The organism is Mammaliicoccus sp. C-M13, assembly GCF_022386845.1.
GTDB lineage: Bacteria > Bacillota > Bacilli > Staphylococcales > Staphylococcaceae > Mammaliicoccus > Mammaliicoccus lentus.
The window spans coordinates 1-57,671 of record NZ_JAJNHQ010000010.1; the positions used below are offsets into that span (position 1 = coordinate 1).

General features: G+C 31.4%; 59 protein-coding genes (1 of these 59 running past the window's edge). 35 read left to right on the forward strand and 24 right to left on the reverse strand.

Annotation, left to right across the window (positions count from 1 at the left end):
* Window positions 1-303 precede the first annotated feature (303 nt).
* From ilvA to ilvD, 9 genes are read right to left on the reverse strand one after another with little or no spacing between them, the layout of a single operon-like run.
* Complete coding sequence (gene ilvA / locus LQ615_RS08880) at window positions 304-1,569, reverse strand: threonine ammonia-lyase IlvA (RefSeq protein WP_017001165.1); 1,266 nt, start codon at window positions 1,567-1,569, stop codon at window positions 304-306.
* A gap of 15 nt (window positions 1,570-1,584) precedes the next feature.
* Complete coding sequence (gene leuD / locus LQ615_RS08885) at window positions 1,585-2,154, reverse strand: 3-isopropylmalate dehydratase small subunit (RefSeq protein ID WP_017001164.1); 570 nt, start codon at window positions 2,152-2,154, stop codon at window positions 1,585-1,587.
* Window positions 2,155-3,528: a 3-isopropylmalate dehydratase large subunit gene (leuC, locus tag LQ615_RS08890; protein ID WP_064204915.1), complete on the reverse strand. Its 1,374-nt coding sequence runs from the start codon at window positions 3,526-3,528 to the stop codon at window positions 2,155-2,157. It abuts the gene before it with no gap.
* Between the two features lie 14 nt (window positions 3,529-3,542).
* Complete coding sequence (leuB, locus tag LQ615_RS08895; RefSeq protein WP_239704146.1) at window positions 3,543-4,583, reverse strand: 3-isopropylmalate dehydrogenase; 1,041 nt, start codon at window positions 4,581-4,583, stop codon at window positions 3,543-3,545.
* Window positions 4,580-6,112 (reverse strand): 2-isopropylmalate synthase, encoded by a 1,533-nt coding sequence (locus LQ615_RS08900; protein WP_017001161.1) that lies wholly within the window; start codon window positions 6,110-6,112, stop codon window positions 4,580-4,582. Before LQ615_RS08900 ends, leuB begins: the two co-directional genes overlap by 4 nt.
* Window positions 6,113-6,140: 28 nt before the next feature.
* Window positions 6,141-7,172 (reverse strand): ketol-acid reductoisomerase, encoded by a 1,032-nt coding sequence (gene ilvC, locus LQ615_RS08905; RefSeq protein WP_257504811.1) that lies wholly within the window; start codon window positions 7,170-7,172, stop codon window positions 6,141-6,143.
* 11 nt (window positions 7,173-7,183) lie between these two features.
* Entirely contained in the window at window positions 7,184-7,657 is a 474-nt protein-coding gene (gene ilvN, locus LQ615_RS08910) for an acetolactate synthase small subunit (protein ID WP_017001159.1), read from the reverse strand.
* Window positions 7,657-9,390, reverse strand: coding sequence for a biosynthetic-type acetolactate synthase large subunit (ilvB, locus tag LQ615_RS08915; protein WP_064204916.1), 1,734 nt, complete (start codon window positions 9,388-9,390; stop codon window positions 7,657-7,659). Before ilvB ends, ilvN begins: the two co-directional genes overlap by 1 nt.
* A 12-nt stretch (window positions 9,391-9,402) precedes the next feature.
* Window positions 9,403-11,091 (reverse strand): dihydroxy-acid dehydratase, encoded by a 1,689-nt coding sequence (ilvD, locus tag LQ615_RS08920; RefSeq protein WP_017001158.1) that lies wholly within the window; start codon window positions 11,089-11,091, stop codon window positions 9,403-9,405.
* Between the two features lie 445 nt (window positions 11,092-11,536).
* Here ilvD and tsaE point away from each other — a divergent pair, with 445 nt between their 5' ends.
* The 4 genes from tsaE to tsaD are packed head-to-tail and all read left to right on the forward strand — an operon-like array spanning window position 11,537 to window position 14,093.
* Window positions 11,537-11,998, forward strand: coding sequence for a tRNA (adenosine(37)-N6)-threonylcarbamoyltransferase complex ATPase subunit type 1 TsaE (gene tsaE / locus LQ615_RS08925; protein WP_017001157.1), 462 nt, complete (start codon window positions 11,537-11,539; stop codon window positions 11,996-11,998).
* Window positions 11,979-12,644 (forward strand): tRNA (adenosine(37)-N6)-threonylcarbamoyltransferase complex dimerization subunit type 1 TsaB, encoded by a 666-nt coding sequence (gene tsaB / locus LQ615_RS08930; RefSeq protein WP_218708867.1) that lies wholly within the window; start codon window positions 11,979-11,981, stop codon window positions 12,642-12,644. The genes tsaE and tsaB overlap by 20 nt, the downstream gene beginning before the upstream one ends.
* Before the next feature lie 11 nt (window positions 12,645-12,655).
* Window positions 12,656-13,084, forward strand: a complete 429-nt coding sequence (gene rimI / locus LQ615_RS08935) for a ribosomal protein S18-alanine N-acetyltransferase (RefSeq protein ID WP_369917454.1) — start codon at window positions 12,656-12,658, stop codon at window positions 13,082-13,084.
* The gene (tsaD, locus tag LQ615_RS08940) at window positions 13,077-14,093 is read left to right on the forward strand and encodes a tRNA (adenosine(37)-N6)-threonylcarbamoyltransferase complex transferase subunit TsaD (protein ID WP_218688119.1); all 1,017 of its coding nucleotides are present in this window, start codon (window positions 13,077-13,079) and stop codon (window positions 14,091-14,093) included. Before rimI ends, tsaD begins: the two co-directional genes overlap by 8 nt.
* 178 nt (window positions 14,094-14,271) lie before the next feature.
* Here tsaD and LQ615_RS08945 read toward each other — a convergent pair whose 3' ends face one another.
* Together LQ615_RS08945 and LQ615_RS08950 are read right to left on the reverse strand one after the other, a co-directional pair.
* Window positions 14,272-14,424 carry a hypothetical protein gene (locus tag LQ615_RS08945; RefSeq protein ID WP_017001154.1) on the reverse strand — a complete coding sequence of 51 codons (153 nt, stop codon included), beginning with the start codon at window positions 14,422-14,424 and terminating at the stop codon, window positions 14,272-14,274.
* 475 nt (window positions 14,425-14,899) lie between these two features.
* A complete protein-coding gene (locus tag LQ615_RS08950) occupies window positions 14,900-16,822 on the reverse strand; it encodes an ABC-F family ATP-binding cassette domain-containing protein (protein ID WP_239704145.1) in 1,923 nt (640 codons plus the stop codon).
* Between the two features lie 162 nt (window positions 16,823-16,984).
* Between LQ615_RS08950 and LQ615_RS08955 the strand changes: the two genes are divergently transcribed.
* The 8 genes from LQ615_RS08955 (at window position 16,985) to LQ615_RS13500 (ending at window position 24,680) form a co-directional block, all read left to right on the forward strand.
* The gene (locus tag LQ615_RS08955; protein ID WP_239704144.1) at window positions 16,985-17,617 is read left to right on the forward strand and encodes a redox-sensing transcriptional repressor Rex; all 633 of its coding nucleotides are present in this window, start codon (window positions 16,985-16,987) and stop codon (window positions 17,615-17,617) included.
* 12 nt (window positions 17,618-17,629) lie between these two features.
* Entirely contained in the window at window positions 17,630-17,854 is a 225-nt protein-coding gene (locus LQ615_RS08960) for a twin-arginine translocase TatA/TatE family subunit (protein ID WP_017001151.1), read from the forward strand.
* Window positions 17,855-17,926: 72 nt separating this feature from the next.
* The gene (gene tatC / locus LQ615_RS08965; RefSeq protein ID WP_194200057.1) at window positions 17,927-18,706 is read left to right on the forward strand and encodes a twin-arginine translocase subunit TatC; all 780 of its coding nucleotides are present in this window, start codon (window positions 17,927-17,929) and stop codon (window positions 18,704-18,706) included.
* A gap of 785 nt (window positions 18,707-19,491) precedes the next feature.
* Window positions 19,492-20,559: a YeeE/YedE family protein gene (locus LQ615_RS08970; RefSeq protein ID WP_239704143.1), complete on the forward strand. Its 1,068-nt coding sequence runs from the start codon at window positions 19,492-19,494 to the stop codon at window positions 20,557-20,559.
* Between the two features lie 17 nt (window positions 20,560-20,576).
* Window positions 20,577-20,801 (forward strand): sulfurtransferase TusA family protein, encoded by a 225-nt coding sequence (locus LQ615_RS08975; protein WP_239704142.1) that lies wholly within the window; start codon window positions 20,577-20,579, stop codon window positions 20,799-20,801.
* Window positions 20,802-20,972: 171 nt separating this feature from the next.
* Window positions 20,973-21,920, forward strand: coding sequence for a LacI family DNA-binding transcriptional regulator (locus LQ615_RS08980; protein WP_239704141.1), 948 nt, complete (start codon window positions 20,973-20,975; stop codon window positions 21,918-21,920).
* Window positions 21,921-21,993: 73 nt separating this feature from the next.
* Window positions 21,994-23,475, forward strand: a complete 1,482-nt coding sequence (locus tag LQ615_RS08985; RefSeq protein WP_218688131.1) for a sucrose-6-phosphate hydrolase — start codon at window positions 21,994-21,996, stop codon at window positions 23,473-23,475.
* Between the two features lie 185 nt (window positions 23,476-23,660).
* Entirely contained in the window at window positions 23,661-24,680 is a 1,020-nt protein-coding gene (locus LQ615_RS13500; RefSeq protein ID WP_275582770.1) for an SdrH family protein, read from the forward strand.
* Between the two features lie 62 nt (window positions 24,681-24,742).
* Here the strand turns inward: LQ615_RS13500 and LQ615_RS08995 are convergent, their stop codons facing one another.
* Together LQ615_RS08995 and mroQ are read right to left on the reverse strand one after the other, a co-directional pair.
* Window positions 24,743-26,443, reverse strand: a complete 1,701-nt coding sequence (locus LQ615_RS08995; RefSeq protein ID WP_239704140.1) for a M3 family oligoendopeptidase — start codon at window positions 26,441-26,443, stop codon at window positions 24,743-24,745.
* Between the two features lie 154 nt (window positions 26,444-26,597).
* Complete coding sequence (mroQ, locus tag LQ615_RS09000) at window positions 26,598-27,365, reverse strand: intramembrane glutamic endopeptidase MroQ (RefSeq protein ID WP_239713558.1); 768 nt, start codon at window positions 27,363-27,365, stop codon at window positions 26,598-26,600.
* A gap of 176 nt (window positions 27,366-27,541) precedes the next feature.
* Between mroQ and groES the strand changes: the two genes are divergently transcribed.
* The 3 genes from groES to LQ615_RS09015 all read left to right on the forward strand — a co-directional run bounded on the left by groES (window position 27,542) and on the right by LQ615_RS09015 (window position 30,165).
* Window positions 27,542-27,829, forward strand: a complete 288-nt coding sequence (groES, locus tag LQ615_RS09005; protein WP_016999250.1) for a co-chaperone GroES — start codon at window positions 27,542-27,544, stop codon at window positions 27,827-27,829.
* A 53-nt stretch (window positions 27,830-27,882) separates the two neighbouring features.
* Window positions 27,883-29,508 carry a chaperonin GroEL gene (gene groL, locus LQ615_RS09010; RefSeq protein WP_064204924.1) on the forward strand — a complete coding sequence of 542 codons (1,626 nt, stop codon included), beginning with the start codon at window positions 27,883-27,885 and terminating at the stop codon, window positions 29,506-29,508.
* Between the two features lie 93 nt (window positions 29,509-29,601).
* Window positions 29,602-30,165, forward strand: a complete 564-nt coding sequence (locus tag LQ615_RS09015; RefSeq protein ID WP_026023628.1) for a GNAT family N-acetyltransferase — start codon at window positions 29,602-29,604, stop codon at window positions 30,163-30,165.
* Window positions 30,166-30,269: 104 nt separating this feature from the next.
* On the opposite strand, the gene LQ615_RS09020 is transcribed toward LQ615_RS09015, so the two are convergent.
* Window positions 30,270-30,782, reverse strand: coding sequence for a methylated-DNA--[protein]-cysteine S-methyltransferase (locus LQ615_RS09020; protein ID WP_194200051.1), 513 nt, complete (start codon window positions 30,780-30,782; stop codon window positions 30,270-30,272).
* Between the two features lie 118 nt (window positions 30,783-30,900).
* Between LQ615_RS09020 and LQ615_RS09025 the strand changes: the two genes are divergently transcribed.
* Window positions 30,901-31,713 carry a MetQ/NlpA family ABC transporter substrate-binding protein gene (locus tag LQ615_RS09025; protein ID WP_239704139.1) on the forward strand — a complete coding sequence of 271 codons (813 nt, stop codon included), beginning with the start codon at window positions 30,901-30,903 and terminating at the stop codon, window positions 31,711-31,713.
* A gap of 195 nt (window positions 31,714-31,908) precedes the next feature.
* Window positions 31,909-32,958 (forward strand): ribosome small subunit-dependent GTPase A, encoded by a 1,050-nt coding sequence (rsgA, locus tag LQ615_RS09030; protein WP_239704138.1) that lies wholly within the window; start codon window positions 31,909-31,911, stop codon window positions 32,956-32,958.
* 349 nt (window positions 32,959-33,307) lie between these two features.
* On the opposite strand, the gene LQ615_RS09035 is transcribed toward rsgA, so the two are convergent.
* On the reverse strand, window positions 33,308-33,484 hold the full coding sequence (locus tag LQ615_RS09035; RefSeq protein ID WP_167543685.1) for a hypothetical protein: 177 nt from the start codon (window positions 33,482-33,484) through the stop codon (window positions 33,308-33,310).
* A gap of 167 nt (window positions 33,485-33,651) precedes the next feature.
* Between LQ615_RS09035 and LQ615_RS09040 the strand changes: the two genes are divergently transcribed.
* The 12 genes from LQ615_RS09040 to LQ615_RS09095 all read left to right on the forward strand — a co-directional run bounded on the left by LQ615_RS09040 (window position 33,652) and on the right by LQ615_RS09095 (window position 44,624).
* Complete coding sequence (locus tag LQ615_RS09040; RefSeq protein ID WP_239704081.1) at window positions 33,652-34,935, forward strand: aminotransferase class I/II-fold pyridoxal phosphate-dependent enzyme; 1,284 nt, start codon at window positions 33,652-33,654, stop codon at window positions 34,933-34,935.
* Between the two features lie 169 nt (window positions 34,936-35,104).
* Window positions 35,105-35,482: a PSM export ABC transporter transcriptional regulator PmtR gene (pmtR, locus tag LQ615_RS09045; RefSeq protein WP_016999120.1), complete on the forward strand. Its 378-nt coding sequence runs from the start codon at window positions 35,105-35,107 to the stop codon at window positions 35,480-35,482.
* 1 nt (window position 35,483) lies between these two features.
* On the forward strand, window positions 35,484-36,359 hold the full coding sequence (pmtA, locus tag LQ615_RS09050; protein WP_064204930.1) for a phenol-soluble modulin export ABC transporter ATP-binding protein PmtA: 876 nt from the start codon (window positions 35,484-35,486) through the stop codon (window positions 36,357-36,359).
* Window positions 36,360-37,016, forward strand: coding sequence for an ABC-2 transporter permease (locus LQ615_RS09055; RefSeq protein ID WP_239704080.1), 657 nt, complete (start codon window positions 36,360-36,362; stop codon window positions 37,014-37,016).
* Complete coding sequence (gene pmtB, locus LQ615_RS09060) at window positions 37,013-37,678, forward strand: phenol-soluble modulin export ABC transporter permease subunit PmtB (protein WP_239704079.1); 666 nt, start codon at window positions 37,013-37,015, stop codon at window positions 37,676-37,678. The genes LQ615_RS09055 and pmtB overlap by 4 nt, the downstream gene beginning before the upstream one ends.
* A gap of 15 nt (window positions 37,679-37,693) precedes the next feature.
* Entirely contained in the window at window positions 37,694-38,563 is an 870-nt protein-coding gene (gene pmtC, locus LQ615_RS09065) for a phenol-soluble modulin export ABC transporter ATP-binding protein PmtC (RefSeq protein ID WP_239704078.1), read from the forward strand.
* A complete protein-coding gene (locus LQ615_RS09070) occupies window positions 38,563-39,291 on the forward strand; it encodes an ABC transporter permease (RefSeq protein ID WP_064204934.1) in 729 nt (242 codons plus the stop codon). The genes pmtC and LQ615_RS09070 overlap by 1 nt, the downstream gene beginning before the upstream one ends.
* 61 nt (window positions 39,292-39,352) lie before the next feature.
* Window positions 39,353-39,556, forward strand: a complete 204-nt coding sequence (locus LQ615_RS09075; RefSeq protein ID WP_016999108.1) for a hypothetical protein — start codon at window positions 39,353-39,355, stop codon at window positions 39,554-39,556.
* 102 nt (window positions 39,557-39,658) lie between these two features.
* On the forward strand, window positions 39,659-40,852 hold the full coding sequence (locus LQ615_RS09080; RefSeq protein ID WP_239704077.1) for an amidohydrolase: 1,194 nt from the start codon (window positions 39,659-39,661) through the stop codon (window positions 40,850-40,852).
* Between the two features lie 148 nt (window positions 40,853-41,000).
* Window positions 41,001-41,708 (forward strand): GntR family transcriptional regulator, encoded by a 708-nt coding sequence (locus LQ615_RS09085; protein WP_016999105.1) that lies wholly within the window; start codon window positions 41,001-41,003, stop codon window positions 41,706-41,708.
* A gap of 9 nt (window positions 41,709-41,717) precedes the next feature.
* On the forward strand, window positions 41,718-43,253 hold the full coding sequence (gene gntK, locus LQ615_RS09090; RefSeq protein ID WP_218688139.1) for a gluconokinase: 1,536 nt from the start codon (window positions 41,718-41,720) through the stop codon (window positions 43,251-43,253).
* Between the two features lie 12 nt (window positions 43,254-43,265).
* A complete protein-coding gene (locus LQ615_RS09095) occupies window positions 43,266-44,624 on the forward strand; it encodes a gluconate:H+ symporter (protein WP_016999104.1) in 1,359 nt (452 codons plus the stop codon).
* A 717-nt stretch (window positions 44,625-45,341) separates the two neighbouring features.
* On the opposite strand, the gene LQ615_RS09100 is transcribed toward LQ615_RS09095, so the two are convergent.
* On the reverse strand, window positions 45,342-45,893 hold the full coding sequence (locus tag LQ615_RS09100) for a thioredoxin family protein (RefSeq protein ID WP_016999103.1): 552 nt from the start codon (window positions 45,891-45,893) through the stop codon (window positions 45,342-45,344).
* Window positions 45,894-45,972: 79 nt separating this feature from the next.
* A complete protein-coding gene (locus LQ615_RS09105) occupies window positions 45,973-47,010 on the reverse strand; it encodes a S66 family peptidase (RefSeq protein ID WP_239704076.1) in 1,038 nt (345 codons plus the stop codon).
* Window positions 47,011-47,161: 151 nt separating this feature from the next.
* On the opposite strand from LQ615_RS09105, the gene LQ615_RS09110 reads away from it, so the two are divergent.
* Together LQ615_RS09110 and LQ615_RS09115 are read left to right on the forward strand one after the other, a co-directional pair.
* Window positions 47,162-47,707, forward strand: a complete 546-nt coding sequence (locus LQ615_RS09110; protein ID WP_103269062.1) for an HAAS signaling domain-containing protein — start codon at window positions 47,162-47,164, stop codon at window positions 47,705-47,707.
* Window positions 47,707-48,546: a DUF4097 family beta strand repeat-containing protein gene (locus LQ615_RS09115; protein WP_135021536.1), complete on the forward strand. Its 840-nt coding sequence runs from the start codon at window positions 47,707-47,709 to the stop codon at window positions 48,544-48,546. The genes LQ615_RS09110 and LQ615_RS09115 overlap by 1 nt, the downstream gene beginning before the upstream one ends.
* A gap of 72 nt (window positions 48,547-48,618) precedes the next feature.
* Here LQ615_RS09115 and LQ615_RS09120 read toward each other — a convergent pair whose 3' ends face one another.
* Both LQ615_RS09120 and LQ615_RS09125 read right to left on the reverse strand, forming a co-directional pair.
* Window positions 48,619-49,656, reverse strand: a complete 1,038-nt coding sequence (locus tag LQ615_RS09120; RefSeq protein WP_103269064.1) for a C45 family autoproteolytic acyltransferase/hydrolase — start codon at window positions 49,654-49,656, stop codon at window positions 48,619-48,621.
* A 386-nt stretch (window positions 49,657-50,042) separates the two neighbouring features.
* Entirely contained in the window at window positions 50,043-51,014 is a 972-nt protein-coding gene (locus tag LQ615_RS09125; RefSeq protein ID WP_218708348.1) for a bile acid:sodium symporter family protein, read from the reverse strand.
* 247 nt (window positions 51,015-51,261) lie between these two features.
* On the opposite strand from LQ615_RS09125, the gene LQ615_RS09130 reads away from it, so the two are divergent.
* The gene (locus LQ615_RS09130; protein WP_016999097.1) at window positions 51,262-51,429 is read left to right on the forward strand and encodes a hypothetical protein; all 168 of its coding nucleotides are present in this window, start codon (window positions 51,262-51,264) and stop codon (window positions 51,427-51,429) included.
* A 199-nt stretch (window positions 51,430-51,628) separates the two neighbouring features.
* On the opposite strand, the gene LQ615_RS09135 is transcribed toward LQ615_RS09130, so the two are convergent.
* A complete protein-coding gene (locus LQ615_RS09135; protein ID WP_016999096.1) occupies window positions 51,629-52,594 on the reverse strand; it encodes an LPXTG cell wall anchor domain-containing protein in 966 nt (321 codons plus the stop codon).
* 244 nt (window positions 52,595-52,838) lie between these two features.
* On the opposite strand from LQ615_RS09135, the gene LQ615_RS09140 reads away from it, so the two are divergent.
* Window positions 52,839-53,057 (forward strand): hypothetical protein, encoded by a 219-nt coding sequence (locus LQ615_RS09140; RefSeq protein ID WP_016999095.1) that lies wholly within the window; start codon window positions 52,839-52,841, stop codon window positions 53,055-53,057.
* Between the two features lie 61 nt (window positions 53,058-53,118).
* Here the strand turns inward: LQ615_RS09140 and agrA are convergent, their stop codons facing one another.
* Genes agrA through LQ615_RS09160 form a run of 4 tightly spaced genes read right to left on the reverse strand, consistent with a single transcriptional unit; the run spans window position 53,119 to window position 55,893 of the window.
* Window positions 53,119-53,835, reverse strand: coding sequence for a quorum-sensing response regulator AgrA (gene agrA, locus LQ615_RS09145; RefSeq protein ID WP_016999094.1), 717 nt, complete (start codon window positions 53,833-53,835; stop codon window positions 53,119-53,121).
* Entirely contained in the window at window positions 53,832-55,148 is a 1,317-nt protein-coding gene (agrC, locus tag LQ615_RS09150) for a quorum-sensing sensor histidine kinase AgrC (protein ID WP_218708346.1), read from the reverse strand. The genes agrA and agrC overlap by 4 nt, the downstream gene beginning before the upstream one ends.
* 29 nt (window positions 55,149-55,177) lie before the next feature.
* On the reverse strand, window positions 55,178-55,321 hold the full coding sequence (gene agrD, locus LQ615_RS09155) for a cyclic lactone autoinducer peptide AgrD (RefSeq protein WP_218688146.1): 144 nt from the start codon (window positions 55,319-55,321) through the stop codon (window positions 55,178-55,180).
* Complete coding sequence (locus LQ615_RS09160; RefSeq protein WP_016999091.1) at window positions 55,318-55,893, reverse strand: accessory gene regulator AgrB; 576 nt, start codon at window positions 55,891-55,893, stop codon at window positions 55,318-55,320. The genes agrD and LQ615_RS09160 overlap by 4 nt, the downstream gene beginning before the upstream one ends.
* Window positions 55,894-56,343: 450 nt before the next feature.
* Here LQ615_RS09160 and pglS point away from each other — a divergent pair, with 450 nt between their 5' ends.
* On the forward strand, window positions 56,344-57,378 hold the full coding sequence (pglS, locus tag LQ615_RS09165) for a 6-phosphogluconolactonase (protein WP_210620303.1): 1,035 nt from the start codon (window positions 56,344-56,346) through the stop codon (window positions 57,376-57,378).
* 15 nt (window positions 57,379-57,393) lie between these two features.
* On the forward strand, window positions 57,394-57,671 hold the 5' portion of the coding sequence (locus LQ615_RS09170; protein ID WP_016999089.1) for a carbon-nitrogen family hydrolase. 499 nt of this gene lie beyond the right edge of the window; the window shows 278 of its 777 coding nt (coding positions 1-278); the start codon lies at window positions 57,394-57,396; its stop codon lies beyond the right edge, outside the window.

A 57,671-nucleotide genomic window follows, 5' to 3' on the forward strand; every position in this document is an offset into this window, starting at 1 on the left:
CGTTCCGCGAGAGTAGGACGTTGCCGGGCAAATATTTATAAAATGGATGCGATGAGCCGCACTCGAGACCTGTTAGGTCTCTTTTTTTTGATTTAATTTAAAGACTAATCTTTCTATTTCTATACATACAAATGGGAGTGGGACAGAAATCTCATTTTATTAAAAAGATTTCGTAGTCCCACCCCGGCAAAGGATGACTAGGTATGAAAAAAGCTTGATATAAGCGCATTTTCATACCAGTCATCTACTGCCAATACAAAAAGAGAGTCTGGGACAATTATTTATGTCCCAGACTCATTTGTATTATATGAGTAATGAGTAAAGCATCTTATTTTGATTAATATAAATGTATTTAGGGTCAAATTCACTAACATTTTTATAAAGCTGATCAAGATCATTGTGGTCTTTTAATTGTATACCGATAATAACGGTACCTGTATTTTGACTCGATTTCTTTAAGTACTCGAATTTAGTAATATCATCATTCGGTCCTAAAACATCATTAACAAATTCTCTTAAAGCACCAGGTCTTTGAGGGAAATTAACAATAAAGTAATGTTTCATATCTTCAAATAGCAATGAACGTTCTTCTATTTCCTTCATTCTATTAATATCATTGTTGCCACCACTGACGATACATACTACATTTTTACCTTTAATTTCATTTTTGTAATGGTTTAATGCCGATACACTTAAAGCACCTGCAGGCTCAGCTATAATAGCTAATTTCGAATACATATCTAAGATTGTGCTACACACTTCACCTTCATCGATTGCGACAAAATTATCTACAACGTTTTTAGCGATATCAAATGTTAATTCGCCAACTTTACCTACTGAAGCACCATCTACGAATTTATCTATATCTGTAAGTGCTACAACTTTATTAGCTTTCACAGATTGTGCCATACTGCTAGCACCTAATGGCTCAACACCAATTAATTGTGTAGAAGGGCTCTTATCTTTTAAATAAGTACCAACTCCAGAGATAAGGCCGCCGCCTCCAACTGCTGCAAAACAATAATCAAAATTTATATTTTCTTCAGAAGAAAAGTCTAGGATTTCTTTTGCTATAGTACCTTGTCCTGCAATCGTATTTAAATTATTAAATGGATCAATAAATGATAAATTAAATTTATTAGTGTACTCTAGTGCGTGTTTTAGACAATCATCGAATGTATCACCGATCAATTCAATTTGCACGAATTCTCCACCATGAAATTTAACTTGATTTATTTTTTGTGACGGAGTAGTAACAGGCATGAATATTACAGCTTTAATACCTAAATACTTAGCTGTAAATGCAACACCTTGTGCGTGATTACCTGCACTTGCGCAACTTACGCCATTAGCACGTTGTTCATCAGTTAGTTGATTAATCGCGTAATACGCGCCTCGTAATTTAAAAGATCTTACCCATTGCATATCTTCACGTTTTAGATATACATTGCAATCAAATTTTTGAGATAAGTATAAGTCTTTTTCAAGTGGTGTTTGTTTGACGGTATCTTTAAGTTTTAAAAATGCATCTTCGATATCATCGGTACTTAATCGAGTTTTTAAGGTCATTCTATCACTCCTATATTAGTTGTGCGTTTTTTCATATTCATTAATTTGGTCTTCATATGTTAATGTAATTGCGATATCATCTAGTCCATTAACGAGTTTATTTTTCCATGTTGCATCAATATCGAAGTGATATTTAGCTTCTGGTGTTATAATTTCTTGATTTGGTAAATCTATTGTAATTTCACTATGTTGAGCAATTGATTCTCTATCTGTTTTATTTTCAATAGCAATAGGAAGCATACCGTTTTTAGTACAGTTCATGTAAAAGATATCACTAAAGCTACCAGCTATTATAATAAGAAAACCAAAGTCTTTTAAAGCCCATGCAGCGTGTTCTCTTGATGAACCACAACCGAAGTTATCTCCAGAAATTAAAATAGATGCGCCTTTATATTCAGGTTTATTTAAATTGAATTCTGGATTTTCTGAGCCATCTGAAAGGTAGCGCCATTCATCGAATAAAAATGGTCCGAATCCTGTTTTAGAAATACGTTTTAAAAATGCTTTAGGAATAATTTGATCTGTATCAATATTATTATTTAATAGAGGTACAGTTTTACCATTAAATATATTAATAGGTTCCATTTAAATGACCACCTTTCTTGTATCTACAAATCTACCATTAATTGCAGCAGCTGCAGCCATAGCAGGGGATACTAGATGAGTTCTAGCTCCTTTACCTTGTCTTCCTTCGAAGTTACGGTTACTTGTAGATGCACAGTGTACTCCATCAGGTACTTGGTCTGGGTTCATACCTAGACACATTGAACATCCAGGTTCTCTCCAATCAAAACCAGCGTCTTTAAATATTTTGTCTAGACCTAAAGCCTCGGCTTGAAGTTTAACACTTCTTGAACCAGGGACAACAATAGCTGTTATATTAGAGTGGACGGTATGACCATCTACGATTTTACTTGCTTCGATTAAGTCTGAAAGTCTAGCATTTGTACATGAACCTAGAAATACATATCCTAAAGGAATATCTCTTGCTGTTTGACCTGGTTCAAGTCCCATATAGTTATAAGCTCTTTCATCATTTAAATCATTTATTTCAGGGAAAGGAGTACTAAAACTTACGCCCATCTCGGGACTAGTTCCCCAAGTCACTTGTGGTTCTAAATCGGTCACATCTACATTGATAATTTTATCGTAAGTAGCGTCTTCGTCCGAATAGAGTTCTTTCCATTCTTCTACTTTTTCTTCAAAGTTTTCAGGTTGGTATTCACGACCTTTAACATATTCAAAAGTTGTTTCATCTGGTTTCATCATACCGTATTTTGCGCCAGCTTCAATTGCCATATTACAAATGGTCATGCGTTCATCCATCGTCATATTTTCAATGGCTTCTCCAGCGAATTCTAATGCGTAACCAGTTCCAAAATCTACACCATGTTGATTGATTAAATAAAGAATAAGGTCTTTGGCATAAACACCATTAGGTAAACTTCCATCTACTTGTATTTTTAAGTTTTTAGGTTTAGTTTGCCATAGAGTTTGTGTTGCAAAAACATGTTCTACTTCACTTGTACCAATACCAAAAGCTATAGCACCAAATGCGCCATGTGTAGCTGTATGGGAATCGCCACATACAATTGTTTTTCCTGGTTGTGTTAAACCTGTTTCAGGTCCAACCATGTGCACAATACCTTGTTCATCTGAACCCATATCAAATAACTTTACACCGAAAGCCTCACAGTTTTTTTGCAAAGCTTGAATTTGTTTATTAGCTATTTCATCTCTAATATTGAATATATCAACTGTCGGTACATTGTGATCTAACGTAGCAAATGTACGATCAGGTCGTCGGACTTTCCTATTTTGTAATCTTAAGCCTTCAAAAGCTTGAGGAGAAGTGACTTCATGTATTAGGTGTAAGTCGATATATAATAATTGTGGTTCACCTTCTTTACCGGCTATTATATGTCGATTCCATACTTTATCAAATAATGTTTGACTCATGTCGTTTCCTCCTTTTAAATTGATTTTTTAATAGTTTCGAAGACTTCAGATGTGCTAGATTGTCCACCTAAATCTTTTGTTGAAATACCTTCTTTTATTGTTTTAAATACGATATTTTCTAAATGTTGTGCACATTCTGGTTGATTTAAACTTTCACGTATTAACATTGCTAAAGATAATAACATGCCACTTGGATTTGCTATATCTTTTCCAGCGATATCAGGAGCTGAACCATGAATAGGTTCATATAAACTAGGTCCGTCTTCTCCAAAGCTAGCTGAAGGTGATAATCCTAATGAACCTGGGATAACCGATGCTTCATCGCTTAAAATATCACCAAATAAGTTTTCAGTTACAATTACATCGAATTGTCTTGGATTTGTTATAAGATGCATGCTGCAAGCATCTACGAGTAAATGATTTAAAGTTACATCAGGATATTGTTTTGAAACTGTTTCTAATGTTTGTCTCCATAATTTTGAAGAACTTAATACATTTTCTTTATCTACTGAAGTTACAACTTTATTTCTATGTTGAGCTAGTTTAAAAGCAACATGTGCTATTCGTGTTATTTCATCAACTGAATAAGCTAGAGTATCTACAGCTTTATTTTCATCGAAATATTTTGGTTCGCCAAAATATAAACCGCCTGTTAATTCTCTAACGATGATAAAATCTGTATTTTTTACTAATGATTCTTTAAGTGGAGAAAGGTGTGCAGTTGATTCAGTAACAATTGTAGGCCTAATATTAGCAAAAAGTTTAAGTGCTTTTCTGATACCTAATAGTCCATGTTCAGGTCTGTTTTTAGGATCTGTCCATTTAGGTCCTCCAACAGCACCTAACAAAATAGCATCACTGTTTTTACATGCTTCTAATGTATCAGGAGGTAAAGGTTCGCCATGTTTATCTATGGCGATACCTCCAAAATCTTTTGATACTACTTCATATTCAAAATTAAATTTCTTTGACAGGATTTCTAAAATTTCTAAACTACCTGTTAAAATCTCTGGGCCTATACCATCACCGGGTAGGGCAGTGATTTTGTATGTCATGACTTCACGCCTTCTTTCAATGTAGTTTCACTATGTTTCGCATGCGCTTCAACATAAGCTTTGCATGAAGCATATAAAATATCGTAATCAATACCGATACCTGTATATGTTTCATCTTCAAATTCAACTTGTACATGAACTTCAGCTTGAGCGTCCGTTCCTTCAGTAATTGATTCAATTCTATATTGTTGAAGAGTAGGTGAATAATCAAAAATTCTATCTATGGCATTATAAATTGAAATGATAGAACCAGATCCAATCGATGAATCTTGATAAGTTTTACCTTCTTTATCTTCAATAACGACGACTGCGCTTTGCAGGCCGTTAGATACGAATTGCAGTTGAAGAGCATTAACTTTATAATACGCATTTTCTTCATGTTCACTGCCGCGTAAAATAGCGTGTATATCACGATCAGTTACTTGTTTTTTCTTATCTGCAATAGATTTAAACTGTTTAAATACTTCGACTTGTTCGTCTGGTGTTAAGTCGTAGCCTAGTTCTATTAGTTTTTCACTGAAAGCATGTTTACCGGATAATTTACCTAGAGGTAATGAATTTTTTACAACACCGACGAGTTGTGGTGTCATAATTTCATATGTTTCTGGATTTTTCAAAATGCCATCTTGATGAATACCTGATTCATGGCTAAATGCATTTTGTCCAACAATGGCTTTATTTCTAGGAACTTGAAAGCCTGAATAACGACTGACCATGTCACTTGTATTTTTTGTTTCTTCTAAATTAATATTAGTAGAAAGGTTGTAATGGTCTTTTCTTACATACAATGCAAGTGCAATTTCTTCGAGTGCAGTATTACCAGCACGCTCTCCGATACCATTTATTGCACCTTCAACTCTACGAGCGCCATTTTCAAAAGCAGCAAGGCCGTTTGCTACGGCCATGCCTAGGTCATCGTGACAATGAGAGCTATAAATCACTTCATGGTCACTTTCAACTGATTCAATAATTGTCTTAAAGAGTTGACCATATTCTAAAGGATACGAATAACCTACAGTATCTGGAATATTGATTATATTAGCACCAGCATCAACAGCAGTTTGAATTGCTTTTATTAAAAATGGTAAAGGTGTTCTTGTAGCATCTTCAGGTGAAAACTGTACGTTTTCGAATAATGTTTTAGCATATGTGATATTCTCTTTAATCGATGCTAATACTTCATCTTCAGTCATTTTTAATTTGAATTCTAAATGGATAGGGCTAGTTGCTAAAAATACATGAACTTGTCTATGTTGAGCTAACTTTGTAGATTCATGTACAGCATCAATATCTGATTTTTTACATCTAGCTAAACCACATACAGCTGTTGTTGTTAATGCTTGTGAAATACTTTCCACTGATTTAAAACTACCTTCACTAGAAGCGGGGAATCCTGCTTCGATAACATCTACTCCCCATTTTTCTAGTTGTTTAGCAATTTTGAGACGTTCTTCGAATGAAAAGTTTACTCCAGGTGTTTGTTCTCCGTCTCTTAGAGTTGTATCGAATATTTGAATATGATCTGGCATAATTATCCTCTCCTTAAGTTACTATGATTTATTTGGACTGAATGCTTTTAGCTTTAACAAATGGCATCATGTCACGTAAATCTCTACCAACTGATTCAATTTGATGACCTTGTTGTTCTTTACGCATTCTTAAGAACTCTTTAAAGCCATTTTCATTATCTTTAATGAAGCTATCACTGAATGCTCCTGATTGAATATCTTTTAATACTGCTTTCATGTTGTCTTTAACATCTGGTGTAATAACGCGTTCTCCTGAAACATAGTCACCGTACTCAGCAGTATTTGAAATAGAGTAACGCATGTTTTCCATTCCGCCTTCATACATTAAATCAACGATTAATTTCATTTCGTGTAATACTTCGAAATAAGCAATTTCTGGTTGATATCCAGCTTCTACTAGTGTTTCAAATCCTGATTGGATTAACTTAGTAACACCGCCACATAATACAGCTTGTTCACCAAATAGGTCTGTTTCAGTTTCTTCTTCAAATGAAGTACCAATTACACCAGCACGAGTTGCTCCAATTCCTTTTGCATAGCTAAGCGCTAATTGAGTTGCTTTACCTGAAGCATCTTGGTACACAGCATATAAAGCTGGTACTGCGCTGCCTTCTGTAAATGTACGTCTTACAAGATGACCTGGTCCTTTAGGTGCTACTAGGAACACATCAACATTTTCAGGTGGTTGAATGACTTTGAAATGAATGTTAAATCCATGGGCAAATACTAATGCATTATTTGCTTCTAAATTAGGTTCAATTTCTTCTTTATATACTTGTCCTTGGATTTCATCTGGTAATAGAATCATTACAACGTCAGATTGTTTAACTGCTTCGTTAACTGGATATACTTCAAAGCCATCTTCTTTAGCTTGATCGAATGATTTACCTGGACGAATACCGATAACTACATCATATCCGTTATCTTTTAAGTTTTGTGCATGTGCATGTCCTTGAGAACCATACCCAACTACTGCAATTTTTTTACCTTGTAATGCGTCTTCTGTTACCGAGTTGTCATAAAATACTTTAGTCATAATAAAATGCCTCCAATAGTTAATTTGTTTTGTTTTTATAGTAATCCTGCAGAACCTGTTCGTGACACTTGTGTCACTGGATATATATCTAAATCATCCAATAGATTTTCTATTGTTTGATGGGTTCCAAAAGCTTGTAAATAGATGTGTTCTTCAACATCTTTTAAAATTGTGAGTTGTTCTTTATAAGGTTCGATCACTGATTCGAATTCTTGATAATTGCTAGGATGACCGAGCTTTATAAGAATCAACTCACGATTAAATAAATTTGTTTCTGTAATATCTAAAGCTGAAATTACGTTCACTTGTTTTTCTAATTGTTTAATGATCGTTTCGATACTACTTTCATCTGAAACATCGACGATAAATGTAATGTTAGTAATGCCTTCAGTTTCAGTTGGCGTTGCTGAAAGAGTAACAATGTTGTACTGTCTCCTTACAAAAATACTTGTAAGCCGGTTGAGTGTGCCCGCTCTATCGAGCACTAATGTCTTAATTGTTCTTTTCATTATTCCACGCCCTCCATCTTATAATTTGGTTGTCCACTTGGAACCATTGGTAGTACTGGTTCAGAAGGGGATATTCTAATTTCGATAAGAGCAGGGCCTTTATGTGCAAATGCTTCATCAAGTGTTGATTCTAATTTCTCATTTGAATCAATCATGAAACTTTTAACGCCATAACTTTCTGAAAGCTTCATGAAATCAGGTTGTCCAGAAAATACTGAATGTGAGAAACGTTGACTGTAAAATTTATCTTGCCACTGTTTTACCATCCCTAGTGTTCCATTATTGATAAGAACAATTTTAATATCGTTATCAAATTCGTTAAGAATAGCCATCTCTTGATTAGTCATTTGGAATCCACCGTCACCAACAAAGGCAACAACTGTCTTATCAGGATATGCAAATTTCGCCCCCATTGCAGCTGGAATTCCGAATCCCATTGTTCCAAGACCACCACTTGTAATGATTTGTCCATGTGTTTTAAACGGATAATATTGAGCGACCCACATTTGGTGTTGACCTACATCTGTAGAAACTAATGCATCACCGTCAGTGATTTTACCAATATACTCGATTGCTTGTTGTGGTTTAACAAAGTCATCTGTAGGTGTATCGTATCTGAATGGGTAAGTCGCTTTATTTGATAGACAATGTTCGTACCATTCGTTATGAATTAATTCATGAGCATCATATTCTAACAATGCTTCTAGAGTGAGCTTTGCATCGGCAATAACACCTAAATCAGTAGGTATAATTTTATTGATTTCACTTGGATCGATATCGACATGAATAACTTTAGCGTCTTGAGCAAACTCATCAGGTTTACTTGCTAATCTATCGTCAAATCTACTGCCAAAGTTAATCAACAAATCACATTCTGTAAGTGCCATATTACTTGCGTAAGAACCATGCATGCCGCCCATACCTAAGAATAATGGGTCAGAGTAGGGAATTGACCCTAATCCTAATAAAGTATTCACTACTGGAATTTTAAATTTGTTAGCAAATTCAGTGAGTTCTTTAGAAGCTTCTGCATGATTCACACCAGCTCCAGCTAAAATAATTGGTCTTTTAGCTACACTCATCATTTGAATGATTTGCTCAATTTCTTTATCTTCAGGATTTAAATTAAGCTGATAACCTGGTAAATCTAAATCTCTTGGTTCAACTTCAACTGTTTCTAATACGCCGATATCTTTAGGAAAATCGATTACAACTGGTCCCTTACGACCAGTAGAAGCAATATGAAAAGCTTCGTCTATAATCTTTGGAATATCTTTTACATCTGTTACTTGATAGTTATGTTTTGTAATTGGTGTTGTCATAGAAAGTAAATCCGCTTCTTGGAAAGCATCTTTACCAATACCTGGTCTATGCACTTGTCCAGTAATAACGATCAAAGGGATAGAGTCACTCATTGCATCTGCAATACCTGTGATTGTATTTGTAGCACCAGGTCCACTTGTTACAACAACCACGCCTGGTTTACCAGTAACTCTTGCATATCCTTCCGCGGCATGAACAGCACCTTGTTCATGCCTAGTTAAAATGTGAGGAACTTTACCATCATAAAAAGCATCATATAATGGAAGAACAGCGCCTCCAGGATAACCAAAGATATAATCAACTTTTTGATCAATAAATGATTGTACGAGTAATTCTGCTCCTGTGTAAGTTATTGTTTTTTCCTTAGTTGCTTCATCGGGTTCATTATAAGATTTAGTAGTTAGTGCCATGATAATCACTCCTTAAATTAATTCATCTGGTACTTTCATAATGCCACCTGTATTTGCACTTGTAACAAGGGCAGTATATCTAGCTAAATAGCCAGTTTTTACTTTTGCTTTAAATGGTTTGATATTTTGTTTTCTTTCGTGTAATTCAGCGTCAGAAACATTAACATCTAATTTACGATTAACTAAATCAATTACGATTTCGTCTCCATCGTTAATTAATCCAATAGGGCCACCAGCAGCAGCTTCAGGTGAAATGTGTCCGACAGCAACACCTCTTGTTGCACCAGAGAATCTTCCGTCAGTAATAAGTGCAACATCTTTACCTAAACCTCTACCTACGATGGATGAAGTAGGGGCTAACATTTCTGGCATTCCTGGTCCACCTTTAGGACCTTCATATCTAATAACAACTACGTGACCTTCACGTACTGTATGATTATCAATTGCTTCAACCGCTTCATCATGTGAGTCGAAGCAAATCGCTTTACCGACGAATTTACTAATAGATGGATCAACTCCGCCGACTTTAATAGCTGCACCATCTGGAGCGATATTTCCAAATAATATTGATAAACCTCCAGTTTTTGAAAATGCGTTTTCTTTTTTATGGATAACATCGAGGTTTTTAATTTCTCTATTCTCGTTGTTTTCTCTTAATGTTTTACTAGTTACGGTAATTCTATCTGGATGTAATACATTATCCATAGTCAGCAATTCACCAATGATTGCTGGAACACCACCAGCTTCATGTACATCATGCATTGAGTAAGATGAGCTTGGGGCAATCTTAGATAAGTACGGTGTACGTTTAGCAATTTCGTTTACTCTGTTTAAATCGTAATCAATTCCTGCTTCATTTGCTAAAGCTAATGTGTGTAGAACTGTGTTAGTAGAACCACCCATTGCCATATCTAAAGCAAATGCGTCATCGATAGCATCTTTTGTTACGATATCTTTTGGTTTAATATCATTTTTAACTAAATCCATTAACTTGAATGCAGCATCTCGAATTAATTCTTTTCTTTGTTCACCAACTGCAATTGCTGTTCCGTTATAAGGTAGAGCTAAACCTAGCACTTCCATTAAGCAGTTCATTGAGTTAGCAGTAAACATACCTGCACAAGAACCACAAGTAGGACAAGCGTTTTGTTCCATATCCAAGAATTCTTCTTTACTCATTGATCCATCTTTAAATGCACCAACTGCTTCGAACATTGAAGATAGGTTTAATGCTTTTCCTGTTGAAGATAAACCTGCTTTCATCGGTCCACCTGAACAGAAAATAGCTGGTACGTTTGTTCTAACTGATGCTAGTAACATTCCTGGTGTGATTTTGTCACAGTTTGGCATGTAGAATACGCCGTCAAACCAGTGAGCGTTAATAACTGTTTCTGCTGCATCTGCAATAACTTCTCTACTTGGTAATGAGTAGCGCATGCCAATATGTCCCATTGCAATGCCATCGTCTACACCAATCGTATTAAATTCGAATGGAATACCACCTGCTTCTCTGATTGCTTCTTTAGCAACATCAGCTAACTCTCTTAGATGAACATGTCCTGGGACAATGTCGATGTAAGAGTTACAGATAGCAATAAACGGTTTGTTCATATCTGTTGGGTCTTTAATTTGTCCTGTTGCATGTAATAAGCTTCTTGCAGGTGCTTGTTGGTCACCTTTTTTGATCATGTCACTTCTCATATTTACACTCCTCTAGAAAATAAAAAAACAGCCTCCCAATATAATGGGACGCTGTTTACGAGTCCCATTCAAGTAGAAATAGGACTTAAACCATACAGTAAATTGCAAGTTACTGTTGTTCGAGTCCTACTGAGCGTAATAAAATTACTATTAAGCTATATTCAGTTGTCGGTTTATGTGCCGTCATATAGAATTTCATTACAACTCGTCCTTTCTTCTTAAATGAGAATCTTTATTTTTCGATATATTTTGAATAATTAAAAAATTTATGTACTAAATTTAACCCATATTTCGGGACATGTCAACAGAAGATTTTGATTTTTCTAAATATTTAGACAATGTAAGCGCTTTAGTGATAAAAAACCATTCATTACCCAATTTTTTAATTATTTGTTATAATAATTCAGTTAGTTTAACTTAGTAAAATTAAAGGTAGGTGTTACATTTGTATATTGAAGTTCAAACATTAGATCAAACTAAAAATATTGCAGAAAAATTAGCAAAGCATGTATCGAAAAATGATGTCATTTTGCTTAATGGTGATTTAGGGGCAGGTAAAACGACATTTAGCCAATTTTTTGGTAAAGCTCTAGGCGTTAAGCGAAATATTAATTCACCTACCTTTAATATAATTAAATCATACAAAGGAAAATTGCCTTTTCATCATATGGATTGTTATAGATTAGAAGATAGCGATGAAGATTTAGGTTTTGATGAGTATTTTAATGGTGATGGTGTTACATTAATCGAATGGAGTACATTCATTGAAGATTATCTACCTGAAGAGAGATTAGAAATTAATATTAAGAGATTAGATGAGCATACAAGAACGTTTGAAATTGTTTCAAAAGGTGAACACTATAAACAATTGAAGGAGTTGTTAAATAATGACGACATTACTGATTGATACTTCCAATCAACCATTAGCCGTTGCAATTATGAATGAAAACCAAATATTACTTAATCATCAATCAAATATAAAAAAGAATCACTCGTTACAATTGATGCCAGTAATTGAGAATATGTTAAAAGAAGCCAATATTGTACCTAAAGATTTAACTGAAATTGTAGTAGCAAATGGACCAGGTTCTTATACGGGATTAAGGATTGGTATCACTACAGCTAAAACTTTAGCATATGCACTTAATATACCAGTTTATGAAGTGTCTTCTTTAAAAGCCTTGGCACATACAACTGATATAAAAGAAACGCTAATCGTCCCTATATTTGATGCAAGACGTAATCATGTCTTTACTGGTGTATATAAGTATGAAGATAATGTATTAACAAATGTAATGGAAGATACGTACATCTCTATAGAAGCACTTAAAGAATACTTGGAGTCATTAAACAAAACATATATATATGTAGGGAAAGATGCTGAGAAGCTCCAAGATCAATTAGCAGGTGAAATAAAATCTTATTTACCAGATGCTTCTAGAATGTATGATATTAAAGAAGAACCTGTTAAAAATGTACACGAACTAAAACCACGATATTTAAAATTATCAGAGGCGGAACAAAATTGGAAAAACAATCAGACAACACGTTAGAAATTAGAAAAATGTCAATGGAAGATGTCCCTCAAGTTTATGAAATAGAAAAGCAGAGTTTCACTAATAGTTCGTGGTCGATGGAAGCTTTTTATCATGAATTAGAGAAGAATGAATTTGCTCATTATTTTGTAGTATCGCTAGGTGAAGAAATTATTGCTTATTGTGGTTTGTGGCTCGTGATAGATCAAGCACAAATTACGACGATTTCAGTAAGTAGAAATTATAGAAATAGCGGAGTCGGTCAATTGTTATTAGAATACGTAATGAATTTTGCGAGTTCAACATGCACAACAATGAGTTTAGAAGTAAGAATTGAAAATGATGTAGCAAGACATGTATATGAAAAAGCAGGGTTTACTTATGGTGGCGTCAGAAAAAATTATTATGGCGACGGAGAGGATGCAAAAGTAATGTGGGTGAGTCTAAAAAATGTGTGAATCTATAATATTAAGTATTGAAACAAGTTGTGATGAAACTGCAGCTAGTGTGATTAAAGATGGTAAAGAAATATTAAGTAACGAAGTCGTAACACAGATGATGACACATAAGAAGTTTGGTGGAGTAGTACCTGAAGTAGCGAGTAGACAACATGTAGAAGTGATTACTCGAGTAGTCGATGAAGCTTTGAAAAATGCAGAGATGACTATGGAAGAGATAGATGCCATTGCTGTTACAGAAGGTCCAGGATTAATTGGGGCATTATTGGTAGGTGTAGCGAGTGCTAAAGCTTTAGCATTTAGTTACCAAAAGCCATTAATCCCAGTACACCATATTGCTGGTCACATATACGCTAACAATCTAATTCAGCCTCTACAATTCCCATTAATGGCGCTAATTGTATCAGGTGGTCATACAGAATTAATTTATATGGAAGATCATTTAAACTTTGAAATAATAGGTGAAACAAGAGATGATGCTGTAGGCGAAGCATATGATAAAGTAGCTAGAACAATAGGATTACCTTATCCAGGTGGACCAGAAGTAGATCGATTAGCAGAAATTGGGCAAGATAATTTAAATTTCCCAAGAGTATGGTTAGAAAAAGATAGTTATGATTTTAGTTTTAGTGGTTTGAAAAGTGCTGTTATAAATACACTTCATAACAAACGACAAAAAAATGAAGAAATTATACCCGAAGACGTAGCAACAAGCTTTCAAAATAGTGTTGTAGAAGTTCTTGTAGGTAAAACGATGTCTGCCATTAAAGAATATAAAGTAGACCAGCTAGTCGTGGCAGGAGGAGTTGCCGCAAACAAAGGGCTTAGAAAAGTATTGGCGCAAGAATGTGAAAGAGAACAAATAGAATTAAAAATACCACCTCTAAATCTCTGTACAGATAATGCTGCGATGATTGGTTCAGTAGCTCATTACCTTTATATAAACGGTAAGACAGCGGACATGAAGCTTAATGGAAAAAGTTCATTAGATATAGAAATGATGGATTAGAGTTGTTTTTAAACAATAAATTTTCTATTGGCAAGCTTACACGAACAAAATCGTAAACTATAAAAAATAGGCATATCACTTTTAAACTGAAATAATCAGTTAAGTGATATGCTTATTTTTGTTTCAAATAGGCATGTATATGATAAATCTATTAAATACTATAAGTATTAAGATAATGCTATTGTTTTCGTGAATACTTACCTTCACTATTTGTGTAATCAGTGTAGTCTTGTATTCTTTCCTCATATTCATCTTTAGTTATAATTTTAAGATTTAGTAATTCTTTAGCCTGGGTTGAATAGCGCTCTATATTTTCATTATTTTCTTTCATGAACTACCATCCCTTCTGTTTCATATCAGACCAATGATTAGTGAAATTAGCCAATTTAATAAAATATATAAATTTTGAAAATTAAAAAGAAATTGGTTACCTGAATTATAAGGCTTTTTAGATTTTAAATCTACTAATATTTTCTATATTATTAAAAAATTATGTTTAAATATATTTTTAATTAATAATCTTTACTTTCTTAGTATGAAGTACATGCTTAATTAATAAAGTCAATACGGAACATTTGTACTTGTGCACAAGTTAAGCACATTTTGTGGATAAACTAAGTATATCTTTTTAAATATTTGTGGATAACTTATTATTAAAAAGAAAGGTTTGTGTAATTTACCTGTGGATAAGTAGGATAACTCTGTGGACTACTAGTAAAACAAGACTTTTTAATGTGAATAAAAATGTGGCTAAATATAAAAAAATAAAAGTATTAGAGTGTAAAAATAACTCTAATACTTTTAAATTAATCTAATTGATTTTGTATTTCTTCCCAATTATTCATACTTTCTTCGAGCAGATGTTCTGTATCTATTCTTTGTTTATTAATTTGATTACTCTTTTCAATATCATTAAATACTTCAGGCAAAGTAAGTTGATATTCATAATCTTCTATAAGTGATTCATATTCAGATATATTACTTTCTATTTCTTCAAGTTGTCTTTCTAATTTTCTTTTTTCTTTCTTTTGTTGTTTCTGATTAATATAGAAGTCATCATCATTAGTAGAAGCGGTTTGCTTTTTGTTACTTTGTTCATAGTTTTCGATTGCTTCTCGTTGCTCTAATTTTTCTAAGTAATATTGATAATCTCCCTGGAATAATTCGTTACCATCAGCAGTAATATTAAATATTTTGTTAGCAAGTTCATTAATAAAGTAACGATCATGAGTTACAAATAAGAGTGTACCTTCATAATTTTGTAGAGCTTGTTCTAACATTTCTTTTGAATCAATATCTAAATGGTTTGTAGGCTCATCTAAAATGAGTAAGTTATTTTTTTCTAACATGAGTAATGCAAGCTGTAATCTAGCTTTTTCTCCACCAGATAAATCATTGATTATTTTTTTAACTTCTTCTTGTGTAAATAAAAAACGCCCAAGAATCGTTCTAATATCTTTTTCTGGCATATGAGAATATTGATTCCAAACATAATCTAAAATCGTTAAATTAGATTTAAATTCAGCTTGTTTTTGATCGTAATAACCGATTTGAACATTGGAACCATAACGTATATCACCAGATAATGATTCTAGTTTTTGGGCAATCGTTTTTATTAATGTGGATTTCCCAATACCATTTGGACCGATTATAGCAATTCGGTCGTGTCTTTTTACCTCTAAATTTATAGGGGGTGTAATACGATTAGAGTAGCCAATTTCTAAGTTTTTAACAGATAAAACATCTTCACCCGTTGAACGGTTAATTTCAAAAGCTATTTGAGCGCTTTTAGCATCTAGCCTTGGTTTTTCGATTTTTTCCATTCTTTCAAGAACTTTTCTACGACTTTTTGCCATACCACTTGTTGATGCTCTCGTTATATTTTTCTCAACAAATGTTTCTAATTTTTTAATTTCACTTTGCTGTCTTTCATATTCAGCCATTACTTTTTCATAATGGGCATCTCTTTCTTTTAGAAATTTACTATAATTGCCGATATAACGCTTAACAGAACCAAGTGCCACATCATATACTTGATTAACAATTTTATCTAAGAAATATCTATCATGACTGATGATGACAATAGCACCCTTAAAGTGTATTAAATAATTTTCCAACCATTCTGTAGTTTCCATATCTAAATGGTTTGTAGGTTCATCAAGCAGTAATAAATCAGGTTCGCGTAATAACATTTGAGCCATTGATAACCTTGTTTTTTGACCACCGCTAAATGAATGTATTTCTCTATCAAAATCTTCTTCAGTAAAATTCAAACCTGTTAACACTGTTTTTATTTTACTTTCATATTGATACCCATCTAATAGTTCATATTGATTAGATAAATATTCATATTGCGATAACTGTTCTTTATATTCTTCGCTATCATACTGTTCAGCATGTTCGCTTAACCATTTTGTTAAGTTATTCATTTTCTGTTCTAGCTTAATGATATGTTCGAAAGGTTTTCTCATTTCATTCATAACAGTATCGGAAGAATCTAATGTCATTTGTTGAGTTAAATAACCCATTGAAACATTTTTACCTTTAGAAAAGTTTCCAGAGTCATATGATTCACTGCCAGCAATAATTTTCATCAATGTGGTTTTTCCAGCACCATTTCTGCCGACGATAGCTATTCTTTCGCCTGTTTTGACTTCAAAATCGACATCTGAAAATATTATGTCGCCGTCAAAAGACTTTTCTAATTTATTTATTTGTAAAAGTATCATATCTACACCTCTCTATTACTTATTATTCTACATGAAAACACTAAAGAAATGTATCTTATTTGCATACAATATTTGTATAGTTATTTCAAGAAAAGTTTGATATAATTAACCCAATAGATGTGAACGCAATCACATTATTTTATAGTAGAAAAGGTGAGGATTTTGGCGAAGAATGATGTGAAGATCCCAAAAGCAACTTTGAAACGATTGCCACTGTACTATCGATTTGTTAGCACTTTGCATAATTCAGGTGTGGACCGTGTGTCTTCAAAAGAACTTAGTGAAGGTCTCAAAATTGATTCAGCGACAATTCGTCGTGATTTTTCATATTTTGGAGAACTAGGCAAAAAAGGATACGGCTATAACATCAGTTATTTATTAAAGTTTTTCAGAACAACTTTAGAGCAAGATGATATGACAAAAGTAGCTATTGTTGGTGTAGGTAACTTAGGTACTGCACTCGTTAACTATAACTTTACGGTTAATGATAGAATGCAAATTGTAGCAGCTTTTGATCAATCTGAAAATGTAGTAGGTAATATGGTAGGTAAATTAACGATTGATAGCATGGACGATTTCGAGAAAGTACTTGAAGAACTTGGTATTGAAGTTGTAATATTGACAGTACCACAACAAGCTGCACAGAAAGTTGCAGATAGAATAACAAAAGCAGGTATTACTGGAATACTGAATTTTACACCTCAAAGAGTAAACGTACCTGAGAAAGTTCAAGTACATCATATAGATTTAGGAATAGAACTACAATCTTTAATCTTCTTTATGAAGAATCAATAGGAGGGTATCAAGATGGAAGCATTAGCGTTTATCAATACTGTCGGCATTTCAGGACCAGTTAGTTTATTATTTATAGGGGTAGTTGCACTGATTATTTTCGGACCGAAGAAGTTACCACAATTCGGAAGAGCAATGGGTTCAACTTTGAAAGAATTTAAAGACGCTACAGATGGCATGACAAACTTCGACGATAAGAAAAATAACGACGAACAAAGTCAGGACAAAGAAGTTAAATAAAGCACGGACATAATGTTCATATAAATGTGGCGGGAATCCTGCCACATCTTTTTTTAGATTGGAGGTAAAGCGGTGAATAAAGACAACTTAACATTTGTCGAACATTTAGAAGAATTGCGTAAACGTATAATGGTAGTTGCTTACTTTCTAATCGGGGGATTAGTAATAGGTTTTTTCTTTGCAAAACCAGTCATTCATTACATTACGAATGATGATTTTACTCAATCATTAGAACTAAATGCTTTCAGAATAACGGACCCTCTTACAATATACATAGCAATGATTGTCGTAATAGCTTTTATAATTGTCTCACCAGTTATCTTATACCAGTTATGGGCTTTCATATCACCAGGATTACATCCAAAAGAACAAAAAGTCACTTTAAGTTATATTCCTTTTAGCTTAGGATTATTTATCATTGGATTATTGTTTTCTTATTTTGTTATTTTCCCTTACTTAATTTCGTTTACAATGGGATTGGCAGACGATATGGGCATTAAACAAACGATAGGCATTAAAGAATATTTTAGTGAGTTGTTTAAATTTACTATACCTTTCGGATTTGTATTTCAACTGCCTATACTGCTATTGTTTTTAACGCGATTAGGTATTGTGACACCAATGTTTTTAAAGAAAAACAGAAAATATGCATACTTCATATTATTAGTCTTAGCTGCTTTAATAGCACCGCCAGACTTTATGACACATATACTATTCACGCTTCCTATGATTGTACTGTATGAAATAAGTATTTTGATATCTAAGGTTGGATATAAGAAATATTTAAAAGCAGAACAAAAACTTATGGAAGAAGAATTAGGTATGGATGAAGATGAAACAGAAAAGAGCTAGGGATGTAAATCCTTAGCTCTTTTTTGGATAGAATTAATCAAAAAGCAAGAGTTGATATTGTTGTTTGATTAAGTATTATATAAATCCAAGTAGTGGCTCCTTATTAGATTTAGTATCTCAATAATCCAAGTACACATACCTTTATTGGATTTTCTACCTCATTAATCCAAGTAACTACATTCTTATTGGATTTACTCCAACAATAATCCAATTAACAATACTCTTATTGGATTAACGATGACAATAATCCAATTAACAATACTCTTATTGGATTAACGATGACAATAATCCAATTAACCATACTCTTATTGGATTTACTCCAACAATAATCCAATTAACCATACTCTTATTGGATTTTCTACAACAATAATCCAATTAACCACACTTTTATTGGATTTACTTTAACAATAATCCAACTAACCACACTTTTATTAGATTTACTACAACAATAATCCAAGTAATCATGTTTTATTGGATTAAGTAACAAGTAAACTTACGAATTAACTTTTTTTCTGGTTCAAACCTAAAAGTAATACACTTTCGAATATCTTCACGAGGAAAATCTAAAGTAATATATGATTTAAGAGTCGCTATAATAGCAATAAACTTAAGAAAAATGGAAGATATAAGAACTATAAAACCAAGTCTGAGACACAATTATGTCCTAGACTTGGTTTTATTTTGTGCTGTATAAATTTTGTAATCAAATAGTAACTTGAAAAATCCAGAAATATGATATAATATTATTCCTATCGTTATAATCAGAATAGGAGTTGTTAAATGAAATGATCTGGATGATAATTAGTGGTTTAATTGTTGGTATATTACTTGGCTTCGTTATGCAAAGAACAAGATTTTGTTTAACTGGCGGATTTAGAGATATGTACGTACAGAAAAATAATAAAATGTTTTATGCTTTGTTAATTGCTATTTCAGTTCAAAGTATCGGGTTATTTACTTTAGTAGGTTTAGGCGTATTTAAACTAGAAGCTGCAACATTTCCTCTAGTTGGTACAATAATAGGATCATTTGTATTTGGTATAGGTATTATACTTGCTGGAGGATGTGCAACTGGTACTTGGTATAGAGCTGCTGAAGGGCTTATTGGTAGTTGGATTGCTTTAGTTCTATATGGTGTAACTGCTGCAATTATGAAATCGGGTCCTTTAAATCCATTACAAGAAAATATAAATTCATATACAGTTGTTAATTCAAATATGGCAGAAACATTAAATATTCCAGTATGGATTTTAATAGTATTATTAGTTGGTATTACAGCTTACTTTGTTACAAAGACATTAAAAAAACCAAAAATAGCTATACCTCAATTGAAACAAAAGCATACGGGTATTAGACATATATTATTTGAAAAGAGATATCATCCATTTGCTGCTGCTGTAGTAGTAGGATTAATTGCATTGATTGCATGGCCAATGAGTGCATCAACAGGTAGAATTGGTGGTTTAGGCATTACAACACCATCAGCAAATATCGTTCAATTTTTAGTTACTGGCGACATTTCATTAATTAATTGGGGTGTATTTCTAGTATTAGGAATCTTTGTTGGTTCTTACATTGCAGCTAAAGGCTCAAGAGAATTCAAATGGAGAATGCCGGATACTAAAACGATTCGCAACAGTGTTATTGGTGGAGCTTGCATGGGTGTAGGCGCATCATTAGCAGGTGGTTGTTCTATAGGTAACGGTTTGGTATCAACTGCAGCAATGAGCTGGCAAGGTTGGGTTGCATTACCTTCAATGATTGTTGGAGCATGGTTTATGAGTTACTTTATCTTTGTTAAGCCTAGAAAAGCAAAACAAACAAAAACACAAGTTTCAACTCAAAGTATATAATTAAGGAGTGTTTATAAATGGTACATGAATTAGGTACAGTAGGAATGGTTTGCCCATTCCCATTAATTGAAGCGCAAAATAAAATGGACGAATTACAAGCAGGTGAACAATTAAAAATAGACTTTGATTGTACACAAGCAACTGAAGCATTACCAAATTGGGCAGCGGACAACGGTTATCCCGTAACTAATTATGAACAAGTCGGCGATGCTTATTGGACAATAACAGTAGAAAAACAATAATTTTATAAATTGTGTTTGGCTGAGACATTTTTGATGTTTCAGCCTTTTATTTATTAAAAAAATGGTTTTATATAATGAAATGAAAGTTATGTATATCTTATATTTTGGTTATTTATTTTTAGAGTAATGGAAACGGTTTTATGATAGAATGTTTCTTTGAGAGGTGTATTCATGAAGACTATAAAAGATATTGCTAAAATGGCAGGTGTATCTAAAAGTACTGTCTCTAGATACTTAAATGGCGGATCAATTAGTAAAGTAACAAGAGAAAAAATACATAGAGTTGTAGAAGAGACAGGTTATAAACCTAATCAGTTTGCGCAAAGTTTGAAAGCTAAAAGAACAGGTTTAATAGGAGCAATCGTGCCTAGATTAGATTCTTATGCGACAACTGAAACATTAAAAGGCATAGAATCTACATTATTATTACAAGATGTACAAACAATGATTGTAAATACTGATTTATCAAAAGAAAGAGAAATAGAGTCTATTTATACATTGGCCAAAAGAAAAGTAGATGGAATTATATTATTAGCTACACATATTTCAGATGATCATCTCAATGCAATAAATTCAATAGAATGCCCAGTCATTATAGTAGGACAATCTCATGAGCTATTATATTCAATCGTACACGATGATTATCATGCCGGCGAACAAGTAGCGAAGTGGGTTATAAAAAACAATTATAAGCATGTCACTTATATAGGTGTTTCTGAATACGATGTCGCAGTAGGCAAGACAAGGAAAGAAGGATTATTTGTATCATTAAAAAACAACGGCATTGTACCTAGATTTATTGAAAGTACGTTTAGTATGTCTGATGCACAAGAAGTCGGAAAACATATTGAGGTTCGAGATAATGAAGTTATTGTGGCAGCTACGGACAACATCGCGTTAGGGATTTATCACTCAGTGTTAAACGCTGATTACGATATGCCTAAAATTATTGGCTTTGGTGGTAATAAAATCACAAAAATTATCGCACCTATTATACAAACAGTTTCGTTTAATTATAGAGAAGCGGGTGAAACATCAGTTGAAGTATTACAAAATATTTTAAATGGTGAAGAAGTTAAAAAGCTTAACGTAATAGATACTCACTTTGAAGAGCAGTAAAGAATAAGTTATGATAAAATAACTGAGTAATATAAAATGGAACCGGTTCAAAATTAAAGTAAGGAGAATGGTAATGGTTAATTGGACACGTGAAGAACGATATACAAAATTATCAGATATAACAGAAGAAGAATATTTAGAGCTACAAGAAAAAGTAAATCAGTCTGAATGGCGTCAAATTTTTCATATACAGCCTAAAACAGGGTTATTAAACGACCCTAATGGTTTAATTTATCATAATGGTAAATATCACATATTTCATCAATGGTATCCATTGGGTGCGGTACACGGTATTAAATATTGGTACCATTACATAAGTGATGATTTAATTCATTTTGAAGACAAAGGAATAGCCTTAGCTCCAGACACATCGTATGATAGTCATGGCGTTTATTCTGGTAGTGGTTTTGATTACAATGGTAAATTATATTTAATGTATACAGGTAATGTAAGAGATTCTGAATGGGAACGTACATCTAATCAAATGATAGCAGTAGAACAAGAAGACGGTTCTTTTAAAAAATTAGAAAAACCTGTTATAGAAAGTAGCCCAGAAGGATATACTGAACATTTTAGAGATCCAAAAGTATGGGAACAAAACGGCAAGTATTATGCTATATTTGGTGTTCAAAGAGAAGATGAAACAGGTACAGTTATTGTCTATGAATCAGAAGATATTAAAAATTGGAATTTTAAAGGTGAACTGAAAACAGAATTAAATGAATTTGGATTTATGTGGGAGTGCCCAGATTTATTTGAATTAGATGGACAAGATGTACTCGTTTTCTCACCTCAAGGTATTGAAGCAGAGGACGATCGATTCGAAAATATTTACCAATCAGGATACATAATTGGGAATGTTAACTTAGAAGAACTGACGATGGAACATGGCCAGTTTAAAGAATTGGACCAAGGCTTTGATTTTTATGCACCTCAAACATTTTTAGATAAAGATGGAAAGCGTATATTAATAGGTTGGATGGGGTTACCTGAAATTGATTATGCGACTGATGATGAAGGTTGGGCACACTGTTTAACACTTCCTAGAGAATTAACGATAGAAAATAACAAACTTAAACAAAGACCAATTAAAGCATTAGAAAAATTAAGAAGTAATGAAGAAACTGCAGAAGGATATGCAAATAAGCATTCCGTGAAATTACACCCGTATGAAGGGAAACAGTATGAGCTCATTATAGACATACTTGATAATGATGCAACTGAAATCTATTTTGAAGTGCGTGTTTCTAAAAAGTGTTCAACGCAAATAATATATAACACAAAAACTAAAAAACTTACTTTAGATCGCTTTGAGAGTGGAGTAGTGAGTGAAGCGGTAGAAAAGGCTACAAGATCCACTGTTTTAGATAATGAGCTAAACCAACTTAGAATATACAGTGATACTTCTAGTTTAGAAATCTTTGTGAATGATGGAGAATGTGTATTCACATCAAGAATATTCCCTGATAATGATGCAGTTAACTTTAGAACATCTACAGAATCAGGACAAGTTTATTTGAAATTTACAAAGTATGATATTGAATTTAATAAATAGTATTAAAACTCTACACCTGTTGTTTTTAAAAAACAGGTGTTTTATTATGTGTAATAAGTTAGAGATTTATGAATAAGTTATTACAAAATATTAATTCTGTGTAACATATTATATATAAGCATAGAAAAGGTTTTAATTATCATTTATACTGAAATTGTAAAAAATAACAAGGAGGGGAGATCTTTATGAAGATATTTAGAAATGTATTTTTATCATCCGTGATATTATCTTCAATAGCATTTTCAGGTTATACAGTAAATAATGTTGATGCCAAGGAAACAATTGAAGATAATACGAAAGATACTTCTCCTAATACAAACAACGATGTAAGTAATGAAAAGATAGAGAAGCAAAAAACATCAGAACAAGATAAATCGACAGAAGAAGATAAATCAGAAGAGAAAAATACTGAAAATTCAACAGAAGAACCAAGTACCGAAGAACCGGATAAAGGCGATACGAGTACGGAAGAACCAAGTACAGAGGAACCGGATAAAGGTGATACAAGTACAGAAGAGCCAAGTACAGAGGAACCGAATAAAGGCGATACAAGTACGGAAGAACCAAGTACAGAGGAACCAAATAAAGGCGATACGAGTACGGAAGAGCCAAGTACCGAGGAACCAAATAAAGGCGATACAAGTACCGAAGAGCCAAGTACCGAAGAACCTCAAAATAATGGAGGAAATAACAATCAAACTCCACCACCAAATCAATCAAATAAAAATGATTCATCTTCAGAACTACCAAAATCAAATGAATCATCTAACCAATCTAAATCAGACAATTCAAAGGGAAACGATATAGAAAATTCTATACCAACTATGCCTTCTTATCCAAACACAGATGAAATAGGAAACTATCAACAAGATGGTATACAATCATCAGAACATTCTCCAAAATTCATTCCAGGTAATGCTGAAGAATATTATAATAAAATGGATAAAGATGTACTAGATTTAGTTACGAGTAAAGTTGGGACAAGACCAGATTTAGCAGAACCGAAATTTAAAAATCATGAGAAAACGACAGAAACAACTACTGTAGATAATGACCAGACAACTAAAAAAACGACACATGATTTTGAAAATGCAAGTGATAAAAAAGATATAACGAAACAAACTATACTAGGCATTTCAATTGCTATCGTCATTGTATTAGGTGCAATCATCGTCTTTATTATTAGAAGATTAAGAAGAACATGAAATAAAAAACAAGACTGAGACATTTATTTATATCTCAGTCTTGTTTTTTTATTCTATAATTTTTAAAACTCTGATTGATCTATATTAAGCGTAGCGTCATATAAGTGGCTTACAATTTCTTTAACTGTACCTTCTTTAAATGGTGAGTTTAATTGTACAGAATTCATTATATCTATAAATGATTTTGAACCGCCGATTTGACATATTTTTAAGTAATCATTCCAAGCTTTATCAGGGTTTTCTTCATGTCTAATATAAAATTGCATGGCACAAATAGTTGCTAAAGTATAATCGATATAATAGAAAGGTAAAGCGAACACGTGACCTTGTCTATGCCAAAAACTACCGTTTATTAAATGATTAACACCGTCATAATTTTTATTCGGTAAATATTTTCGTTCTAAATCTGACCAAATTTTACGTCTTTCTTCTGGTGTAAGGTTAGGATTCTCATACACTTTATGTTGAAATTCATCAATCGCAACGCCATAAGGTAAAAATTTAATATTGTCTTCTAAATGAGATAGCTTGAATTTTTCGGTATCTTCACCAAAGAATAATGACATCCAAGGATATGTTAAATACTCCATACTCATAGAATGTATTTCACATGCTTCTGAAGTTGGAAAATAATATTCTGGGACTGAGTATTTTAAACTTTCAAATACTTGAAAAGCGTGTCCCGCTTCATGTGTCATAACTTCTATATCACCTTGTGTGCCGTTGAAGTTAGCAAAAATGAATGGTGAATTAAAGTCATTTATTATCGTACAATATCCACCACTCTCTTTTCCTTTTTTAGCTTCTAAATCAAATAATGATTTATCTATCATATAATCAATAAACTTGCCTGTTTCATTAGAACGTTCATGGTACATTATTTGAGCATTTTTAATGATTGCTTGTGTGCCAATCTGGGGTTTAGGAGAACCAGATTTAAAAGTAAAGTTTTGGTCATAAACTTTTAATTGATCGACATTAATACGTTCGGCATGTTGTTTATTAATTTGTTCGGTAATTGGTACAACATGGTCCTTTATTTGATTTCTAAATACTTCTACATCTTCTGCATTATAACCAATTCTTTGCATACGATCATAACCAAGTTGAATAAAATTGTTATAGCCGAGTTTAAGTGCAATTTCATGTCTTACATGAACAAGGTCATCGTAAATGCGGTCTATCTTTTCTAAGTGTTCTTCAAAGAATTGTTCTTTTGTTATGTATGCTTCCTTTCTAATATCTCTGTCAGGATTAATAAAATATTTGTTAAATTGAGATAGGTTCAGGTGTTCACCTTTATATAATATGTCAGCAGACGCAATTAATTTATCATATTCACTTATGAGTTTATTTTCTTTTACTAATAAATCATTAATAGAAGGATGATAAGTATTGAGTTCAACTTTAGCCAACTCAAATAACTGTTCACCAAAATGTGATACTAATCCGTCTTTATGTTTAGAATTCAAAAGTGCTTTATAAAATAGATTGTCTAAGTTTTGAATTCTTGGCATGTTTTCATCGAAAAAGTCACGTTCTTTATTGTAAAATTCATCGTTTGTATCGATGGAAGAACGGATAAGCGCAATGTTAAAATGCGTATCAGTGTGGTTACGGATTTTATTAATATCATCAACAAAACTTATTGCTTCCTCTAAAGTATTTGCAGATTCAAAGTCTTTTAATAACGACTTTATGTTTTGTTCCTTTTCTTCAATATTAATATGTTCATACTGAAATTCGTTAAATGTTAAGACCATATAAATACCCCCTCATTTCTTATATTATAACTTATTTTACAAATTATAACTTATTACTTTTAATATAATTAAAATCTTGATTATTATCAATAAAAAATCCCTAAACCCTTGAATTTAACCAACGGAATAGGGATGACTAAAACATATTCTAGATTTAAAGCATATGAATAATAGTGTTGTAAATTAAATGTGCCATTTGAGACTGTTTTTCTAATTGGTCTTGAAGATCATCTTTTAAAAAGATTTGTCCAATTACTACGACACCATTCATTCCCATATGTGCAATAATTGGAACAATGATACGTTTTGTTAATACATAAAGACCACTGAAAACTGTGCCCATTACAACGTAAATTAAAGTGTGCTCTGGATCAGAATGCGCTAATGAAAACACAAACGAACTAACAAGAACAGCAATGATAAAACTTGGCCAAGTAGGTTTTTTAATCATATTAAAAATTTCACCAAATATTAATTTACGGAAAATTAATTCTTCTAAAATAGGTCCAGCTAAAACGATATATAAAATTAAAATATGAGATTCCTGTGCTATTTTCATTAAGTTCTGGGTATTGCCACTTTCAATAGGTTGATTAAATACGTAAATATTTATATAAGCAGCTATCCCTTGTCCGAACATAGCAAGAAATATACCGGCGATACACCAAAAGATAACGTATAACCAAGGTTCTTTAGTTTGTTGTTCGAGTCGAGTTGGATTTTTAATATTTGAATTCATATACCATAATATTAATACAGTAATGATAGCTGTAATTGCCATCCATGTTAATGAAATCTCCAATCGTGTTGTATTGGATAGATTAGCATTTGCGTATATAGTATTTGGCACGATTGCGATTGTTTGTACAATTACAAATAGTAAAAGTGTAGTTACATTGACTGTTAATCTTTTAAATTGCATTTCTATAATTTCCTCCAAAAATAAACATGTTAATATTGTATCGTATTTTTGTAAAAAAGAGAAAAGTTTAAGTTATTTTACTTGTAATTTTGACCAAGTTTGATTATTATAAAAATATAGTTAGCACTTAACTATTAAGAGTGCTAATATTAAAAGCGCCAAGGAGGATTTTATAAATGTTAAAACCATTGGGAGATAGAATTATTATCGAAAAAACAGAAAAAGAACAAACTACAGCGAGTGGAATTGTATTAACAGATTCAGCTAAAGAACAGTCTAACGAAGGTAAAGTTGTAGCTGTTGGACCAGGTAAACGTTTAGAAGACGGTACAAGACTGACTGTTGATGTATCTGTTGGTGATCAAGTTGTTTACCAACAATACGCAGGAACAGAAGTTAAACGTGATAAAGAAACATATATTATCCTTTCAGAAGATGATATTTTAGCAATAGTTGAACAGTAATTGATTAAAAATTGAAATGAAACATTGATATATAATTAATGGAGGTATTATAGATGGCTAAAGAACTTAAATTTTCAGAAGATGCACGTCGTTCAATGTTAGCAGGCGTGGACAAATTAGCTAATGCAGTTAAAGTAACATTAGGACCTAAAGGACGTAATGTTGTTTTAGATAAAAAATTCACTTCACCACTTATTACAAATGATGGTGTAACAATCGCTAAAGAAATTGAATTAGAAGATGCTTATGAGAATATGGGAGCGAAATTAGTTGCTGAAGTTGCTAACCAAACTAATGAAGTTGCTGGTGACGGAACAACAACTGCTACTGTATTAGCTCAAGCAATGATTCAAGAAGGCTTGAAAAACGTTACTAGTGGTGCGAATCCAGTAGGTATTCGTGAAGGTATCGATAAGGCAGTTAAAGTTGCTTTAGAAGAATTACACGAGATTTCACAACCTGTAGAGAAGAAAGAAGAAATTGCACAAGTAGGTTCTATCTCTGCAGCTGACGAGGAAATTGGTAAATTTATTTCAGAAGCTATGGAAAAAGTAGGTAACGATGGAGTTATCACAATTGAAGAATCAAAAGGATTCAACACAGAATTAGAAGTAGTTGAAGGCATGCAATTCGATAGAGGTTACACTTCACCTTACATGGTTACTGATTCTGATAAAATGACTGCAGAATTAGAAAATCCATACATCTTAATTACAGATAAAAAAATCTCATCATTCCAAGATATTTTACCTGTATTAGAAAAAATATTACAAACAAACAGACCAATATTAATTGTAGCTGACGATGTAGAAGGAGACGCTTTAACAAACTTAGTACTTAACAGATTACGTGGAACATTTACTGCAGTTGCAGTTAAAGCACCAGGATTCGGTGATCGTCGTAAAGCAATGTTAGATGATTTAGCTATTTTAACTGGTGGTCAAGTTATAACTGATGATTTAGGTTTAGATTTAAAAGAAACAACATTAGATATGCTTGGTGAAGCAGGTAAAGTACAAGTAACAAAAGATGATACTACAATCGTTGAAGGTCAAGGCGATTCTGTTAATATCGATGCTCGCGTTGGTCAAATCAAAGCTCAAATTGAAGAAACAACTTCTGACTTTGATCGTACTAAATTACAAGAACGCTTAGCTAAATTAGCTGGCGGTGTAGCTGTAATCAAAGTAGGTGCAGCAACAGAAACAGAATTGAAAGAACGTAAGTTAAGAATCGAAGACGCATTAAACTCAACACGTGCTGCTGTAGAAGAAGGTATCGTAGCAGGTGGTGGTACAGCACTAGTTTCAATTTATAACAAAGTATCTGAAGTTGAAGCTAAAGGTGATGTAAAAACTGGTGTGAACATTGTATTGAAAGCATTAGAAGCACCATTACGCCAAATTGTAGAAAATGCTGGTTTAGAAGGATCAATCATCGTAGAAAAACTTAAAAATGCAGACGAAGGTATTGGTTACAATGCAGCAACTGAAGAATGGGTTAACATGTTAGATGCAGGTATTGTAGACCCTACGAAAGTTACGCGTTCAGCATTACAAAATGCAGCATCTGTTGCGGCTATGTTCTTAACAACAGAAGCGGTAGTAGCAGATATACCTGAAGACGAACCAGCTGCTCCAGATATGGGCGGCATGGGCGGAATGCCAGGTATGATGTAATAAAATAATACCATTACAATTCCTCTCGCCATTGTGGTGAGAGGAATTTTTTATGTTAAAATGAAATTAATTTGGTTAAGAGAGGTAAATATTATGATACGACAAGCTAAAAAGACAGATGCAGCTAAATTAAGTGAACTTATGTATATTATTTGGCATGATATGCAAATTCCGTTAGTTGAGAATAATCCAAAGGAAAAAGTATTAAAAATCATTCAACAAAGTATTGAAGAGGGCAATTATAGAAACCATTATAAAAACATGCATGTATATGAAGTAGAGGGAAATATTGCTGGCTTTATTAATTGTTATTCTGGAGATGAAGAAAAGCAACTCGAAGATAACTGGCATAATATTGATTTCAAAGAAGAATTTAAGTTGGAAGGAACGCCATTACCTGAAAAAGAAGCGAACGAAGGTGATTTATATATAGAATCTATAGCTGTATTTTCAGACTATAGAGGTCGAGGTATCGCAACTAAATTGATTGATTACATATTTGATTATGGTAGAAATCAAGGTTATGAAACAGTGACACTTAATTGCGAAGTAGATAATGAAGGTGCTATGAAATTATATAGAAATCTAGGATTTGAACCACTTCATGACAGAGTGTTAAGTGGACATGATTATAAATATATGGTTAAAAGTATTTAAAAGAAAGCATATTTAATTGGAGTGGGACAGGAATCTTATTTTCATAAAAAGGTTTCGTAGTCCCACTTTGCCAATATAACGTAAGTTCGAGAAATTGTTTATAGTTAAACATTTAAACCACTTTCGATAGCTAAGAGTTTTTCTTTTCTATCAACTCCGCTTGAATAACCTCCTAATGACCCGTCAGCTGCTATTACTCTATGACACGGAACAATAATACTAAGTTGATTTTTACCATTTGCATTAGCTACTGCTCTAAAGGCTGTGGGCTGATTAATATTTTCAGCTAATTGTTTATAAGAAATTGTCTCTCCATAAGGAATATCGCATAGAGCGTTCCATACTTTTTGTTGGAAAGGTGTACCAATATTAAAGTTTATCGGAACTGAAAACTCACTTAATTTACCATCAAAATATAAAGAAAGCTCTTGTTCTAACTTATCCAATATTTCATGATTTCCACTTGAAATATCTTCATTTAGCGTTTGCTTAATTTTTTCTGTTTCCTTTTCCAAACTATACTTATCATTAAAATGTAGTAATAATAAGTGCGTCTCGTCACAAATACCAACCATTTTACCCGCTTTTGTATCAAATTCTTTTTGATATAGACTCATATAAAGCCCTCCTTTCGTAAATTTTAACATATGCTCATGTTATTGACTTTAAAAATGTAAGTGATATTATTACTATAAAACATATGAGTTTAATCGGGAATGAAAGGGAGGATTTATAATGAAAAGAAATATATTTTTATCAATGATTCTTATAGTATCCGTTATATTAGTAGCTTGCGGAAGCGGGGAAAAAGAGAAAAAGGAAATTACAATAGCAACATCACCAGGTCCATACAGTGAGCTATTTTTAAAAGGTATTAAACCAGAACTAGAAAATAAAGGATATACCGTGAAACAAAAAGATTTTACTGAATTATTACAAGCAGATGTTGCATTACAAGAAGGTAGTGTAGATGTAAATGTTGATCAACATAAAGCTTATATGGATACATTTAATAAAGAAAGAGATGCCAAATTAACAAATATTAACAAAATACCAACTGTACCAGCTCAAATTTTTTCAGAAGATAACAAAGATATTAAAAGCATAGAAAATGGAGACACTGTGGCTATTCCGCAAGATCCTTCAAATGCTGCCAGAGCATACCGGTTATTAGAAAAAGCAGGTTGGATTAAATTAGATGCAGATAAAGATGATATTACAATTTCTAAAAAAGATATTTCTGACAATCCAAAAAATATAAAAATTAAAGAAATGGATTCAGCCAATATACCTAGAATATTAGGAGAAGTAGATTATGCAGTTATACCTGGATCAATTGTTTATGCATCAGATGTAGACCCTTCAAAAGGACTATTAAAAGAAGATTTAGTTAACGATTTATACTTACAAGTTGTAGTAGAAGGAAAAAATAAAGATAAACAATGGGTAAAAGATATAAAAGAAGCATATAGCTCAAAAGGATTTAAAAAAGTATTCAATAAAGAAAATAAAGACGACTATTGGAAAGTACCAGATGAATTGAAGTAAAGGATTAAATATAATCTAGAGTTATTTTTACAATCCTAGATTATTTTCTTATTGTTTAAAATATTTATTTGAACTACAATACGATTAACATAGTTGAAAGGATGATGTTTTATGAAAAATGTAAATAAAATGCTTCTATGTCACAAAAGCACGGGTGGTCATAATTCCTAATATATAAATAATAAGGGGAATTTAATGAATTTAAACAAATTAGGACTAAAGAAAGACCAATTAAATTATTTTGAAGAACATTATGAAGATAGCTTTCAACTAGGAAGAGTATCATTTGTTGGGAAAAATCATTTTAAAGTAATAATGAAAAATGGTGAATACTTAGCTGAAATTACACAGAAATTAGTTATTAACGATATGATACCAGTTATCGGTGATTGGGTAGTTATTAATGATTTAGATAATTTTAAATTAATTATTGGTATACTACCAAGATTTAGCGAACTAAAAAGACAATCTAAAGTACACGAAACTATATCACAATATATTGCTACTAATTTAGATGAAGTTTTCGTTGTTATGGGGTTAGATGGAGACTTTAATTTAAATAGATTAGAAAGATATGTTATGCAAATAACTGAGAGTAGAGCCAATCCAATTATCATTTTGAATAAGTTGGACACCGTAGATAACTATCAAGAAAAAGTCCAATTAGTTAAACAAAGATTAGAGGATGTCCCAGTAATAGTAACTAGTGTCACAATGAAAACGAATTTAAATAAAATAAAAGATAGATTTTATGAAGGTATGACGGCGACATTAGTGGGGTCATCCGGTGTAGGAAAATCGAGCATTGCCAATTATTTAATGGGCAAAGATGCGTTAAAAGTAAATTCAACTAGAGAGTCAGATAGCAAGGGCAGACATACTACTACTCATCGAGGATTGTATTTTGTAAATCCCGAAGGTTTAATAATTGATACTCCAGGGATGAGAAGTTTAGCTATTTATGGAGATAAAAATGACCTTCATACAAGTTTTAAAGATATTTCTGAATTTGCTCAGTCTTGTAAATTTAATGACTGTTCTCATGAAGAAGAACCAGGTTGTCGAGTACAAGAAGCAATTGAAAATGGCGAATTAGATGAAGATAGACTTAATAATTATAAAAAATTATTAAAAGAAATTGAGTATAATGAATCCAAAGCTTCAAAAAAAGCATTAGCCGAGAAAAAAGAAGAGTGGAAAAATAATACTAAAAGATATAAAAATCATAATAAAATCATATATTAATTTATAAACGTGATTAAAATCAGGTCATAATGTTGCAAGACGAGCACCACGTGCAACATAGAAGGTCATAATGTTGCAAGACGAGCACCACGTGCAACATAGAAGGTCGGAATGTTGCAAGACGATCACCACGTGCAACATAGAAGGTCATAATGTTGCAAGACGATCACCACGTGCAACATAGAAGGTCATAATGTTGCAAGACGAGCACCACGTGCAACATAGAAGGCTAGAATGTTGCAAGACGAGTATCACGTGCAACATTCCATCCACCATAATATTCTTCACAAAAAACAGCGCTTCGTTTCCTAACCTTAACGAAGTGCTGTTTTGTACTTTTATTTCATAATTATTTTTTATGACTCTGTTTGTTACGATCGCTATTTCGATTAATAAATGCAGCAATTAGAAATAATATAGATGCAATGGTAAATTTAATACCTGAATCCCCGCTAATTTCCATAACAACGCCTATTATAAATGCGACTACAGCTAATCCAGCAAGTACTTTAGTAATGGTAGACATTTTATAAACTCCTTTTCTTAATGATTATATTATAACAATTTTTATTTTCTTATCAAAAGTATAATTTAAACAAAAATAAAATCATTAAATTGCATATACATCCTTTTCATTTTAATAAATCTCGTCTACTATAGAGGTATCATATTAACGAAAGAGGATGACTTTCTATGAACCCACTAGCTTTAGAATTGAATGAACAATTAAAAAATGAATCTCCAATCGTATTGGATATGCTTTCTGATTTAGGTAAATCAATGTACTTCCCTAAAGGTATATTATCTCAATCTGCCGATGCTAAAGGTACTAAATACAATGCAACAATTGGCATGGCTACTACTGACGAAGGTATTATGTATACAGATGCATTATATAGTCAATTTAGCGATAGAGAACCTAGCGATATATTCCCATATGCTCCACCTCAAGGTTATGAAAAACTTAGAGAATTATGGAAAAATAAAATTTTAAAAGATAATCCAGATTTAAGTGAAAATGCTATTTCAAAACCTGTTGTAACAAACGCGTTAACTCACGGTTTATCACTTGCTGGTGATTTATTTGTTAATCATGATGACACTATTTTATTACCTGAACATAATTGGGGTAATTATAAATTAACATTTGGCGTAAGACATAATGCTCAAATTGAAACTTATCAATCTTTTGAAGAAGATGGTAGTTATACTTTAGAATATTTTAAACGCGCTTTAGAAAATTACAATAAAGATAAAGTTGTATTAGTCTTAAACTTCCCTAATAACCCGACTGGCTACACGCCAACAGTAAATGAAGTGGAAGAAATGGTTTCAGCAATTAACCAATTAGCTGACAAAGGAACACAAGTAATTGCTTTAGTTGATGATGCTTATTATGGACTGTTCTTTGAAGATATTTATAAACAGTCAGTATTCACTGCATTATCTCGATTAAACCATGACAATATTATGCCTGTTAAAATTGATGGTGCAACGAAAGAATACTTCTCATGGGGATTCCGTGTTGGATTCTTAACTTTTGGTTCCCAAAATGAAACTGTAAAAGAAGTATTAGTTTCTAAATTAAAAGGTTTAATTAGAAGTAATTTATCAAGCTGTGCATTGCCGAGTCAAACAGCAATTGTACATGCTATGGAAGACCCTTCATTCCAAGAACAAGTTGATCACAATATCAATATTTTAAAAGAAAGATATGAAGTAACGAAAGATGTAGCATATCGTGAAGAATATAAAGATTTATGGACGCCTTATGCATTTAATTCTGGTTACTTTATGGCAATCAAATTAGCAGATGTAGAAGCTGAAAAACTAAGATTGCATTTAATTAAAAATTATAGCATCGGTGTTATTGCATTGAATAAAACAGATGTACGTGTAGCATTTAGCTGTATTGAAAAGAATGACATTGAATATGTATTTGAATCAATAGCTAAAGCGATTCATGAATTGAAATAATATAAGTGTATATAGAGTGTGTATATCAATTGATATACACACTCTATTTTTTTTGTTGTTTGTAAATATCGTTATTACAAGAAATTGATGTAAATTATAGAAAAATATTTGACTAAACAATGTATAGTGTATATACTGTTTATACACAGTTAGTTGGAGGAGGTAGGACATGAAGATACTTCTGCAGAATAATAGTAATCAACCTATTTATGAACAAATAAAAGAACAAATAAAGGCGAATATTTTACAAGGTAAAGTTGAACCTGGTACACCATTACCTTCAATGCGAGAGCTAGCAAGTGATTTAGGAGTTAGTTTAATTACAACTAAGCGCGCCTACGTCGATTTAGAACAAGAACAGTTTGTAACTTCAATTCGAGGTAAAGGCACATTTGTAAAAGAACAAGATGCCTCGATAATGAAAGAAAAACAATTTATTGTGATTGAAGACTTGGCTAAAGAACTAACAAAACAAGCGAAATTAATAGGGATGGATCTGAAAGAAATAAATGAAATTATATCGTTAATTTATGAGGAAGGTGAGTAATATGACAAAAGCTATTGAAGTAAATAATCTAAACTATCATCTTAAAAATTTTAGCCTTAACGATATACAGTTTGATGTAAAAAAAGGTTATGTAACAGGTTTTATTGGCGCTAACGGTTCAGGTAAAACGACGATTATAAGAATTTTAATGGGTCTTTTAAAAGAACAAAGTGGAGATCTGAAAATATTAGGAGAATATTTGAGAGAGCATCCTGTAGAAATTAAAAATAAAATTGGCTTTGTTTATTCAGAATTATATATGTACGAAAAATGGAATATCAAAACAATTGAATCAGTAGTAAGTAAATATTATAAAAATTGGGATCATGATATTTTCTCGAAATATGTTGAACAATTTGGTTTAACTTACAAACAAAAAGTAAAACATTTCTCAACAGGTATGAAAATGAAATTATCTTTAGCAATCGCTTTGAGTCATCACGCTGAACTATATATATTAGATGAGCCAACTGCAGGTTTAGATCCAGTAGTTAGAAATGAAGTTCTTGAAATATTGCAAAAAGAATTAATTGATGAAGAAAAAACAGTATTTTTCTCTACACATATTATTTCAGATTTAGAAAAAATTGCTGATTATATTGTTTATTTAAAAGACGGATCAATTTTATTAAATGAAAGTGTGAATGACTTAACCGAGAAATATAAAATTGTTAAAGGCGACCCAAATATGCTGGATGATGAATTAAAATCACTATTGATTAATATTAAAGAAACAAAAACTGGATTTTCAGGAATGACAGAAAATAGTCATGTATTTCTTGAGTTATTTGGAAAAGAGGTAGTGATTGAAACACCAACAATAGAAGAAGTGATGGTAAGAATTGAAAAAGACCAAAAAAATAAGGTTGTGGTTTAAATGAAAGCAATTTTTTACCGAAACTTTATGTATGAAAGAGGTTACTTGTTAGCATATTTTATCTGTTTTGTTTTAACTTTCTTTGCTCAATTCACATTTGGATTTGAAAACATTGAAATAATAAATTTTGTTCCGATATATTTTATTGCTACAGTTTCAATTCATTGTATTAATAATGCCATATTATTGAATAAGCAAAGTAGCCAAATTTTTTATAATAGTTTGCCTATTTCTAAAATAGATATCGTAAAAGCACATTACTTATATAACTTATTACTGACAATTATTTCATTTGTATTGATTATCATAATAGCTTTATATAAGAATGACACGATATTTCTTCAAGCAGCTATATTTATTGTAGCAACAAATTTATTAACATTAAGTATAGTTTATCCAACGTATGCACATGTTAATATTAATCAACTAGGAGCTTGGATATTGGGATCTATGTACGCAATATTTGCAATGTTGTATTTCGGAACATATTCAAATCGTTCATATGCATTTTCAGAAATACTAGGTTGGAAAATATTTTTATACTATACACCTTCAATGTTGTTAATAGTTGCCATTATTATATGGATAATTCAATTTAGTAGAGCTATTCATAGTGCTAAGAAAGATAAAATTACCATTTACGGAGGTGTAAGATGAAGCCGATATTATACCGTAATTTAATATTATTAAAACCTTACTTAATTTATATATTGGTAATGATTCTTGCATTACCAGTTACAATGATTTTACCATTTAATAATTACATCAAAATATTTCTATTAGGGATGCTCATGTTTCTTTTACATGTTGTCACTTTGGCGTTTCCTTATTATATATATTTAAGAATTAACAAGAATAAATCAGAAATGAACTTTTTAAGTTATCCTATAACACAAATAACGACGGTTAATATGCACTATTTAACTGCTATTATTTTAATCCTGATCAACTCGGTTACGATTAGTTTATATAATTTAGTGGCATTAATGTATGCGGCAAGTGATATGGATGTTGTTATAAATATGTCAGGGATACTAACGAATGTTGCGGCGAATTTATTTACAATCAGTTTAATATTACCGCTTTGTGATTTTAAAAGGTTTTTAAGAATACCATTAGTAATATGGATTATTTTGATTGGTTTTATATTACCAAGTATAGTACCGTACACAGATAAACTATTGAATAAATTATCTATTCAAACAAATGTTTTTACAAATTATGGAGATGAAATTTTTGTTTCTATATCAATCATATTATTTATCATTACTTACGTAATAGCAATTTCTAAAGCAAGAAAAGGCGAGATAACAATATAGAAGAGGTGACACATTTTGAAATTAACAAACATAAATAAATATTACGGCAATCAGCAAGTTTTAAACGATATCGACTTTGAATTTGGAGATAGTCAAATAGTAGGTTTAATTGGTAAAAATGGTGTAGGTAAGACTACATTGATGAAAATTATGAACGAAAACATCGTTAAATATAGTGGGAAATTTGAACAAGAAAGTGACGTACGAGTAGGTTATTTAATTGAAAATCCTAAACTGTATTTGAATAAAACTGGTTATTATAATTTAAACTTTTTTAGAGAAGTTTTAGGTAAAGAGGTTGATGACACATATGTTAATCAATTGATAGAGTCATTTGGAATCAAACCTTATATAAACAAAAAAGTTCAAAAATATTCAATGGGTATGAAACAAAAATTATCAATAGCAGTAGCTTTAATGAATAAACCACACTATTTAATATTAGATGAACCAACGAATGGCATGGATCCAGACGGTTCAATTGATGTGTTAAAAACAATTGAACGTGTAAGTAAAGAACTGAATATCAAAGTTCTTATTTCAAGTCATAAATTAGAAGATATTGAACTCATATGTGACAGAACTGTATTTATGAAAAATGGTCGTATTGTTGAAGATTATAATATGAAAGATGAATCAAAAAGAATTACAAAATTCTTAGTTGAAAGTAATCAATACAACGAAGCGCTTGATGTTTTAACGATGAATTTCAAAGTGATATCTAGCAATAAACATGAAGGGTTAATCGCGATTGAAGCATTGCAAGATTATCAAAATGTACTCAGATTACTCAGCGAAAAAGATATTTACCCTAAATTTATCGAAAATAATAAAACTACATTAAGAGATCAGTACTTTAATATTAATAAAGGAGTTGAAGCATAATGAACATCTTACAACACGTTAAATATGATATAACGAGAATATTTAAAAGTCCATTAGGCTTATTAGGCTTATTTCTAGCAATTATTCCTAGCATTGCTGTTATCATTATTTCTTTAAATATGGATAATGTATTTACTTCTCCTGATGTATTAACTGGTTTCTTTGCTTTTGGTGGATTAGTATTATTAATGTTTACATTAAGAACAATTGTTAGAGACATGTCATATGGAACAATTCAGTTATTTTTAAATTCTAAGAAAAACAGAACGATGTACTTATATGGTAAATTAATTTCAGTAATAGGAATCATTATTTTGTTTACTATATTAGGCACTGTAGTTACGTTGCTATCTACATTTATGATGACAACAGGTGATTTAGAGTTTACAGATTTCTTTAAAATGTTTGGTGAACTACTCATTATCATTTTATTCTATGTAACTTTATTGAATATTATTAATTTATTAACTGGAAAAGCCGTGATGGTTTATACTACAGCTATCGTATGTATTATACTCTTACCAACTATATTCAATATACTTTCAATCGTTCCTCAAATAGGAGAAAAAATAGTTAAAGTGATGAAATATAATCCACTAGACTTTCTTCCAGATATTTTAAATAGTGGTTACTTAGGTATGGAAGGTTACCAAATTGGGATAACGGTTGTTTGTATTCTAGTATTTACAGTTATTAACCATTTCGTCATTATAAATAAGAATATATAATGGTTTATCCTTCATTTGTGTGTTAAATTTAATTTATTAGATAAATGAATGAGGGATATTCTTGGGTAAAAAATTTATTAAACACTATATTATTATAGGTATTATATGTATCGTTGCGAGCTTTTTCTTTAATGGTACACCAAGTTCGTTAATGATTGGTGCCGGTTTAGGTTTCTTTTTAACAGCGCTAATTGCAAAATTTGAAAAAGAAGATAAAGTTGATGAACATCCGGATAAAGCAAAACAAAATCAAGACAAAAAGTAAAAAGTCGGGATAAATTAGCCGGAGTCTGGGACATAAATAAATTGTCTCAGGCTTTTTCATTATATTGGCGGCAGTTAACTAGAAGGAAAATGAGGTGGTTTAATGTTAAGAAGTCTATTATTTAAAAAACTAGAACAAAAAGAACACGACATGATTAAGCACTATCGCTATTTACATCAATATCCTGAACCTTCGTTTTTCGAAGAAAAAACAGCTCAATATATAGAAATGTTTTATAAAGATAAGGAAGTTAAAATACATAATCGTATTGGCGGAAACTATGGTTTGATTGTAGAAATAAATGGCGGGAAACCTGGTAGAACAATTGCTTTAAGAGCAGATTTTGATGCTTTAAACATTGATGAAGAAACAGGTTTGGCATTTTCATCTAAACATAAAGGATGGATGCATGCTTGTGGGCATGATGCTCATACAGCTTATTTAATGGTATTAGCAGAATCTTTAATAGAATTAAAGGATAGTTTACCTGGAAAGGTTGTTATTATTCATCAACACGCTGAGGAGTTAGCTCCAGGTGGTGCAATAGATATGTTGGAATCAGGTCTATTAGATACCGTAGATGAAATCTATGGTATTCATCTATTTCCAGACTTTACGCCTGAAGTTATTTCATATAGAAAAGGTCCTACAATGGGCGGTAGATCTCTATTTCATTTGAAGGTTAAAGGTAAAGGAGGACATGGTTCCAGTCCACATTTAGCAAATGATGCCATAATGGCAGCTAGTACGTTTGTGACGAATATACAAACAGTAATATCGCGTAGATTAAATCCATTTGATATGGGTGTAGTCACGATAAGTTCATTTAATGGCACGGGATCACTTAATGTAATTCAAGAGAATGTTGAACTTGCGGGTGATGTTAGATATATGGAAAATCGTATTGGCCATCAAATTCATGATGAAATCTTGCAAATGATAGAAGGTCTTGAAGAAACTTTTAATGTTGAATGTCAATTCAAATATGACTTAGACTGCATACCTTTAATCAATCATTATAAACAGACAGATTATTTAGTTGATATTTTAGCTACTAGTCAAGGTGAATATTTTGAATTATTGAAAGAACATGAACAACTAACAAGCTCTGAAGATTTTGCTAGTTACTTAGAAAAAATACCAGGAACTTTCTTTTTTGTAGGATGTAAACCTTATGATGTAGAAGAAGCTTTCTTTAATCATAGTCCTAAATTCGTGGTTAATGAAGATGCGATGTTGACTGCAAGCAAGGCATTAGGTGAAATAGTATTAAACAGGCTGTACATAGAAGAATAAGAAAGATATTATCTTAAAGATATTTAAATAGATGTCACGAATAATAAAATAATATAAATTTTCAAGTAACCGTTTACAAAACTATAGTAAACGGTTACAATTATTTGTATAACTTGTATACAAGTATACGGAAGGTGAGGAAAGATAGATGAAACATCATTATCATTATCCGAGCGAATGGTTAAAATATCGTTCTACTGGTGAACAAGTAGCTAGTGAACTTCGATTGGGTATTATTAGTAAAGCCATTAATCAAGGCGATAAGTTAAGTGAGAATAAAATAGCTCAACAATTTGAGGTCAGTCGTTCACCTGTAAGAGACGCGCTTAAACTTTTGCAACAAGATGGTTTAATATCGCTTGAAAGAATGGGCGCAATTGTAACGGGATTATCAAATGTTAATCAGAAAGAAATATACGACATCAGGCTCATGTTAGAGTCATTTGTTTTTGAAAGACTACAGTTAGACGATAATTCAGTCGTTATTAAAGAATTAAATAAAATTCTAAAAATGATGACTGTTGCTGTGGAATTTGAAGATGCTGATGAGTTTACAAGATTAGATCTACTGTTTCATGAATCTATGATTACTGCAATTAATCATCAATATATTGAAATGATATGGCGTAATCTAACACCAGTTATGGAATGTTTAATTTTAGTATCAATGAGACAGCGTATGGAAAATGAACCTGAAGATTTTAAAAGAGTTATTCATAATCATAAAGTATATATTGAAGCAATAGAAAACAAAGATCGAAATAAAATGAAAGAAGCATTTCATTTAAACTTTGACGACGTAGATGAACAAATCGAAGTTTTATGGAATTCACAAACCAATATAGATAGAAAGTAGGGTTATACAATGAAATACATGATAGGTGTAGATATAGGAACAACAAGTACAAAAGCTGTTATTTATAATAACGAAGGGAAGTTTTTGAAAAAACATAGCATTGAATATCCTATGACAACAGATGAAATAGGAGTAGCTGAAGAAAGCCCTGAAGAAATATTTGATGCAGTGCTTTTCACAGTCAAAAAAGTTATAAGAGAAATAGACGCAAAACCTGAAGATATTAAATTAATTAGCTTTAGTAGTGCGATGCATAGCTTAATTGCGATGGATAAAAATAATCAACCATTAACAGAATGTATAACATGGGCTGACAATAGAGCGAGTGATTATGCAGAAAAAATCAATAAAGAACATAACGGTTTAGAAATTTATAAAAGAACGGGTACACCAATACACCCGATGTCACCATTATCTAAAATATTTTGGTTAAAACATGAAAAACCTGAAATATATAACAATACAAACAAATGGATAGATATTAAAACTTATGTCATTTATCAATTATTTGGTCAATACACAATGGATCATTCTATAGGTTCCGCTACAGGTATGATGAACTTAAAATCATTAGATTGGGATAAAGAAGTATTAGATTTATTAGAAATAGAAACTTCTCAATTACCTGAACTCGTTTCAACAACACATATTCTGAAAAATATGTCTAAAAAATATGCTGACTTAATGGGGATTAATGTAGATATTCCTGTGGTTGTAGGCGCTTCTGATGGCGTTCTATCTAATCTAGGTGTAAACAGTTTTAGAAAAGGAGAAGTAGCAGTAACTATCGGTACAAGTGGTGCAATTAGAACGATAATTGATGAACCAAAAACTGACGAAAAAGGTAGAATCTTTTGTTATGTCTTAACAGAAGATCATTATTGTATTGGTGGTCCAGTTAATAATGGTGGTGTAGTACTCAAATGGCTAAGAGACGAGTTATTAGCAAGTGAAGTAGAAACAGCTAAACGCTTAGGTGTGGACTCTTACGATGTATTAACTAAAATAGCTAGCAGAGTTCAACCAGGGGCGAACGGTTTAATATTCCATCCTTATCTTGCAGGTGAACGTGCACCATTATGGAATGCTAACGCAAGAGGAAGTTACTTTGGTTTGACTTTAACGCACAAGAAAGAGCATATGATCAGAGCAGCTTTAGAAGGTGTATTACTTAATTTATACACAGTTTATTTAGCGTTAATTGAAGTAATGGATAAATCCCCTAATCAAATTAAAGCAACAGGTGGATTTGCAAAAAGTGAAGTTTGGCGTCAAATGATGGCAGATATTTTTGATACATCTGTTGAAGTTCCTGAAAGTTATGAAAGTTCTTGTCTAGGGGCATGTGTTTTAGGGTTAAAAGCATTAGGTGAAATAGATGATTTTGAAGTGTTGAATAATATGGTAGGCAAAACATACCAACACCAGCCAATAGAAGAAAATGTTGATATTTATCAATCTTTAATACCAATTTTCATTAATTTAAGTCGTAAGTTAACAGAAGAATATAACTCAATAGCAGAATTCCAAGAAATGCATTCATAAGGAGAGATTAATATGATTTCAGAAATTACACCACTACTAGTCGTTATTGTAGCAGTTGGTTTACTATTAGCATTAATTATGTGGTTAAAGCTTAACACATTCGTTTCATTAATAATTACAGCAATGATTACAGGTGTAATGCTTGGCATGCCATTAAATAAAATCATTTCAACGGTCGAATCTGGTATGGGGTCTACACTAGGCCACATCGCATTGATATTCGGATTAGGTGCAATGCTTGGTAAGTTATTAGCTGATGGAGGCGGTGCAACGAGAATTGCACATACGCTAATTGATAAATTTGGTCAAAAGCGCATCCAATGGGCAGTAGTGGTAGCATCATTTATAATCGGTATCGCTTTATTCTTTGAAGTAGGGCTCGTATTATTAATCCCAATTGTATTTACGATTGCAAAAGAATCTAAAGTTTCAACACTTTATTTAGGTATACCAATGACAGCAGCATTATCTGTTACACATGGCTTTTTACCTCCTCATCCAGGACCAGTCATGATTGCAAAAGAATTTGGTGCAGAAATAGGTGAAGTGCTTGTATTTGGTTTAATTGTTGCGATTCCAGTTACAATTATTGCTGGACCATTATTTACGATGTTTGCCAAAAAAGTAGTTCCAGAAGGATTCACTAAGTCTGGTGATTTAAATTCACTAGGTAAGCAAAAAACATTTAAAATTGAAGAAACGCCAGGATTTGGTATTTCAGCTTTAACAGCACTATTACCAGTATTTATTATGTTAATTTCAACAATTGTTGATTTACTTACTGGTTCACCTGAGAATCCTCAAGGTGTACTAGGGTTTATCAGTTTTATAGGTGAAGCGGCAACAGCTATGCTGATCTCAGTATTGTTTGCTATATTCACTATGGGACTAAAAAGAGGTAAAAAAATTACAGAAGTTATGGATACATTAACAAACGCTATATATCCAATTGGAATGATGTTATTAATTATTGGTGGTGGCGGTGCTTTTAAACAAGTATTGATTGATGGTGGCGTCGGAAAAACTGTTGAAGAATTATTTACTGGCACAGCAATGAGTCCAATTTTACTTGCATGGATAGTAGCTTCTGTTCTTAGAATCGCTTTAGGATCAGCTACAGTCGCAGCAATTTCTACAGTAGGTATCGTAGCGCCGTTATTAGAAGCTTCTGATGCGAATCTTGCTCTAGTCGTATTAGCAACTGGTGCAGGTAGTGTTATTGCTTCACACGTGAATGACGCAGGATTTTGGATGTTTAAAGAATATTTCGGATTAACAATGAAAGAGACATTTTTAACATGGACATTATTAGAAACCGTCATTTCTGTATCTGGTATTATATTTATACTATTTATAAGTTTATTCGTATAAAAAAGACTAAAATTGTATAAACTTAGTATTTTAATAAGGATTATTCAAGCCTGATTTATCAGTTACTTTAACAGTTAGGCATTCCTAACTGTTAAAGTACTAAACTTTTAGAACACTTAAGAAACAAAAATTTAGAGTTAAGAACGATTCAACAAATTTAGAAAAAGACTTGATATACTTTAGTCATAGATAACACAACACGAACCACAATACATTCAATTCCTTAAAAATATTTCGTATATGTTTTTTCATGATAGTGAATGACTTTGTGTAGAACGTGTTTAGATAGTTATCTGTAATTGTAACGTTGAAATGGATCATAAAATGATTCAACTTATTTTTATAAAGTTTCCCGGCTTTATAAAAATAAATGTTTCCTTAATTAATAACCCTTCCCCGAAAAGCGCTCGTTAATTCCCGGACGAGCGCTTTTCACTTGCGAAATTTCAAATGTTAACTTTACTGACATATATTTTTATTTGTTTTGTAGATAAAGTAAACTGTTTATATCGAACCATGGGGATGGAGAGATACATATAGGGGTAATTTACATAAAACGAGGCTGAGACAATTATTTGTCTCAGCCTCTATCGTGATATTGGCAGTAGTTGACTGGAATGAAAATATGCTTATATCAAGCTTTTCACTCCTAGTCACTCTTGCTGGGCGGTACTATGAAATCTTTTTTGAAAAATAAGATTTCTGTTCCAGTCCGATTTATCTTAAGATGCTTACGATTGATTCGTATACATCATCCCAGAATTGTGTATTCTTTTTATATTCATCATGGATTTTATGATGTACTTCTTTTTCTTTTTCAGGGAAAGAAGAATCTTCTTTAGATGGTAAGTCTTTTCTTGTTTCCTCAACGAATTTTTGAACTGTAATGGCTCTAGGACCCCATACATGTTCTTGTTCATGTTTTTCATTTAAAAATACAAAAATTGGTATAGATCTTGCAGTACCATTTGTTAAGTATTGATCAATTAAATTTGTATCTTCATCTCTATGAAATACTTTAACTTCCATATTAGTGTAATCTGCAATGTTCAATAGTACTGGGATATTCATCATAGCATCCCCACACCAATCTTCAGTGATGACGAGAACTTTATAATTTTTATCTTTTATTTTATCTAAACGTTCATCATTTTTAGGTAATTGAAAAGATTTATAAATTTCAATGAGTTCTTCTTTATTGGTAGTCATATCGTTTAAATATTCTTTAATAGGTTGTGATTGTTCATAATATGTAACTAGTTTTGTCATTTTAATTATCCCCCTTTTTATATACTAAATATTATAACAATTCTGAAATAAATCGCAAAGCAGAATAACTGAAGATTAATTACTCTACAGCATTTTCAAGAATTGAGAAAGTACCTTTATCTACATTTAGTTCAGCCAATGCACCGTATGGGATAACGCATTTCGGTTCATTATGACCAAAACTTGCATTGTAGAATACTGGCATATCTTCTTGATTCCATTCTTTTAACATTTTAGTCCAAACTTCTTTATATTCTTCATAATAAACATCATCTTGAGGACGACCAATAATTACGCCATTTATTCTTTCGAAAATTCCCATTGAACCAAATGCACGCACGTAATCTTCCATTAACCAAGGTGGAGCGTGGACTTCTGCTGTCTCAATGAACAATATAGCATCATCAAAAGCATCTTTATTTGGAAATACATCTGTTGCTTTTAAAGAATGGAATAATTCCATGCAACCTCCAATTAAACGTCCAGTTGCTTTTCCTTTTCCATTTAAAATTTCATACCCGTTATTATCGAAAGATTCTCTATTGATGTCTTTGTTGCTTTCATCCCATTTTAAACCGTATTTTCTAATTTGGGATGATGTAGGTACATCACCAACTGGCTCGTTTTGGAACCAAGTTTGTTTAATTGAATGAACAGTATAATCATCCATTGCAACATTTTCAGCGAAGTCAGTGAGTAGCAATGGACCATAAAAACTGGAAACGCCAGCTTGATAAAACATAAAATGTAACGCAGTTGTATCAGAATACCCACTAAATATTTTAGGATTATTTTTTATTAACTCTAAATCTATATATGGCCATAAACGAACAGAGTCATCTCCACCTAGAGAACAGATAATTGCTTTAACTTCAGGATCTCTGAGTGCTTGATGTAAATCTTCTGCTCTTTTTTCAGGGTGGTTGTATGTAAAGTCTGAACCTTTAAGCGCATTTGGCATTATCTTTACTTTCAGTCCGAATACATCTTTTAATCTTTCAATACCAACATTAGTTCTCCACATCATATCTTCTTCTCCAGCTAAACCAGAAGACAAAGAAACAATCGCTACTGTGTCACCTTTAGAAAGCTTATTTGGCTTGATAAGTTTACTCATATCAAAACCCCCTTATTTATTTGTTGTGCATAGTATATCACACTGATATAACTTGAAATCAAATTTTTCAGATGATAATATGATGTTGTTTGTAGGAAGAGTGTTAAAATTAAATTGAAAACTTGAGATAATAATAAAGGGGAAACAGAATATGGATAAAATCACGTTCCTCAATTATTTAGAGGATGAATTGTCTCGTTTACCGAAGGCGGAAAGAGATAAAATTATGTATGAATATGAGACTAAGTTTTTTGAGGCTCAAAATGAAGAAGAACTTATCCATGAACTTGGCAACCCTAAAGCAATTGCAAAAAAAGTATATGCCAATACTGCTATAACTGATGCAGAAATGGCTCCGAATTTTAAAAATGTTTTTCATGCTATTATGGCAACTCTAGGACTAAGTTTCTTCAACATTTTATTTATCATTACACCATTTCTTTTTATAACATTTATTCTATTAATAGTAGTCTTAATAGGAGCAGTTATGATGTTAGGACCTATTGTTAGTGTTGTGAACATCTTTATTAATGGATTCCATTGGATAGATGTAACGAATATTATGTTTGCTATTTCATTCTTAGGACTCGGATTGATGCTCTTAATTACTGGATTAAAACTTATTGAAGTAAGTTACAAAGGCATATTAAAATATTTAAGATGGTGTATAAAAATCATTAAGAGGAGTGCAGAGTAATGAAAAAACTATTTTTTGTAGGTTTAAGTATTTTTGTAGTTTTTGGATTACTTGGTACTTTTCTATGGTTTTCAGTAAACAAACAGTATGAAAAACAAGAAACATACAAAAAAGTATTTAAAAACAATGAAACGAATCAAATTATAATTAATGCTCAAAATACAGATGTAGATGTAAAAAAGGGGCGTTATTTAGAAATTAATTACGATGGAAAACATAAAGTTAACGCAAATATAGAAAACAATTTATTACATTTTTCTGAGCAAGATAAAAAGCTTACATTTAACGCTAACTTTATTCCTTTTAGAAAAGTTAATAATCATCTTACAATAACGCTTCCTGAAAAAAATTATAATGCATTTAACATCACTACTAATACAGGTAATATCAATATAGAAAATGTTAAGAGTAAAAATAGTAATATTATTACTGGGACAGGGAATATAACGTTTGATCAAGTAGATTTTCAACATGTTAAAGCTATGGCTGATGTTGGGAGTATTGGTATTAAAAACTCCAAATTATATGAATTTAATGGAGAATTGGATACAGGTAATATCACAGTAGATAACTCAGTGTTAAAAAATAATGAAATGATAACTTCAATAGGTAATATCAAAATAAGAGATTTGAAAAATGAATGTGATATTAAAGCATCTACTGAAGACGGAAATATACTTATAGATTATAAACATAAACCACAAGATACATTACTTCAATTACATGCTGATTCAGGTAGCACAAAAATAGAAAACAGTGCTTTTCACGGGGAAAAGGTTGGTAATGGTAAAAATGTTATTGAAAGTTATACTGATAACGGTGATATAAAAATTAAATAATAGGCTATATAAAATATAACCTCTAATCCGTTAAATTTAATTTATGGATTAGAGGTTATTTAATTGATGCATTTATTCACTTGCAAATATTATATCTGAATCTATTTCTCCTGTAACATATAGTGATTCTAAAGGTTTGCCTTGTAACCATTCATTAAATTTAAAAGTGTGTATATAACCATTTTCACCTAATGCAAATTTAACTTCTAGTTGTTCAGGAATATAAGCAGATGTGTGTATCGTACCTGACCAACTTCTAAAAAGTTTGCTATAAATTTCATAATCAGGGTTATTAAAGTATTCAAAAGCAGTTTCTAAAGGTAAATTTTCGTTAGTTATATTTTCAATTCTATTATATCGCTCTACTGATTCTTTTATATAATTTCTATTTTCATGTGTTAATACTTCAAAATGATTCGTACAAAGAATGTTCTCTTTAGTTACTACTGATCTTGGTGTAGCTTCTACAATAATGCTGTTGTTAGATGCATCCATCAAAATGTAACTAAATGAACTTCTATGTGGTATTTCTTTCAACAACGAAACAGCTTCATCAATATTTTTACAACATTCTAAAATAAGACGACCAATCATATAACATACAAATCCATCACCTGGCTTTTTACGATGCATAAAATTATAACCCATCGATAAACCATGTTCATTCATTCCATCCATTCTCCCAGTTACTCGAGATGTTGGACCAATTTGAGCGTAACCACCATCAGTAGGTTGGAATAAGCTGAAACGTCCGTCATAAGTAGCAGGATTGTAATCATAGTTTCGAACCATAAAGTTTTTACCTAAAAATACCGAACAACCACTATCTTTAGCATAAACTCTATAATGACCGTAATTAAGAAGGACTTGCTCTAAAGGCATTTTTAGAGTATCTTGTATGCCCATCAGTTCCTCCCATATTTGCGGGGCGAATTGCTGATATATTTTTTTCGTTTCATTTATATTTATATCAAATCTAGGCCTTCTAACTCGCCATTCTTTTTCTCTGTTTTCGAGCATTTTAGTAGATTGTAACCACTTAGCTTGCGCAACTCCATAATCGTAGTGGTTTCCTCTAAATTCAAATGTTTGCATACTTACTTGTTGCAAAATCATCACTCCTATTCTTATTCATTTTGCTAGAAAATATTTCATTTGTCACGCAAATAAGCTATAAACCTTAATATTGGTCATAATTAATTAAAGAGATTGTAATAATGTCTTAACCTATGTAATTTTTTACCATGTTATATTTAATTTATCACATATCATTAAGTTATTTAGGAGGTATGTATGATGTGGAATCAAATATATATCTATACAAAAAAGAAATGGAAAGAATGGTACAGAGGTTAACAATTTAATTTAACTTAAATACAACAAGATAAGTATTTTAAACATAAAAAGAAAAATTGAAAATATCTATTATCAGAAAAACACACATTCGTTTAACTAATAAAACGAATGTGTGTTTTTGAGTTAATAATATTAAATTATTACAAGTTATCTGTAACAGGTGCAGATTCAACCCGTTTTTGATCACGCTTTGTTTGGTTTGACCAAAATATTGCAATACTAGGACCTGTTAATAAGTGTATGAAACTAAATATTGCGCCTGGTACTGCTGATAGTGGATTAAAGTGAGCTGTAGCTAATGAAACAGCTAAGCCAGAATTTTGCATACCAACTTCAATAGAAATTGCTCGTTTATCAGGTCGTCCTAAACCTAATGCTTTGGCTAAAAGATAGCCAATAGTGAGGCCACAAACATTATGTAATAAAACGACACCAAACAATAATAAACCAGTTGCGATAATTTGTGTCTTATTACCTGCAACCACACTTGATAAGATCAATGAAATTGCAATAACTGAAATAATAGGTAAAATATCGACAGATTTTTCTGCTACCGGTCTAAAGAATTTCTGTACAATTACACCTAAAATAATAGGGATTAACACTACTTGAACTACTGAAATGAACATTTCCATAAATGATACTTGCAACCATTCTCTAGCAAATAAGAAAATGAGAGAAGGTGTTACAATTGGTGCAAGTAATGTTGATAATGTAGTAATTGAAACTGATAAAGCGGTATTTGCTTTAGCTAAATAACTAATTACATTAGATGCTGTGCCACCAGGACAACAACCTACTAATATCACACCTAAAGCTATATCTGGACTAAGGTTTAAACCTTTAGCAATTAAATAAGCAGTGACAGGCATTACAGTATACTGTAATATAACGCCGATAATTACACTCTTAGGTGATTTAAATACTTCTTTAAAATCATTCGTTGAAATGGTCATACCCATGCCAAACATCACTATACCCAATAAATAAGGGATATAAGGTGCTATTTGAGCGATGGTACCTGGAAAACTAAAACCTAAAATAGCAGCTATTAACATCCAAACGACAAAAGTTTTATTAATAAACTGACTAAATTTCTTTAAATTACTCATAATGAACACCTTCCAAATTATATAATAATCTGAATATTACCAATAATCAGAAGTTATTTCAATGGTATATTAGAAGAAATATTTAAAAATAAAAATCAAATGAAAATCGATACAATAAATGTTACATTTTATACAAGAATTAAATCGTATTCTATGAATTAGATGTATAATGAGAGTATATCTTTTATGTATAATGCTTATTATGTTATGATGTAAATGGTAGAAAATGATGATAGAGGTGACTTCAATGAACTGTATTAAAGGAATTTTCAAATTCTTTTTCATCTTAATTGCAATTACAACAGTAGCTGTTGGTGCAGGTGTAGCTGTCTTAGCATTTGTATTTAAAAAGGATTTTGAAGATCTAGAACAAAAAACTAAAGAGATAGTTTCAGAAATTGAATCTAATAATTAAAAATGAGGAGAGCAATCACTTAGTATAAGTGATTGCTCTTTTTTATTTAACTACCAAATTTTATTTTAATGTGTTAAAGAATATTAATTAAAATTACACTTTTAAAAATAATAGGGGTAAAGGTATATGAATAAAGTGATTTAAAGAAAATTTAAAATTATAATTGAATATTTAGGAGGGGGTGTAATTTTAATATGATCTAATTTTGTTTTTGAGTTCTTTTACGCTTTAATATAAAGAATATAGTAGTAGCTATAGCTATAAAAAGTGTGCTAAAAATATATTTAATTATATGATTGTTTTGTCCTGTATCAGGAAGTGTTTTCTTTTCGGACAAGGCTTTTTTATTTGTATCTTTTTGTTCTGTCTCAGTGGTTTTAGAATTATTTGAAGTTAAATTGTCTTTAACTATAGAAATTTGATAATTATGATTTGTGTTCTGAGTGTTTGATTGCGAATTGTTTAATGAATCAGTTTGGTTAGGGAAATGATTAGTATCATTTGGATTGTTATTAGTAACTATGGCTTGAGGGCTAGTATTATTTGTAATATGGAGTGAAGCTTGCTTGTTATTACTACTATATGTGTAATATTTATCTTCACCAATTTTGATTGTGGACTTAGTGTCTACACCTTGAATTTGTACATTAAATAGAGTGTCTCTTGGGATGTTCGCAGGTATTTCAATTACTACTTGACCATTTTGATTAGTTTTACCTGTAAATTCTTGATTGTTACCTATCAATTTAACTTCTATATTATTTAATTGTTGGTAAGTATTTGATATAACATTAATGCTAATGTTTTGGCTATTTATATTAGAAGGAGTAGAAATAGTATTATGAGATGATGTTAATCTATAGAGTTTATTAGGTTCAACCGTAAATGTTTGTTGATTAGAAGTAGTAAGTACGTAGCTTTTCTTTAAAGATGCATTTGGGATTTGTATAATAGCGAGTCCATCAGATTTAGTTGTTAAAGACTTCGTTTCATTATCTAATTGAAGTTGAAATGTTTCATTAGGAATGGGTTGATTAGTGGAAGTGAGAAATTGAAAAGCAATGGGTGTTTCACTTGTTTCTGCATAGGTTATATTGGATGAATTTAATGTTATACAAATTAAGAAAGTAGTTGTAAAACTTATGAAGAGAAGAAATATCTTCATACACAACCTCCTTTATAATTAATATCACCGGTGATATTTTTATTATGCCATAAACAATCTGGATATGCTAGTATTATTTTATAAAATTTACATAGAATTTTTAACTTATATAAAATCAAGAAATATTGAGTTATAATAAATTATAATATTTACTAAAAGTAAGGTGCTTCAGTTTTGCATCAAAGAGCATATAGGAGTAAAATAAACAAAAAGATTTAGATAAATAAAGGGGAGATGTTCTTGTATGATATGTAAAAGCTGTAATCAAGAAATGGTTGACGAACTTCGTATTAACGTACCAGGTACTTTAGTTGATGTAAGGTTAGTTAAAGAAGAAGAAACGGATGACGTCTTGAAAAAAGCGATTGCTGTACCTAAAGCTGCTGTTTGTTTATCGTGCGGTGAAGTAAAATACTACATAGAAGACATCGAATCATTTAAAGAATCATTAAAAAATGAATAGTAATAATTAAAGGGGTAAACCATAAATATAATGGCTTACCCCTTTATGTATAAAATGAAAGTTAAATCTTTTTTATATTTCTTACAGACGCATAACAATGTTCACCATTATTAAAGTAAACAGTGCGATCTTTTGTATCAATTCTATCAACATTTCGACGGTTTATAACAAAGCTGTTATGACATCTAAAAAATCTGTCGTCTAGATTTGTTAGTTCTTTTAGACTACCGTAAAATTCGATTTGTCTATTATCAAGATGAGCTATTAATCGATGAGATTTAGTTGATGATTCAAAAAACATGACATCATCATATTGGACATATACTGAATTACTACCACGCGTTAATTCTAATTTTTCAACATTAGTATTTTTAGATAACATGCCTAAACGGATATAAGCAGTGTCTAAACAATCAATAACTCGTGTCTTGAGCTGATCAGGGTCATCTTTAAATATAAAATCCATAGCAGCAACTTTATAAACAAACGTTAAATAAGTTAATTCACTATGACTTGTAACAAAGATTATATTACCAATAGGGTCATGTTTTCTAATCTCGCTCGCTAAAGTAATTCCATTTATATCAGCATCTAGTTGGATATCTAAGAAATAACAACCGATATCATTAGAAGTCTTTACATGTTCTAGTAACTCATAAGGATCATTAGTCGCAAGCTCAATAGACATTTCTTTTTCTTCAATCATAATATAATTATTAATGATTGTTTGCATTCGTTCTAATTGTTTTGGGTCATCTTCGCAAATGATAATTTTCATCGTATCACTTCCTCATTATGATCATTTAAAATCTCGAGCTTTTGAATAAAGAATTGATCATTAATATACGTATCTAAAAAAACATTCTCAGTCTTTTCAGTTACTTCTTTTAATGTTGTTAAACCAATACCTCGTTTACGACCTTTTGTAGAAAATTGGTCTTCAAATAACTTATGTACTTTTGGTGTATCTTTAGAACATTTATTCATAAATACGAGTAGCACAGATTCTTCATTTTTAATAAAAGCAATTTGAATAGTAGGTGCATCAACAAACTCAGATGCTTCAATAGCATTATCCATTATGATACCTATACATCTACTCAACTCAACAATATTCATATTAATATGATCAATTTGTTCAGTAACTTCAACACTAATATTAATATTTTGCTCTTGGGATTGAATAATTTTAGTTGTTAGCAAACCTTTAATCTCTCTTACATGCAAGTTCTGTAAACCATTTATTTTAATCGTATTTAACTTCATATCATCATGTAAATGCGCAATATTTTCATCAAAATATTTGCTTAAACCATCCATATCTTCTTGTCTAATATACTCAGACAAAGTAGCAAGAATATTGATATAATCATGACGAAACTTTCTCATTTCATTATTAATCTGTTCAATTTGTAAGGTATATTTATAATAATGATTAATCTCCTTTTTAGTACGCTGTAAAGCCATTTCTCTGATGACCGTAAAAGAAATTAAAATGACAAAAATTGCCGCCACACATACATAAATAACATAAAATAAAGTTTGGAACTCAAACTCTTTTTCAGTATCATAGTTCTCAGGCATATAAATATAGAACACAAAAAATGATAGAGCAAGGAACGCAGCTAACAACAGTAAATAAATACGGTTATTATATAAATAACTTAATTTAAGTTTGTTCATTAACATCCTAATTAAAACTGCAATAGAGATAGATATTATGAAATGAAATATAAAATAAAATAAATGTATTGATAGTTCTGCTGGATTAACATTAAATAATATAGTGTTTAAAAGAGACGATAAATAATCGGAAGCAACCGAAATTATAATTACTAATAAAGTATTAATTACGCCAAAAATTTTAAACTTATTATAAAAGAAAATCGCTAAAAACGTGATTAAATAAACTATCGAATTAACTCCAATAATAAAATATAAAGCAAGAGAAGGGATCATGTATCCCAATAATAGAATGACATAATCCCTTTTTGAATATCGATAGTTTTGAGTTATTGCAAGTAACGCTAAAAACATAATTGTTTGAAATAAACCATATATAATAGCTTGTGTTATTGATAAATGTGCCATATATCTATTACACTTCCTAAACTCAAATATTACTTGTTAGCATCTTCTAATAATTCATTTGGTACAGAAGTTTCATCTAAGAATACATTACACCCTCTGATTACTGCTTTCTCACCGATTGCTGATAAAACGTTAGAAATTGTTTTTGAAAATAATCCTGCTAATAAATTCATGATATTGTTTCCTCCTTTTTATAAAATATAGGTAATAGTGATACCGATTCGAAGATCAATCCCAAACAGATTAATTGTTGATAGGGTTCTTTAACGAATAAAGAAATGATTATCAAAATTGTAGCTGCAATGATTGACCTAAGTTTTAAACCCTTTTTCCACTTACCTAATAGTGGATGTTTTTTTGTTTCCATAGGTGCATATTTCATAATGATTATGTACCCTATGAGCGCTAATGTCAAAAATATCCAATACGGTACGTTTATATTGATGACAATTAGCGGTGTAATCACAAACATTATTAGGCTTTGAATGGTACATAAAAAAGTAGATTTTGCATGCGCACCAAATGCAAAATATCTTATAGCAAAATAACTAAGGTGAACAATAAGTGTATAGAAGAATATATGGCTTAGAAGGGCAGCACCATATATAACAACAGTCTTCATAATATTCCCTACAAATACTTCTAGTCCATACTTTACCTTTAAATAGCTTACATGGTCTAAATTATTTGAATTTTGAAGACTTGTAGCAATTTTATCAATTTGGGTTTGTACTGGTTGATACATAGCGCCCCTCCTCACACTTAATTATAAATCATAATGGTTTACATTTTACTTCTTTTGCCTAACTGTATTATTTCAATGCCCAACTGTTTGAGTTTTTATTTATATTTATATATTAACATATTTTTATTGCAGTTAAGCACGAAATATTACGACTTAGGGAAAACTTTAATTTTATTAAATATAATATTATAAAATGATAATGACTAAGTAATAAGGTGAATAAAGGGGGTTCCTTTATGGCAGGTGACATAGTGAACGCTATCAGTAGTATTTTTAAGTGGTTTGTGGCGTTTTTTAGTGATTTATTTGGTTAATTTTCATTTGTTAAAATGTTATGATTATATAAGTTATTAGAGCGTATGCCTTTTGGTATACGTTTTTTATTATAGTTATTCAGTAATTTCATGTAGAATGAAGACAAAGAGATAATTTAGGGAGGAATTATATTTTATGAAAACACAAGGTTATATTGGTAGTTATACAAAAAAGGATGGAAAGGGTATTTATAGATTTGATGTTGATGAAAATGATCAAACTATAGAAAAAGTAGAAGTAGGCTATGAAGTAGAAGCTTCTACATATATTATGCAACATGGTAAATATTTATACGCAGTTAAAAAACAAGGCGATGATTGTGGTGTCGCAAGTTTTCTAATTAATGAAGATAAAAGTTTAACATTTATAAATGATTGCTTAGCTTCAACAGAAGGTACAGGTTGTCATATTTCAATATCTGAAGATGGTAAATTTTTATTTGAAGCAGTATACGGTGCAGGCATAGTAAGATTATATGAACTTAATCCTGAAAATGGGGAAGTCCTTAGATTAATCGATTCATATCATGGTGATGGTAATGGACCTAATAAAGAAAGACAAGATGGTAGCCATATTCATTATGCAATGCAAACACCAGATTTAGACTATATTGTTACAGTTGATTTAGGGGCAGATGTAATAAGAACGTTTAAATACTCTTTAGACGGATTAGAACTATATGAAACGACGAAATTCCAAGCTGGAAGTGGACCGAGACATTTAGCATTCCATCCTAGTGGCAAATATGCTTATTTAGTTACAGAATTAAGCAATACTATAATTGTATTATCATATGAAAATGGTGTGTTTAGCCCGGTTACTGAACCACAAATGACTATTCCTGATGATTTTGAATTAAATTCACAAATAGCTGCAGTTAGATTAAGTCATGATGGTAGATTCGTATATGCGTCAAATCGTGGTCATAATAGTATTGCTGTATTTAAAATACTAGGTGATGGTGCAAATCTTGAATTAGTTGAAATTGTTTCAAGTGGAGGTACTTGGCCAAGAGACTTTAATATTACTCCAAGTGATTCATTCTTAGTTGTAGCACATGAACATTCTTATAATTTAGTGTTATTCAGTAGAAATAAAGAAACTGGTAAATTAACAGAAATAGAAAATGAACAAAAAGCCGCTGAAGGTGTATGTGTTCAATTTATCTGATTGAAGGTGAATAGAATGAAAATAGCTTTATATCAAATGCATGTAATACCAGGTAAACCTGATGAAAATATAGAAAAAGTTAGTCAATGGTTAGATAGTTTAGCTACAGATATAGATATAGCTGTGTTACCTGAAATGTGGAACACATCATATCGATTAAATGAATTAGAGAACATTGCTGATGTTGATGGGGAAGTGATAATACCTTTTTTAAAAAACAAAGCAAAAGAGGTTAAGAAACATATTATTGCAGGTTCTATTGCTTATAAAAAAGGTGAAGACATTTATAATAG

What these genes read in the sequence shown, in the direction of transcription:
- LQ615_RS09135 (WP_016999096.1), bottom strand. Translation starts at nt 52,594, where the DNA reads ATGAAGATATTTCTTCTCTTCATAAGTTTTACAACTACTTTCTTAATT.
- leuD (WP_017001164.1), bottom strand. Translation starts at nt 2,154, where the DNA reads ATGGAACCTATTAATATATTTAATGGTAAAACTGTACCTCTATTAAAT.
- LQ615_RS09140 (WP_016999095.1), top strand. Translation starts at nt 52,839, where the DNA reads ATGATATGTAAAAGCTGTAATCAAGAAATGGTTGACGAACTTCGTATT.
- LQ615_RS09025 (WP_239704139.1), top strand. Translation starts at nt 30,901, where the DNA reads ATGAAAAGAAATATATTTTTATCAATGATTCTTATAGTATCCGTTATA.
- ilvD (WP_017001158.1), bottom strand. Translation starts at nt 11,091, where the DNA reads ATGAGAAGTGACATGATCAAAAAAGGTGACCAACAAGCACCTGCAAGA.
- LQ615_RS08900 (WP_017001161.1), bottom strand. Translation starts at nt 6,112, where the DNA reads ATGCCAGATCATATTCAAATATTCGATACAACTCTAAGAGACGGAGAA.
- LQ615_RS09105 (WP_239704076.1), bottom strand. Translation starts at nt 47,010, where the DNA reads ATGAGTAAACTTATCAAGCCAAATAAGCTTTCTAAAGGTGACACAGTA.
- LQ615_RS08970 (WP_239704143.1), top strand. Translation starts at nt 19,492, where the DNA reads ATGATCTGGATGATAATTAGTGGTTTAATTGTTGGTATATTACTTGGC.
- LQ615_RS08950 (WP_239704145.1), bottom strand. Translation starts at nt 16,822, where the DNA reads ATGATACTTTTACAAATAAATAAATTAGAAAAGTCTTTTGACGGCGAC.
- LQ615_RS09115 (WP_135021536.1), top strand. Translation starts at nt 47,707, where the DNA reads ATGAAAAAACTATTTTTTGTAGGTTTAAGTATTTTTGTAGTTTTTGGA.
- ilvA (WP_017001165.1), bottom strand. Translation starts at nt 1,569, where the DNA reads ATGACCTTAAAAACTCGATTAAGTACCGATGATATCGAAGATGCATTT.
- pmtA (WP_064204930.1), top strand. Translation starts at nt 35,484, where the DNA reads ATGACAAAAGCTATTGAAGTAAATAATCTAAACTATCATCTTAAAAAT.
- LQ615_RS09125 (WP_218708348.1), bottom strand. Translation starts at nt 51,014, where the DNA reads ATGAGTAATTTAAAGAAATTTAGTCAGTTTATTAATAAAACTTTTGTC.
- LQ615_RS09100 (WP_016999103.1), bottom strand. Translation starts at nt 45,893, where the DNA reads ATGACAAAACTAGTTACATATTATGAACAATCACAACCTATTAAAGAA.
- LQ615_RS08975 (WP_239704142.1), top strand. Translation starts at nt 20,577, where the DNA reads ATGGTACATGAATTAGGTACAGTAGGAATGGTTTGCCCATTCCCATTA.
- LQ615_RS09130 (WP_016999097.1), top strand. Translation starts at nt 51,262, where the DNA reads ATGAACTGTATTAAAGGAATTTTCAAATTCTTTTTCATCTTAATTGCA.
- ilvB (WP_064204916.1), bottom strand. Translation starts at nt 9,390, where the DNA reads ATGGCACTAACTACTAAATCTTATAATGAACCCGATGAAGCAACTAAG.
- agrA (WP_016999094.1), bottom strand. Translation starts at nt 53,835, where the DNA reads ATGAAAATTATCATTTGCGAAGATGACCCAAAACAATTAGAACGAATG.
- pmtB (WP_239704079.1), top strand. Translation starts at nt 37,013, where the DNA reads ATGAAGCCGATATTATACCGTAATTTAATATTATTAAAACCTTACTTA.
- ilvN (WP_017001159.1), bottom strand. Translation starts at nt 7,657, where the DNA reads ATGAAAAGAACAATTAAGACATTAGTGCTCGATAGAGCGGGCACACTC.
- agrD (WP_218688146.1), bottom strand. Translation starts at nt 55,321, where the DNA reads ATGAATTTATTAGCAGGATTATTTTCAAAAACAATTTCTAACGTTTTA.
- groES (WP_016999250.1), top strand. Translation starts at nt 27,542, where the DNA reads ATGTTAAAACCATTGGGAGATAGAATTATTATCGAAAAAACAGAAAAA.
- pglS (WP_210620303.1), top strand. Translation starts at nt 56,344, where the DNA reads ATGAAAACACAAGGTTATATTGGTAGTTATACAAAAAAGGATGGAAAG.
- LQ615_RS09015 (WP_026023628.1), top strand. Translation starts at nt 29,602, where the DNA reads ATGATACGACAAGCTAAAAAGACAGATGCAGCTAAATTAAGTGAACTT.
- rimI (WP_369917454.1), top strand. Translation starts at nt 12,656, where the DNA reads ATGTCAATGGAAGATGTCCCTCAAGTTTATGAAATAGAAAAGCAGAGT.
- gntK (WP_218688139.1), top strand. Translation starts at nt 41,718, where the DNA reads ATGAAATACATGATAGGTGTAGATATAGGAACAACAAGTACAAAAGCT.
- LQ615_RS13500 (WP_275582770.1), top strand. Translation starts at nt 23,661, where the DNA reads ATGAAGATATTTAGAAATGTATTTTTATCATCCGTGATATTATCTTCA.
- rsgA (WP_239704138.1), top strand. Translation starts at nt 31,909, where the DNA reads ATGAATTTAAACAAATTAGGACTAAAGAAAGACCAATTAAATTATTTT.
- LQ615_RS09080 (WP_239704077.1), top strand. Translation starts at nt 39,659, where the DNA reads ATGTTAAGAAGTCTATTATTTAAAAAACTAGAACAAAAAGAACACGAC.
- groL (WP_064204924.1), top strand. Translation starts at nt 27,883, where the DNA reads ATGGCTAAAGAACTTAAATTTTCAGAAGATGCACGTCGTTCAATGTTA.
- LQ615_RS08960 (WP_017001151.1), top strand. Translation starts at nt 17,630, where the DNA reads ATGGAAGCATTAGCGTTTATCAATACTGTCGGCATTTCAGGACCAGTT.
- tsaB (WP_218708867.1), top strand. Translation starts at nt 11,979, where the DNA reads ATGACGACATTACTGATTGATACTTCCAATCAACCATTAGCCGTTGCA.
- LQ615_RS08945 (WP_017001154.1), bottom strand. Translation starts at nt 14,424, where the DNA reads ATGAAAGAAAATAATGAAAATATAGAGCGCTATTCAACCCAGGCTAAA.
- LQ615_RS09040 (WP_239704081.1), top strand. Translation starts at nt 33,652, where the DNA reads ATGAACCCACTAGCTTTAGAATTGAATGAACAATTAAAAAATGAATCT.
- LQ615_RS09035 (WP_167543685.1), bottom strand. Translation starts at nt 33,484, where the DNA reads ATGTCTACCATTACTAAAGTACTTGCTGGATTAGCTGTAGTCGCATTT.
- LQ615_RS09055 (WP_239704080.1), top strand. Translation starts at nt 36,360, where the DNA reads ATGAAAGCAATTTTTTACCGAAACTTTATGTATGAAAGAGGTTACTTG.
- LQ615_RS09160 (WP_016999091.1), bottom strand. Translation starts at nt 55,893, where the DNA reads ATGTATCAACCAGTACAAACCCAAATTGATAAAATTGCTACAAGTCTT.
- LQ615_RS09110 (WP_103269062.1), top strand. Translation starts at nt 47,162, where the DNA reads ATGGATAAAATCACGTTCCTCAATTATTTAGAGGATGAATTGTCTCGT.
- pmtR (WP_016999120.1), top strand. Translation starts at nt 35,105, where the DNA reads ATGAAGATACTTCTGCAGAATAATAGTAATCAACCTATTTATGAACAA.
- LQ615_RS09095 (WP_016999104.1), top strand. Translation starts at nt 43,266, where the DNA reads ATGATTTCAGAAATTACACCACTACTAGTCGTTATTGTAGCAGTTGGT.
- LQ615_RS08980 (WP_239704141.1), top strand. Translation starts at nt 20,973, where the DNA reads ATGAAGACTATAAAAGATATTGCTAAAATGGCAGGTGTATCTAAAAGT.
- LQ615_RS09070 (WP_064204934.1), top strand. Translation starts at nt 38,563, where the DNA reads ATGAACATCTTACAACACGTTAAATATGATATAACGAGAATATTTAAA.
- LQ615_RS09020 (WP_194200051.1), bottom strand. Translation starts at nt 30,782, where the DNA reads ATGAGTCTATATCAAAAAGAATTTGATACAAAAGCGGGTAAAATGGTT.
- tsaD (WP_218688119.1), top strand. Translation starts at nt 13,077, where the DNA reads ATGTGTGAATCTATAATATTAAGTATTGAAACAAGTTGTGATGAAACT.
- LQ615_RS08985 (WP_218688131.1), top strand. Translation starts at nt 21,994, where the DNA reads ATGGTTAATTGGACACGTGAAGAACGATATACAAAATTATCAGATATA.
- LQ615_RS09085 (WP_016999105.1), top strand. Translation starts at nt 41,001, where the DNA reads ATGAAACATCATTATCATTATCCGAGCGAATGGTTAAAATATCGTTCT.
- LQ615_RS08995 (WP_239704140.1), bottom strand. Translation starts at nt 26,443, where the DNA reads ATGGTCTTAACATTTAACGAATTTCAGTATGAACATATTAATATTGAA.
- leuB (WP_239704146.1), bottom strand. Translation starts at nt 4,583, where the DNA reads ATGACATACAAAATCACTGCCCTACCCGGTGATGGTATAGGCCCAGAG.
- leuC (WP_064204915.1), bottom strand. Translation starts at nt 3,528, where the DNA reads ATGAGTCAAACATTATTTGATAAAGTATGGAATCGACATATAATAGCC.
- mroQ (WP_239713558.1), bottom strand. Translation starts at nt 27,365, where the DNA reads ATGCAATTTAAAAGATTAACAGTCAATGTAACTACACTTTTACTATTT.
- agrC (WP_218708346.1), bottom strand. Translation starts at nt 55,148, where the DNA reads ATGGCACATTTATCAATAACACAAGCTATTATATATGGTTTATTTCAA.